Source organism: Mycolicibacterium iranicum (assembly GCF_002101705.1).
Taxonomy (GTDB): Bacteria; Actinomycetota; Actinomycetes; order Mycobacteriales; family Mycobacteriaceae; genus Mycobacterium; species Mycobacterium iranicum.
Genome location: NZ_LQPC01000021.1, coordinates 1 through 55207, shown reverse-complemented (window position 1 = coordinate 55207; position 55207 = coordinate 1). Strand labels below are relative to the sequence as shown.

Sequence of the window (55207 nt, the reverse complement as noted above, 5' to 3'; positions counted from 1 at the left end):
TCGACAACGATCACCGCAGCCTGGCCCAGCGCCACCACGATGCGATCGTCGCGGTGGGGCGGATCGCGCTGATGAGTGAAGAACTCGGTCAGCTCAACGGCTTGCCGGTCATGATCATCATCCGCACCACACTGCAAGATCTGGAGTCCCGCGCCGGTGTCGGTGTCAGCGGTGGTGGCACCGTCGTGCCGATCGCTGATGTGGTGCGCATGGGCGCCCATGCCCACCACGCGCTGGCGGTCTTCGACAAGGCCACCGGCTCAGCGCTGGAGTTGTTCCGCGCCAAACGCATCGCCTCACCGGCGCAGCGGATCATGCTCATCTCTCGCGATGGCGGCTGCACCAAACCCGGCTGCACCGTCGGGGCCTACGGCACCCAGGTCCACCACGTCGTCACCGACTGGGTTGATGGCGGCAACACCAATGTCAATGAGATGGGCCTGGCGTGCGGGCCCGACAACCGCAGCGTCGACCGTGCCGGCGGCTGGGATACCCGCATGAATGAGCGCCATGAAGTCGAATGGATCCCACCACCTGACCTCGACACCGGCCACGCCCGCATCAACAACTACCACCACCCAGAACGCCTACTGCGCCCACCGGATGAATCAGAAGCCCACGGCGCCAACGACGCCGGTGAAGCGACGACATCCGCTGACGGTGATCGGGTCGACGACGCCGAAGCCGTTACCCCGCGCCGCACCGATGACCCCGGTGAACCCGGTGGACCCGCACCACCCGACAACCAAGCGGCCTGACGGCTGTGGATTTGGGCCGCGACCTTCGCGGATGCATCGGGGATTTAGCAGCTGTAGCAGTGTGGCAGCGGGTGCCTGATTCGACGCGAGTGAAGGCGGCAGTCCGACAGTGAGGACCAAAGTCTCTTTGCGGCGGCTTGCAGCCTGGGCAAACTCGCGTCAGGTATCAAGATCTTTGCCGTGAGCGGGGTGCATCATGCGACGACGATGGCGCTCTGCGGCGCGGGTGTTGATGTCTGTGTTCGTCACTGCATGGGTCGCGTGGGGGTCCCTCTACGTGGCGGCGTTGGCGGCTGCCGGCACCGCACTCATCATGGGCGGCAACTCGCACCCTTTGAGCGTCCCAGAAGACACCCCTGACTTCATTTCCCGTTATGTCACCGCCGCCGACAATGCCTACATCGCACCGAGCGGTCTCTGTGGCGCCGACTGCACTCTCGTCGCCGTTCGCACCCCGGAGGAGATCCGTTTGGTGACTGGGCTTTTCGACATGACCTTTGATGAGTCCGTGGCCGTCGGTCAGGCCAACCTCAATGCATGCATTCAGGGCCTCGACTGCACAGTCACGTTCTCGCCATATGTCGAAACCGAATCCCGTACTGCAGTCGACGACACCTACGTGATCTACGGATACTCCCAAAGCGCCACCGTGGCAGGGAATCAGAAACTCAGTCTGATTGCACACCCGGTCGCTTCCACCGTCAGCTTCGTAATGGTGGCCAACCCCAACCGGCCCAACGGCGGTATCCTCCAACGCTTCGTCGGTGCGTTCATTCCGCTGCTGGGCATCACCTTCAACGGTGCGACGCCTACCTTCTCGCCGCAGCCGAGACCGCTGCTGACCGTCGATATCGCACGCCAATACGACGGCTGGGCCGACTTTCCCACCAATCCTGTGAACCTGCTGGCCGATCTGAATGCCCTCATGGGGACAGTCTTGTTGCACCCCAACTACTTCGATACTGAATCTCCTCAACTGCAAGGGCAATATCAGGACAGTACCTACTACCTGATTCCGGCGCCGATCACTCCGCTTCTGGTGCCGCTGACGTGGGTGCCGGTCGTGGGGACACCCTTGGCGATCGCCCTTGATCCGGCAGTGCGGGTGCTGGTCGAAATGGGTTACGACAGAACGATCAACCCGGGGCAACCGATAGCGGCCGATTTCTTCTACGTCCCGAATCTGCTTCGCGCGGCGCTGAACTTCGTCGCGGCGATACCCACCGGGTGGGACGACGCGATCAGCCATATAACCGGAAACCCCGACTGCCGGCCGTTCCATACCGCGGTTGAGACCAGCCCCTTTGGGGTCGGCGGGCCGCCGGTCTATACCGGGGATGTCGACCCCTACGGTGAGCCGACGCCTTACCTGGCTCCGCCGGTTGAGATGGACACGGATGCAGTACCCGTTGCCGCGATTCCGGATGGCGGCGCCACCTCGGACTCGACGACGGACTTCGCGGGGTCCACGGACGCGACCGTCGTACATGAGGACGCGACCGTCGTGCGGGTCGACGCAACGGATGGGGACTCGGAAGTCGTCGAGAACGAAGCCGCCGCCGCCGATTACACACTCGCTTCCACTGATGACCCGCCGGCCACCACGGAGAAGTCCAAGCGCGATCCGATCGAAAGTGGCTCATCCGTGTCCAGCGAGGACAAGGGGCAAGGCGACAGCGCAACCATCAGCGGTGGCCAGGGCAGCACCGATTCGGTCCAGGGTTCTGACGCCGACACCGACACCGACACCGACACCGACAGCGACACCGACACCGACGTCGAGTCCGCTGGTTCGGCAAGCAGCGACGCCGCGGCCTGAGGCGGCTTGAGACGTCAGGCGAATCAGGAAGGGCTTGCCTGATGTGCAGGTAGCAAAGGTTCGCCAGCCTCGACCCTCAGCGTGAGTGTCTACCCTCGGAGGCATGCAGATCACTGGCGCCTTTCTGGCCGAGCACGCGGAGATCGTCGACGGCAAGCTCAACGTGACCGGCGGTGTGCTCGACCTCGTGAGGGCGCCGGCGGTGGGCCTGACCAACGAGAACGGCGATCAGCTGGCCATGCCGCTGAGTTTGGTGACGCTGATGCAGGCCGGGCCGGACGACGAAGGCAGGCCCTACCGCATGAAGTTGGAGGTCGTCTCCTCCAACGGCGACGTCATCGTCCTCGGGAACCAAGAGATTCCCGGATCAACTCTGCAGGGAGAGAATCATTTCTGGATCAGTGACTTCGGGCTGACCGCCCAGGCGACGGGCCGTGTGGTACTCATCGCCAGCATCGAGGGCGGAGGCAGCGCGACTGTTCCGGTGTTCGTGGAGAAGGTCGACCGCATCTGACGACCGCTCCTCACGCCAACCTCGCCGCATCGAGCAGTGCTTGCCGCAGCAGCTGTGCAGCCGGCGCCAAGCGGTCAGCCGGCGGTGACGCGAGATAGACCTGCCACGTCACCGGTGCCGTCAACTCGATGGCCCGCAATGTCGAAAATCGTGCCGCCTCCGACTGTGGCATGAACGCCGTTCCCAGCCCGCTGGCCAGCAATTCGGCGACAGCGACGAACCCGGCTGGGACTTCATACTGCGTCCGCGCGCGCACCCCGTCGGCATGAAAGGCGTCGTCGACCAAGCGCCGCAATCCGAAGCCCGGCGGGAATCCGATCAGATCTTCCTCGACGAGATCGCGCACGGACACCCGTCGATGGCCTGCCAACGCGTGGTCCTCGCGGCAGACGAAGACCAGCGGATCCTCGAACAGCAGACGCATGTCCAGTGCCGCCGGAAAGCGCTCAGGCACCGAGACCAACGCGACGTCAAGAGAACCCTCCACGAGCGCCGACAGGTAGCTCGAGGCGCCAGATTGGCTGAGCCGCAGACTGAGTCGGACTCGCGGATGTGCTCGGTGGAACTCCCCGAGTGCTCCCGCCACGTCGAGCGGACCAAAGGAGATCAGCGAGCCGAATTCGACTGTACCGGTGAGCGATCCGCGGAACTCGCTTACCGAATCCACGGCTGCTCTGCTCGCCTGCAGGACCGTCAGCGCATGACCTCGAAAGCGCTCACCGGCGGGCGTGAGTCGGATCTGCTGGCGGGACCGATCGAACAGCGCGACGCCGAGTTCACGCTCGAGCTTGCCCACCGACGTCGACAACGCGGACTGCACCACGTGTGCCCGCTCGGCTGCGCGCGTGAAGCTCATCTCCGCGGCAACCGCGAGGAACTGCTCAAGTTGACGAAACTCCACATCTACAGAATAGATGCAAAGGATCAAAATTGATCGTTGGACTTGATGCCGTTGGACGGCTCGAATGGAGCCATGCATGAGGCACGCACCTTCAGCAGACGGCGATTCGGGCTGCTGGCCACCGCGGCCGCGGCGGGCACCGCGACTCTTGCGGCCTGCTCACCGCCACAGGCAACCAGCGGACCAGCTCCCGGAAAACCGCCGCCCTCTCCGACCCACGAGATCGGTCCCGTGCATCAGATCGCCGCGGGCGACCTTGATGTCGGCTACGTCGACATCGGTCCACGCGACGGCCAACCCGTCATCCTGCTTCACGGATGGCCCTACGACATTCACAGCTATGCGGACTCGGCCACTCTTCTTGCCGGGCAGGGTTACCGGGTCGTCATCCCGTATCTTCGCGGCTTCCGCACCACCCGGTTCCGTTCAGACAGTGCGATGCGCAACGGCCAGCAGGCCGCTCTCGCCCGCGATGTGATCGCGCTGATGGATGCGTTGCGCATCCCGCGCGCCATCCTCGGCGGGTACGACTGGGGCGGCCGGACCGCCAACATCGTCGCTGCACTGTGGCCGCAACGCTGCGCGGGACTGGTCGCGGTGAGCGGCTACATCATCGTCAATCGGACGGCGAACCTCGCCCCGCTGACACCCGAGGCTGAACACGGCTGGTGGTACCAGTACTACTTCGCGACCCCGCGCGGTGAACTCGGCTACCGCCGCAACACCGCACAATTCAACCGGCTGATTTGGCAGAGTGCCTCTCCGCTCTGGCAATTCGACGACGTCGCCTATGACCTGTCCGCCGCCGCGTTCGACAACCCCGACCACGTCGACATCGTCATCCACAACTATCGCTGGCGACTGAGCCTGGCCGAGGGCGAAGCGCGCTACGACGCCGACGAGCAACGGCTTGCCGACAGGCCGGCCATCACGGTGCCGACGATCACGATCGGCTCCGATTTCGATGGGGCCGCCAAAGACGGCGCGTCATATCGCCGGTTCTACTCGGGCAAGTACCAGCACCGTGTGCTCGATGGTATCGGCCACAACGTGCCACAGGAGGCTCCGAGCGAATTCGCCTCGGCGATAACCGATGTCACCCGACAGTGAGGACACCATGACCACATCACCCACACCATTGGCCGGTCGCACGGCGTTGGTTACCGGATCGACGTCGGGGCTCGGAGCAGGCATAGCCACCGAGCTCGCGAGTGCCGGGGCCCACGTCGTGGTCACCGGACGGACCCGCGAACGCGGTGAGGAGGTCGTCGCCCGGATCGAATCTCGCGGCGGCCAGGCAGATTTCATCGGCGTGGACTTCGCGCAGGGGCCTCAGGCGGTGGCTGACCTCGCCGCCGGGGCCGTTGACGCTGCGGGCGGCGCGCTCGACATCCTGGTCAACAATGTCGCCACCCTTGTATTTCCCACCGCGACCGCCGACGTCACCGCGGACGAGATCACTGCGGCGTTCGCGGTCAGCGTCACCACGCCGTTCCTCCTGACCGGGCTCATCGCCCCGGCAATGGTCGGACGTGGCGACGGGGCGATCGTCAACATTGGCTCCATTTCGGGAATTTTTGGGGCAGCGGGATCGGCGCTGTACGGCGCGACCAAAGCGAGCGTCCACATGTTGACGAAGGCGTGGGCGGCCGAGTACGGCCCGTCCGGTGTCCGGGTGAACGCAGTCGCGCCCGGACCGATCGCGACCGAGCGAGTCGCGGAGTTCGGCGACGCGCTCGCGCCCGTGCTGGCCCGCGTGCCGTCGAACCGGATGAGCACGATCGACGAAGTGGCTTCTGCCGTCGCGTTTCTCGCCGGTCCGCACGCAGCGAACATCCACGGGGCCATTCTCACCGTCGATGGCGGCGCGACCGCGGTGTGACGGTGTCCGAATGAGTTGGGCTACCAGGCCACGACGGCCGTCGACGACATTCGATCCCGCCAGTAAGCCGGACTAGGGCGCCTTGGTGCCGGATCCGCGCAGACCCAGAAGTTGGCTGACGGTGACGAAACGGTAGCCGGCCGACTGCAACCGGTCGACAATCTGTGGTACAGCGGCGCGTGAGTTAGAGCGGCTGTCGGCCATCACGTGCAACAAGATGATCGATCCTGGATACACATTCGCCGTGGTGTCCGCGACGATCTGATCGGTCGTCGGGTCGCCGCCAGAATCGGGTTCCACATCCCATGTGACAGTTACTCGTTCGTTCTCGCTGAGATAGTGCGGAAGCGTCCAGAGCTTCTTCCCGTAGGGCGGGCGGAACGTGACCGGACCCTGATAGCCGGTACGCGCTATCGCCGCGTCAGTGCGTTCGACCTCCTCCGCAACGGCTCCGGCTGACACCAGGACCATGCGACGGTGGGTGTAAGTGTGGTTGCCGATCTCATGACCGGCGCGAGCAATAGCGGCTCCGTGATCGGGGTGCCGATCCAGTTCCGCACCGTTGAGGTAGAACGTCGCCGGGACGGCGGCTTCTGCCAGCATGCGCAGAATTTCCGGTGCCCACTCGGTGGGGCCGTCGTCAAAGGTGAGGGCAACCACCTTCTGGGCAGTATCCACACGGCTGACGATCTCGCCCGTCAGCTGAAACGTCCGGGACTTCGCCAGGGTGTACGTACCGAACGTAGCCACGAGTAACACCACCAGCCCGATTGACGTTCCGACTGCCCACTTCCGCACGAGACCCGTGTCTACCAAAGTCCCCCGCGAGCCGGCCATGCACCAGGCGTGGCTGTCCGGATGTCCTACTGGTCAACGACGCGCACGTACCGTGGTAGCCATGCTGTTGGCGCGAGAGATGCAGGCGATCCGAAGCGGCGTGGGCCGCGCGCTGTTCGGCATGGTCGCCGGACCTGACGGGCCGGACAACCGGGCCCGGATCCACGGCACGCCCGGCCCGCGCTGGTTCGCCGATGACCGCCCCATCCGCCGCGTTCATGCCGATGCGTCAATGTTCGTCGGCGGGTTGCGCGCCCTTTTGCTGCAATCGCTGCATCCGCTGGCGATGGCCGGCGTCGCCGAACACTCCGACTACCGCGGCGACCCGTGGGGACGTCTGCAGCGCACCAGCACGTTCCTGGCCGTGACGACCTTCGGCCCGGCCGCCGACGCGCAGCGCGCCGTGGACAAGGTGCGTGGCATTCATCGCCGCGTCCATGGTGTCGCGCCGGACGGCAGACGCTACGAGGCCTCCGACCCGCATCTGCTCGAGTGGGTGCACATCGCCGAGATCGACAGCTTCCTGCTGGCCCACCAGCTCTACGGCGCGAACCCCCTCGACCAGAGCGGTCGCGACGGGTACGTCGCCGACACTGCCCGCGTCGCCGAAGCGCTCGGGGTGCAGGATCCGCCGCGCACCGAAGCCGAGTTGCGGGAGCGGATCGACGCGTTCCGGCCCGAGTTGCGGGGGACGCGGGAAGCTCGCGACGCCGCCCGGTTCCTGTTGCTGACCCCGCCGCTGCCGCTGCCGGCGCGCGCCCCCTACGGTGTGGTCGCCGCGACGTCGGTGGCGATGCTGCCGGCATGGGCTCGGCTGCCGCTGCGGCTGCCCTACCTACCGCCCGTCGAGGCCACGGCCGTGCGGTGGTCGGGGCGGGCGCTCGTCGGAGGCATCCGGTGGGTGATGACGGCCGGTCACGACGACGCCGCAGCCGACGCCGTCGCGCGGTAGTTCAGGACAGCACGTCGGCGATCGCGCCGGCCAACCGCCGTCCTGACAGCCACGCCGACTCCACCCGCGGGGCACCCGACGGGCACCACGCGTCGCCGCACACGCCCACCGGGCGGTCGCCGGGGAGCAGGCCGTACGCGTCGTCGCCGTGGGTGCCGACCGGCTTGGCGAATGTCCATCGGTGAACGTGTGCGTACATCGGTTCGGCCGCCACGCCGAGGAGCCGGCGCGCCGCGTTCAACACCGGCGCCACGGCGTCGTCGGGTCGGTCGAGGTGGCGGCGTGCCCGGTCGGCGGTGGTGTGGACGACGAGCACGGGCGCCCCGTCACCGCGACGTGCTCCGTCGTCAGCGATGAAGGAGATGTCGGGATCATCGTTGACGAATGCTGCGTCACTGACATCCCAGCACCGCTCGGTCCACCCGGCGGCGACCGCGATCACGGGCTCGTAGTCCACCCATTCGAACGCGTCGGGAATCAGCCGGGCGGCCTGCGGATCGGGCATTGCCAGCACCACGGCGTCATGGTCGAGGACGTTCATTGAGCCGGTCTGCGAGTCGTAGCGGACCTCATCAGGTAGCAGATCCTTGACCAGAGAACGCAATCCGTGCGCGGCCGCGTAACGCACCGGCCCCGAGGTGACGTCGCGCCCGCTGGGCGACACGACGTCGAACGTGTCCGTCCACGGACGGGCAAGCCCGCGGCGCACCCAGTCGTCGACCAACGCGGCGAAGGACTCGTCCTTGGCGGTCAGATACGCCGCACCCAGATCGACGCGGCGTTCGTGCACCGTCGGCGACGACATCCGCCCGCCGCCTGTGCGGCCCCTTTCGAACATGTCGACCGCGATCCCGCGCTGGCTGAGCGCTTGCGCGCACGCAGCGCCGGACATGCCGGCCCCGATGACGGCGACGCGTCGAACTGCCATGCCCGCCACGGTAGACGAGCAGTGCCCGGCGATCGCCTACCGGCCTAGAGCACCTTGGAGAGGAACTCCTGCAACCGCGGATGCTTGGGGTTGTCGAACACCTCGGCCGGTGTGTCGTCCTCGACGATCTTGCCGTCGGCCATGAACAGCACCCGCGATGCGACCTCGCGGGCGAATCCCATCTCGTGGGTGACCACCACCATCGTCATTCCACCGGAGGCGAGTTCACGCAGCACCTCCAGCACGTCACCGACCATCTCCGGGTCCAGAGCGCTGGTGGCCTCGTCGAACAGCATGATCGACGGATTCATCGCCAGCGCTCGCGCGATGGCGACCCGCTGCTTCTGGCCGCCCGACAGCGTCGCCGGCTTGACGTCGGCTTTCTCGCCGAGCCCCACCTGCGCCAGCAGTTCGCGAGCCCGCTTCTCCGCCGCCGCCTTGTCCATCTTCTTGGTGAGAAGTGGTGCAAGCGTGACATTTTCGATGACCGTCATATGCGGGAAGAGGTTGAAGTGCTGGAACACCATGCCGATGTGTTGGCGCACCTCGTCGAGGTCGACCTTGGGGTCGGACAGGTCGAAGTCGTCGACGATCACGGTGCCACCCGTGATGTCTTCGAGCTTGTTCAGGCATCGCAGGAACGTCGACTTGCCCGACCCGGACGGCCCAATGACGCACACGACCTCACCGTGCTTGATCGTGGTGTCGATGCCGTCGAGGACGACCAGTTCACCGAACGACTTCTTCAGGCCTTCGATGCGAATCTTGACCTTGCCCTGCGGTTCGGCGGCTGCGGCTTCAGGGATCAGCTGGCTCATTTGACGATCCTTTTCTCAACCTGGTCGGACAGCTTCGTCAACGCCATGATGACGATGAAGTAGACAATGCCGATGATCAGCCACATCTCGAACGACTTGTAGTTGCCGGCGATGATGATCCGTCCGGTTTGCGTGAGTTCGGCGATACCGATGACCGACAGGATCGACGTGTCCTTCAGCGTGATGACGAACTGGTTGATGTAGGACGGGATCATCGTACGGATCGCCTGCGGGAGAATCACTTTGCGCATGGTGGGCAGGTAGCCGATACCGAGGCTGCGCGCCGCTTCCATCTGGCCCTTGTCGACCGACAGGATGCCCCCGCGGACGATCTCGGTCATGTAGGCGCCGGCATTGAGCGACAGCGTGATGATGCCGGCCGTCAGCGCCGACATCTGGAATCCGAGCGCTGCAGGGATGCCGAAGTAGATGAAGAATGCCTGCACCAGAAGTGGTGTGCCACGGAAGATGTCGACGAACGTGGTTCCGATGCCGCGCAGCCAAATGGATCGCGACACCCGCATGAGCCCGAAGATGGTGCCGAGCACCAGGGCGATCGCGATGGACACGACGGTGAGGATCACCGTCATCTTCAGGCCCTCGAGCAACAGCGGGAAGGTACTCTTGACCAGGCCGAAGAACGAGTCGTCGGCGGTCGTGGCCTCCTCACCGAGGTAGGCGTTGATGATCTCGTCGTAGCGGCCCGACTGCTTGAGGTTGTTGAGCCCGGTGTTGAACTTCTGCAACAGTTCCGGGTTCTGTCCCTTGTTGACCGCGAACCCGTAACCGGTCGGCTCTTCTTTGGGCGTAACCGTCTTGAAGCCGTTGCCCTGCGCGATGCCGTAGAGCAGCACTGGATAGTCTTCGAAAACTGCAACCGAGTTGCCGGTCTTCACCTCGTCGAACATGGTCGACGAGTCGGCGAACGAGACGACCTCGAAGCCGTATTTATCCTTGATCGAGTTCGCGAAATCCGCGCCCTGCGTACCGTTTTTGACCGAGACCCGCTTGCCGCGCAGATCTTCGTAGGATTTGATGTCCTCGTTGTCCTTCAGCACCGCCATCTGAATGCCGGACTCGAAATAGGGCTCGGAAAAGTCGAACACCTTTTTACGTTCGTCGGTGATGGACATCCCGGCGATGACGCCGTCGACCTGGTTGGCCTGCACGGCCTGCAGGGCCGCGTCGAAGCCCAGCGGTTTGATGTCGACGGTGAAGTTCTGGTCTTCGGCAATGGCGCGTATCAGGTCCATGTCGATGCCGACGAAGTCGCCCTGGGCGTCCTGGAACTCGAACGGGGCGAAGGTCGTGTCGGTGGCGATGACGTAGGTTTCGCCTTGAGCACGGGCATGCGGCGCGGCCAGCGACGCCGCTGCGAGCAGGCAAAACAGGATCGCCGTGACGGCCGCGGCGAGACCGCGGGCGGGATGGCGCCGTACTGCCGCGGCGTCAGGCCGCGACCAACCGATACCCATGACTGTGTCTCCCCTCTCGGCCCGGGCGGGCAGACACACGCTAGCCGGGACGCGTCGTGAGTGTGAACATTTGGGCGTATCGCGCACACCTTCGAGAAGGCTGTGAACTACCGGGAACCGGCAACCTCGGAAGGTCCGGTTCGACGGTCGGGACGCTGTGGCCTAGCCGATCAGGCGTAGAGCGGTGGCCCTGCCGTCGCGGAGGAATTCGATCACTTCTGTTGCTGCAGAGCCGATCTGGGTGCGGTCTGCGCGCTCGGGGCCCAGGAGTGCGTTGACTGCATCTGCCAGGACGCGCAAAGGATCCCCGCTCGGCCGGGGGCCCGCGTCGGATCTGACGACCGCCATCGCCACTCCTGTGATCAGCCCGTGCAGCGCGAACCCCTGATCGGCGAGGTCCCAGTCGTCGCGGGCCAGTGCGTGGCGGCGCCAGATGGGGAGCACCGTGCCGATGACGGCGCTGGGGCCGAGCGCATCATGCAGCGCCACCGAGCGTGGATGATCGGCGAGGACGCCCAGAAGGTCGTCGTCGTGGCGCTGCAACGCGGCCAGCAGCGGCTGACTCGTGGCGACCTCGAGCATCATCGGGCAGAAGCGGGACGGGCGCGCGAGTCCGGGATCGTGGGTGAGCCGTTCGATCAGGTCGTCGAGCAATCCCAGGAAACCTCGGCCCACCAGCCCGATGAGGAGGTCTTCCTTGGTGGGCCAGTACAGGTAGACGGTGCCTTTGCCGACCCGAGCGCGCTTGGCGACGTCGGCGACGGTGAACCCTCGCGCACCTCGTGTCAGAAGCAGTTCGCCGGCCGATGCCAGCAACCGTGCCGCTTTGGCGGACTGCTGCTCGGGCAGGTCCACGTCCGAGGTGCTCACGCGCCGATCATAGCCGTTGATCTGCAACTATGATCAAACTGACCAAATCGGTATTCTGGTCAGTGCCGCGTGTAGCATCGCAGGCACCCCGACCTGAGGAGACGATCATGATCGAGGCGCTCACCGATCGCGCACGCCGGGTGGAGGCGATACGGAAGGCGATCTTCGGGCTCGCCGACACCGTGAAGCCCGCCGTCGACCTCACCGGCATCTACGTCGACGGGCTCGACGGACTTCCGCGCGACGGACGCTTCCTTCTCGTCGGCAACCACACGATCTCCGGGTGGGCGGAGATCGTGGCGATTCCCTACTTTGTGTACCGCGAACTCGGAACCAGGGTGCGCGGCCTGGCCACTCGGCAGCTGGCCGACGCGGGCGGTGTCGTCAGAGACGTGCTGGAGGCAGCGGGAGCGGTGGTCGGGGACCCCGAGACCGGCGCTGACCTGATGCGACAGAACGAGACCGTCCTCGTGTTTCCGGGCGGCGGACGGGACATGCTCAAATTCAAAGGCGAGGAATATGCGCTGTTGTGGGAGGGCCGCAGCGGGTTCGCGCGGCTGGCCATCGCGCACGAATACCCCATCGTTCCCGTCGGTCTCGTCGGAGGGGATGACGTCTATCGCAGCTTCGTGGAACGCGACGGAACCTGGGAGCGGATGACCCGCAATCTCGGTCAGCGGCTTCACGGCGTCAGCGGCGTCGGTCTCCCGCTCGTCCGAGGGCTGGGCCCCACGCTCATACCGCGGCCGCAGCGGATGTATCTGCGGTTCGGATCTCCGATCGACACGCGACGACCCGCCGAGACCGACACTGCCCGATGGGAATCCACGATCAAAGAGCGCACGCAGAGCGCGTTGGAAACAATCCTCGGCGATCTGCAGGACCTGCGGGCGACAGACCCGTTCCGTCACCTCAATCCGCTTGCATGGAGCAAGGCGACGCGTCCGGCCGATGCGTGACGCGGAAAGCCACCAGATCGCCGGCGTAACGATGGGACGTCCGTCATCAATGTGAGGGCATAAAGTCCCGCGTGTTCGTCGACCTGATACGGCGGGCGTCGTCGCGTCCTACCGTGACCAACGGAGGCGCACAATGGACGTATTCATGCGCAGCAGTGACGCATTCACCTGGGCAATGGAAAGTGACCCGCGGCTGCGGTCGACTGTGGTCACGGTGTTGATGCTGGATCGAGCACCGGACTGGGACGAGGTCCGTAACCGCATTGCGCAACTCGTCGGCGAGCTGCCGATGTTGCGACAGACGGTCGTCCCGACGCCGCTGTCGGCTCCACCGCGCTGGCAGGATCACCCCGATTTCGATCTGGATTTCCACATGCGCCGGGTGGCCGTGCACGAAGGCGGTTCGTTCGAATCGGTCCTCGAGCTGGCCCGTCTGGCGCAGATGGAGGACTTCGACCGGGCGCGCCCGCTGTGGAAGATCACGTTGATCGAAGGCCTGCCCGATGGCAAGGCCGCCGTGTTGTGCGTCTTCCATCATGCACTGACCGACGGGGTGGGTGGGGTCCAGATCGCAATGACCCTTTTCGGTCTCACTCCTGAAGCGTCCGCACCGCAATCCGAGACGACGACCGTGTTGCGGCCGACGGTGTTGGACGATTATCGCGACGCCGCGCGCTACGGCGTTGGCGTGGTCGCCGCAGCGGGGACGGGTGCGTTGACCGGGATCCCCCGGCTGTTCTATGAGAGCGTCCGAAGCCCGACGCGAGCACTGGGTGCGATGGCCGAGATGGCGGGTTCGGTGTACCGCACCGTGCGCCCGGTGAACGCGACGGGATCGCCGCTGATGAAAGAGCGGACGCTGAAACGGCGCCTCGACGTCATGGAGATCCCCATGCCCGCGTTACGCTCCGCCGCACACCGCAGCGACGGCGCCCTGAACGACGCCTTCGTCGCCGGGCTCGCGGGTGGCCTGCGCATCTACCACGAGAAGCACGACGTCGGCGTCGATGCTCTGCACCTGTCGATGCCCATCAGCTTGCGCAAAGCGGGAGATTCGCCCGGCGGTAACCGGATTACGTTGATGCGGTTCGACATCCCAGTCGGAGTGTCCGATCCCGCGGAGCGCATTCGACAGATTCACGCTCGCACCGACAAGGTGCGCCATGAGAAGTCGTTGCCCCACACCCAGATCATCGCGGGAATGCTGAACAGGATGCCGCGCTGGTACATCGGATCCATCCTGCGTCACGTCGACTTCGTCGCCAGCGATGTGCCGGGCATCCCGGTGCCGGTGTCGCTGGGTGGCGCCCACGTCGAGATGCAATACGCCTTCGGGCCGACGATCGGTTCGGCGGTCAACGTCACGCTGTTGACCTATGTGGACACGTGTGCCCTCGGCATCGACATCGACACCGGGGCGGTCCCGGACGTACCGCTGTTCCTCGAATGTCTGCGCGCCGGGTTCGACGAGGTGCTGGCCCTCGCCGCGGACTGACCGGACTCGTCAGTACATCGCCGACATGTCGGTGGTCCGGTGATCACGCAGGAACGAAACGAGGCGGTCCACATAGTTGTCGAACAGCGGAGGTTCGATTCCGCTGCCGGCGAGGTCATTTCGCAGATTCTGGGTGAGGTAGTGGGTCGGGTGGCTGAAGTAGTCGACCGCCTCGGCCGGCATACCCATCAGTCGCCGGACGCCCGGCACGTGGCGGATCGATCCTTTCGCCACCGATCGCGGTAGGGGCACCGTGACCACCCTGCGTCCGGTGGCCCCGCCGATGACGTCGATCAACTCCTCCACAGTGAGCGGGTCGGGATCGGCGACGTGATATGTCCGGCCCGCGGATGCGGCAAGCCCGCTGAGGTGATCGACGGCATCGATGACGAAATCACGCGGGACGATGTTGACCCGTGTCGCGGTGGGATCACCGACGACCGGCAGAATCGCGTGGCGACCCTGCCGAAGCAGAAGCTGCATGACGTAGTACGGCCCGTCGAACTTCTGGGTTGCCCCCGTTTGGCTGTCACCGACGACGATGGACGGCCGATAGATGGTGGCGGGCATGCCGGCCGACATGTGCCGTCGCACTTCGGCTTCCGCGTAGTGCTTCGACTCCTCGTAGAAGTTGTTGAACGGCGCGCCGACCTCGAGTTGGTCTTCACTGAATGGGCCGGCGTAGCGGCCGCTGACATAGCAGGTGCTGAAATAATGCAGCCGCGCAAGGTTCGGGCAGTTCTCCAACGCTCGCAGAACATTGCGGGTGCCCGTCACATTCACCGCATCGGCGATGGAAAGACTGACAGCCAGGTCGTAGACCGCGGCAAGATGCCACGCCTCCGTCACGTCGGCAAGCGCGTCCGTGCCCAGACCCAGGCCTGCCTCGGTGATGTCCCCGGCGACGATCCGAACGCGCCGGCTCAGCTCCGCGTCGCGAGTCGCGAGTGCGGCAACGCGCTGTTTCGCCATGCCGACGTACTTCGGCTGCACGAGGCACACCGCGTCCTGGTCGGTGCGGCGCACGACGCGCGGCAGAAGCGCGGTGGCGAGAAAGCCGGGGTATCCGGTGATCAATACCGACATCGGGGTATTCCTCTCGTGTCTGCTCAGAGAACGCGGGGCGTTGCCCGCGGTATTGGTGACACCATGGTGTAGAACGACTTCCAGGCCCGATAGGGCCAAAAGGACTTGCCTTCGGCGTGGAATGAGCGCCGTGGCTTCTCAGCTCGCCGCTCAGTTCACCTCGCTGCAGACCGCTCGATCTCGGCCAGCACCGCGGACGTCACCGCGGGAACGGCGTCGGCCAGCGCCGGACTGAGGCCGATCCCGTGTCCGACGTCGGCCGCATCAACGGTGACTACCAAAAGTTTTCGTGGCAGGCGTCCAAGGGCCTCACCGAGGGCATAGGTCGCGGGAACGTCGAGTGTGTGCGAGCTGACGGCGGCATCGGCTCGCCAATCGCCGGGCGACCAGCGCCGTATCCGGCCGGGCTCGACTCCGTCGCCGACCGCGGCATCGACGATGACGCACAACGCCACGCCATCCCACGCGTCGAGCAGCTCGATGGGGTCGCCCGCCGCCGTCTGCACCTCCACTCCAAGCAGGCCCCTACGCGCGATCTCCGCGGCGACTGCGGGCCCGATACCGTCGTCTCGGCGAAAGTCGTTGCCGACGCCGATCACCAGAGCGCTCATTGGCGCCGGACGGTGAGCGTGAGGAAGTGCGCCGAACAGGAAATGCACGGATCGTGATTGCGGATCGACCTCTCGCACAACGCCGTCAGCGCAGCGTCGTCGAGCGCAAGGTTGGCGGCGACCAGCTGGCCCATCTCATGTTCGATGGCGGCCTGATTCTGCGATGTCGGCGGCACCATCGTGGCCGCCCGGATCAGTCCGTCGCCGTCGATTTCGTAGCGGTGGTAGAGCAGCCCGCGGGGTGCCTCACTGACGCCGTGGCCCGTGCCGGCGCGCGCCGGGACGTCGACGAACGGCCGTGGCGGCGCGTCGTAGGACTCGATGATGCGTAACGCCTCCTCCACCGCGTAGACCACTTCGACGGCGCGGACCACGATGCTGCGAAACGGATTACGGCAGACCGGCCCCAGCCCGGCGTCGTGCGCGGCCTGCGCGGCGACGGGGGACAGGAGCGCGGAGTTCAGCGAGTAGCGCGCCAACGGCCCGGTCAGATAGCGTCCCCCGTCGAGAGTCGCCTGCAACGCGGTCGAATGGGGCACCTGCGTTTCGACGACATGGTCGCCGAATTCCCTGACGTCGAAGGGATCTCCGGCGCTTCGCGTAATGTTCCCGTTCTCGATGGGGTAGCGGTCGGGTGTGGTCAGCGCCAGGAACTCGTGGTCGAACTCGGCGTCGGGAAACTCAAGGCGCGAGGCCTGGGCGACGGTGTAGAGCGCGTCGTCGAGCGCGCGGCGCAGCGTATCGGCGAGCGGACGCAGCTGCGCCCGGGTCGGGGCCGAGTAGAAGCCGCCCAGCCGCACGTTCACCGGGTGGATGGCGCGGCCCCCGATTCGCTCCATCAACTGGTTACCCGCCTTCTTCAACGCGAGACCGCGTTCGACGAGTTCGCGATGTCCCCTGGCCATCGTGATCACGTCGGGGTAGCCGAGGAAGTCGGGCATGTGCAGCAGGAAGATGTGCAGGGCGTGGCTGTGAATCCACTCCCCGCAGTAGAGCAGCCGGCGCAGCGCCACCAGCTCGGGATCAACCGTTATCCCGCAGGCATTCTCGATGGCGTTGCAGGCACTGACCTGATAGGCGACGGGGCAGATCCCGCATACCCTGGCGGTGATGTCGGGCGGTTCGGTGTGGGCACGCCCGCGCAGAAAGGCCTCGAAGAACCGCGGCGCCTCGTAGATGTTGAGCTCGACCGTATCGACCACCCCGTCGGTGAGCGTGACGTTCAGCGCGCCCTCACCCTCAACTCGGGTCAGCGCACCGACGGTCAACGTCCGGGTTTCGGCGTTCACCGGGTGCTCCGTTGGGTGTGATTGCGGGTGGCGTCGAACCGGGTGGCGTTGAACGTCGTGAACACCCGCTCGACGTCGGCGCCGGACATGCCGTCGCGGCGCAGCAACGGGATCAGCGCAGCCGTATTCGGGGTCGCGGTCGGCCCGAAGCAGCCGTAACAGCCGCGCGAGAACGACGGGCACAGCGCACCGCAGCCGGCGTGCGTCACCGGGCCCAAACACGGGGTGCCGTCGGCGACCACCACGCAGGTGATGCCGCGGTTCTTACATTCGGTGCACACCGTCTTGGCGGGCAGCCTGGGCTTGCGGCCGACCAGCAGCGCGGCCAGGGTTTCGAGCAGCTGTCCGCGGTCGATCGGACAACCTTGCAGCTGGTAGTCGACGGTGACATGCGCCGAAGCCGGGGTGGACGTCGCCAAGGTGTCGATGTACTCCGGATGCGCATAGACGACCGAGGTGAACTCGTCGATGTCGGCGAAGTTGCGCAAGGCCTGGATTCCGCCGCCGGTGGCGCAGGCCCCGATCGTCACCAAAATGCTTGATTGTGAACGGATCTCGGTGATCCGGCGCTCGTCGGCGGCAGTGGTGATCGACCCTTCCACGAGCGAGACGTCGTAGGGGCCCGCCACGACCGCGCTGGACGCTTCCAGGAAAGTGGCGATCTGCACCTGACCCGCGAGGGTCAGCAGTTCGTCTTCGCAATCGAGCAGCGTGAGCTGACATCCGTCGCAGGAGGCGAACTTCCAGACGGCCAGCGTAGGCACTTTCATCTCTACAGCTCCCGGATCCGCAGCAGTGGCTCGGCGGCGTCATAGCCGACGACGGGCCCGTCACGGCACAGCAGCAGGGGGCCCAGTTGGCAGTGCCCGCACCAGCCGATGCCGCACTGCATGTTGCGTTCTAGTGAGACGCGGATATCGCTTGGCGCCATACCTTTCCGGAGGAGTTCCGCGGCACCGTTGCGCATCATCACCTCCGGGCCGCACAGGAACGCGGTCGTCGAGTTCGGACGCAGGGGTAATCTGCGTAGCGGTTCAGTGATGAAACCGATCTCGCCCGACCAGCCCTGGACCGGGACGTCGACAGTGAGGTGCACGTCGATCGCGTGGCCATTTGACCAGTCGGCGAGCTCTTCGTCGAAGAGGAAGTCCTCCCGGGAGCGAGCCCCCGCGATCAGAGTCACGCGGCCGTATCGATCACGGTCGGCCAGCGCGGCCATCACGACCGGCCTCAAGGGCGCCAATCCCACCCCGCCCGCCACGATCACCAGGTCGCGACCCGCAGCCGACTCCACACCCCACGACGTGCCGAAAGGGCCGCGCAACCCGATCATGGTTCCCGGCTGCGCGTCATACAGCGCCCGGCTGACCGCACCGACGGCCCGCACCGTGTGGGTGATCGCGGGATCAGCGCCCGCGGGTGCCGGCACCCCGCTGACCGAGATGGCGACCTCGCCGATCCCGAACGCGTACATCATCATGAACTGCCCCGGCGCCGGTGCGGGCAACGCCGGCCCGACTGGCGTCAGCCGCAGCGTCGACGAGTCGCGCGTCTCACAGATGCGGCTCTCCACCAGGTAGGAAACCGGGGTCATCGCACCCGCCTGCAGCGCCGGTTCAGTCATCGACCGCATCCGGTCGTTCCGCGAGCGCGGCCATCTCCTAGGTGATGTCAATTCCGGTTGGGCACCACGCAATACACCGCCCACACCCCACACAGCCCGAGGTACTGAACTGGTCGTGCCACGTTCCCAGCTTGTGGGTCAGCCAATGCCGGTAACGCGACGGCGCGGACTGCCGGACGCTGCCCTCGTGAACGAACGTGAAGTCGATCTCGAAACAGGACGCCCACGTCATCCACCGCTCCGCGTGCGTCCCGGTGAGATCGGTGACGTCCTCGACGCTGGTGCAGAAGCACGTCGGGCAGACCATCGTGCAGTTCCCGCACGTCAAACAGCGCGACGCGACCTCGTCCCACTGCGGCGATTCCCGGGAGTCGGCCAGCAGGGTGCGCAGGTCACCTGTCGGCATCTGTCGGCCCATGCGGTGCGCGGCGTCGGCGACATCGCCTCGGGCGGAATTGATTTCGTCGTTACGAGGCTGCCGCCATGTCAACCGTCGCAGCACGTCGGCCCCCCGGTCGCTGCCTACATCGACAACATAGGAGCGACCGTCAGGTCCGGTGCGTTCGGTCAAGGCGAGGTCATAGCCAGGACCCACCTCCGGGCCTGTGCCCATCGAGGCGCAGAAGCACAACCCGCCTGGCTCGGTGCAGTTCACCGCGACGACGAAGACCCGTCCCAGGCGCCCGGTGAAGTTGGTGTCGGGGTACGCACCCGCGCCCAGCACGCCGTTGAGCTTCGCGATCGCGGCGAGATCACAGCCGCGCACCCCCAGAAAGGCATAGCGCGGTGGTTCGTCAGGTTCCTCGCCGTCAGAGCTCCATAGGCGTTGCCGGGCCGGGTGGAGGAACTGCTTCCATGACTGCGGCCCGGCGGAGTGGCCGAACGCCGCATCGTCATCGCGGCGCCGAAGCCGATATTGGCCAGGGGAGACGTCGACCCCCCATCCCGCGGGGAGATCGTCGGCACTGTCTAGCTCGGCCAACACGATGGCGCTACCGGATACGGTGGGGCCCACGACTCGGTAGCCCGAGTCCTGCAGCGCCGCCACCAGTTGTTGCAGTCCCGCGGCGTCGATGACCGCGGTATCCATGTCGGTAATCGTGCGCCCCGCGCAGACCGTCCGCACGGTGCCTTGGGTCCCTTTGTTGGGTGCCAAAGGTCCCTAACCGGTGTTGTCCGTCAGTGGGCCCTCGGCTGAAGGCGAAGGACTATGCCGTCATCAGGTAGTCGGCGCTGCCGACGCACACCACGCCCGACGGGTTCACCGCCGTCGCCGCGGCCACGACGGCCGTGGCGACCGCGGTGGTGTCCCCGTGCATATCGCCCGTGACAACGCTGAATCGCACACCGGCGCCGGCGAATTGGGGACGCATCGCATACAGTGCGGTCTCGCCCGCGCGCATCGTCGCCGCAACCGCGGCGTAGCCCTTCGGCACGGCCTTGTTCGGGTAGAAGTGCGCCTGATGGTTCGTCACGAAGGCGAAGTAGCCACCCGGAGACATCAGCGGCAACACCGATTCGGCGAACCGCTTCAGTGCAGCAGCGGGTCGCCCGGGCGCCTCTGACGCGGTGAGGATTGCCGCGTCGAGCCTGCCGAAGCGCGCGCCCACCGAAGCGAGCAGCGAGGCCGTCTCCGCGTGTTCGTAGGTGTCCGCAGCGAGTGGGGTCGCGAGTCCCCCGGCGGAACGGATCGCGTCCGCGACCTCAGTCGCGCGGTCGGCGTCCCCGCAGTTCACGACGACATGGGCTCCGCTCCTGGCGAACTGCCGCGCGATCTCGGCGCCGATGGCCCCGGAGGCGCCGTTGACGAGGACGACGGGTGTGGCGTTTGCAGGTCGCAACGTGGGCTCCTTTGCTCGACGTTCTCAAGAATGTACACCCATTCCTAAGAAAGATAAGGCAAAAATAAGGTAACAATAAGACCTCAGATATGGCTACCGAGCTGCTCGAAGCCCGAGCGTCGACGGACGGATGAGCCGCGCATCGTGGGATGGCCCTTATTCATCGGTAGCCGTATCTGCGGATACCGGACCTTGTGGCGACGGTGCATCGTCGGCCTCGCTGACTGGATCGTCTTCTGCCGCCCCCCGGTGGTCTGGCTCAGTCGGGTCGACGACCGCGGGTGCAGGGGCCTGTTGATCGTCGACCTCCTCGGACACAGTCGCGGCGACCTCGTCGGTGTCTTCGTCATCCGGCATCCCCTCGGCGATGTCGGACTGCGAACCGCCGTCGCTGTCGCGGTCGACCACTTCGACATCCCGACTCTGGGTGCTGGCGTGAATTTCCTGCGGGGCCATCGCATCCGGAGCGTGCTGCGCGGGCGACTCCTCCGGTTCCTGGTTTGCTAGGTCGGTGGAAGCGTCGTGGCTCACCGTGTCCCCTTGTGCGGCAAAAGATGTATCGGCGGTCGCCGTCCTGCGCCAGAAGCGCCCATACCCTGAATCGATGATGGGGCGCAGCACCTTGTCGAGCCATGCGATCGTTTCAGGTGACGCGCCGTCATCCACCAGCGGCTGAAGCAGCGGCAGCACAGGTGTCGGGATCAGGACGGTGGTCGTGACACCTCCCAAAGGTCTTGTCTCCGTAGTGATGTAGCGCTCGGGTACTTGGGTGATGTCGTAGAAGCACGCCTCGACATGAAGCTGATCTGCGCCCATCACCGCGTTGGCGACCGCGAGGATGTTGAGCCAGTTGTCCGGCCAGTCGGCGACCCCGTCGTACTCGGCCTTGACGACCAGGACGTCGTACGGCGTCTCCGGCAGTGCCCGGTACTTCACGCCGGTGAACGAATAACAGATAGGGCTCGGAGTTCCGAGCACGACCGCATCCAATTCGTCGGGAGCAGGAGGATTGGGGTCAGTCATCAGCTTGCGCAGAACGGCGATCACCACCGGCGCGCCTTCCGACACACCGCCGATCGTCATCGGAGCCGATGTGGCGTACACCGCCTCGTGCAGGTTCGCCGTTCCGACCTCAATCGACAACGCGAAGTCATCGGGCAGCCCCGGGTAGGGGATGTTGACCCTGATGTCGTCGGCAAAGTAACCGCCGAGCGCGGTCGCCATCTGCTCGTCAGTGAGCGTGGCGTATTTTCCAGATCCGCCGACGATCAGCGCGGTGGTGGCGCCCGAGGCCGTCGGGGAGAGCCACATCAGACCTAGAGCAAGTGAAACCCACAGCCGCTTCATCAGTTACCTCCAACCACTCAGCGGTAGACGCCGTGTTCAACAGCGGCTGAGTCGAGCTTGGCCCGCCTTCGAACTCATTCTTTAGGGCCGAAGGTCCCCGGATGGCCGTCTATTTGCACTCGCAAATCTTCATGATCGCGCGTTTATGGCAAACGCAAGTTTTGGCTGTGCAGGGTGCCGTCGATGCGGGATTCCAGCAATCGGTTCGAGGAGGGTCGAAAGCAGTCGCCCCAGGTGACCTTCGTCCATAGTGGACTGATTTCGCCCCGGTTAGCGTCTCAGCCAGGGCCAACAGCCAACAATGGAAAGGGAGCGAGCATGACAGATGTAGTCGAGAAGCAGCCCGAACCGTCGCCTGGCGGCGAGTTGCTGGACGAGGTTCGCGATTCGGCGAAGATGGGCCAACACGCCGCCGCCGAGGCGCTGCGCCAGTTCCGCCACACCGTCAACGAAGCCGTGCCGGACGCGATGCAACCGCTTCGCACGAAGCTTGTCGATGCCGCAATCGAGTTGGCGGACAAGCTTGTCGCAGCGCAGTACCAATTCAATCGCAATCTCATTCGCACAGCTGATCGTGCCCTGAGCAAGTCCGACCACGACGAGTAGCTGCAGTGGATCGCTGATCTCCGCAGGCCTCGGTGCTCCGCCGAGCACCGAGGCCTGCGGCGTCGGCGGGCATCTGACAACGCCTGATGTCGGATGTGCAGCGCCTTTGGTAGCTTGCCCCCAGACGACGCGGTCAGGAGGACTTTCAGATGAACGATGTGTTCGGCGCGGTACGCAAGAAGCTGCAGTTGGCATCCGAATCGGCGCGTGCACTCAAACGCCTTGTGGACACCGGCATCATCGACCTCACAGACCTGAAGTCGTCGGTGCAGATGTCAAAGCTGTCCCGCGTCTTCGGTCCGCAGGCGACCATGACGATCCGCGGTGGCCGCAAGTACGCCTCCTTGCCCGCGATCGTCGACGAACGCGGAACGCTGACCTACAAGGAGGTCGACGATCAGTCCTGGGCACTGGCGCACGGCCTGCGCCGGCTGGGCGTCACGGCGGGATCTGTCGTCGGCGTGCTCTGCCGGGATCACCGCGGTCTGGTGATCACGATGGCCGCGTGCGGCAAGCTCGGAGCCCGAATGGTGCTGATGAACACGGGCTTCGCCAAGCCGCAGTTCGCCGAGGTGTGCCACCGCGAGAACGTCGCCGTCGTCCTTCACGACAGCGAGTTCCTCGGGCTTCTCGACGCGCTGCCCGCCGACATGCCGCGAGTGCTGACGTGGGTTGACGACGGCACTGCGGTGCCCGACGGTGTGCCGACACTCGACGACATCGTCGCCTCGAACTCGTCGGAGCCGCTGCCTCCGCCGGCCAAACCCGGCGGCTCGGTGATCCTGACCAGTGGAACGACGGGCCTGCCCAAGGGGGCTCCCCGTGACAGCGTGTCACCGCTGGCAACCGCTCAGATCATCGATCGAATTCCGTTCCCGCATCAGGGAACGATGGTGATCGTGTCGCCGATCTTCCACAGCACCGGCTGGGCGACCTACACCGTCGGCGCCGCATTCGGGAACAAGGTCGTCACGGCTCGGCGCTTCAAGGCCGAGGCGACACTCGAGCTGATCGCCACGCACAAGGCCGACATGCTGGTGGCCGTCCCGACGATGCTGCACCGGATGGTCGAACTGGGCCCGAGATCATCGCCAAGTACGACACGTCGTCGCTGAAGGTGATCCTCATCGCCGGATCGGCGCTGAGCCCTGAACTGTCCAACCGGGTCCAGGACACCTTCGGTGATGTCCTCTACAACATGTACGGCTCCACCGAATGCGCCATCGCCAGCGTCGCGACGCCCCCCGAGTTGCGCGCAGCGCCCGGAACCGCGGGCCGGTCGCCTGTCACCTGCGAGGTGGTGCTCTACGACGACAACGATCAGCGCATCGAGGGCACCAATCGGCGCGGACGGATCTTCGTCCGCAACGGCGCGCCGTTCTCCGGCTACACCGACGGCCGCCACAAGCAGATCATCGACGGTTACATGTCCAGCGGTGACATGGGTCACTTCAACGACAATGGCTTGCTGTTCGTCGACGGCCGCGACGACGACATGATCGTTTCCGGCGGGGAGAACGTGTTCCCCCAGGAGGTCGAGAACCTGCTCGAATCCCGGCCCGATGTCGCCGAGGTGGCAGTGGTCGGTGTTGACGACGTGGAGTTCGGAAAACGGTTGCGCGCCTTCATTGTTGCCGAACCCGGCGCGGCCGAGGATGCGGCGGAGATCAAGCAGCACGTGAAGGACAACCTGGCCCGGCACAAGGTTCCTCGCGACGTGGTGTTCGTCGACGAGTTGCCGCGCAATGCGACGGGGAAGCTGCTGCGCCGCGTTCTCGTCGAGCTGGACGTCGACAGCTGAGCTGACCCGGAACCTCACAGACCTTCCGGTTACCTGTGAGGGGGTGGCAACACGACTGTCCACGTTGTGTTGCGAATCGGCAATACGCCCCGGGAACTCTACCGAACATGTCCTATGTGAATCCGAGCGAATTCGTCGGCAAGATGATCGACGCCGGCGAGTCGAAAGCTCTCATGTCGACCCGTGACACGTTGATCCGCGCCTTCATGGCGGGCGCCATTCTCGCTCTGGCCGCCGCGTTCGCAGTGACCATCACCGTGCAGACAGGCAATCCTCTGCTCGGGGCGGTGTTGTTCCCCGTCGGGTTCTGTCTACTGTATCTGCTCGGATTCGACCTTCTGACAGGCGTTTTCACGCTCGTGCCGCTCGCCTTGCTGGACAAGAGGCGCGGCGTCACGTTCCGCTCGATGATGCGCAACTGGGGCCTGGTCTTCGTCGGCAACTTCGCCGGCGCCATCCTCGTCGCGCTGATGATGGCCGTGGTGTTCACTTTCGGGTTCAGCGTCGACCCCAACGAAGTCGGCCAGCGGCTCGGGGAGATCGGCCACAGCCGCACAGTGGGGTACGCCGAGCACGGCGCCGCCGGCATGCTGACGCTGTTCATCCGCGGCGTGCTGTGTAACTGGATGGTGTCCACCGGCGTTGTGGCGGCGATGATGTCCACCAGTGTCTCGGGGAAGGTCATCGCGATGTGGATGCCCATCACGTTGTTCTTCTACATGGGTTTCGAGCATTCGATCGTCAACATGTTCCTGTTTCCGTCCGGTCTCATGCTCGGCGGTGACTTCTCGATCGCCGACTACCTCATCTGGAACGAGATCCCGACGGTCATCGGAAACCTGGTCGGCGGAGTGACATTCGTGGGTCTCACTTTGTTCGCCACGCATGCCCGCACCGGAGAAAAGAGACTCGTCGAGGTGCCTTCCAAAGACTCAGAAGACCGCTCGCTGCTCGCCGCAGGAAACGGAAGCCTCCGATGACCCCGATCATGACCAAAAGCCAAGCAGCAGAACTCATTACCGCCGCCCGCATCCGGAAGAAGCTCAGCTGGGCGGATATCGCCGAGAAACTCGATGCGCCCCTGGTGTGGTGTGTGGCCGCTCTGCTGGGCCAGCACCCGATGACGCAGGCCCAGGCCGAGGTCGTCTGCGAGCTTCTCGATCTCGAGGCGGCGGTCGCCGAAAGCCTGCAACTGCAGCCCAGCCGCGGCATCGAACCCGCCAAACTTTCCGATCCCACCATCTACCGATTTCACGAGGCGCTGGCGGTCTACGGGCCCGCGCTGAAGGAGCTCATTCACGAAGAGTTCGGCGACGGCATCATGAGCGCCATCAACTTCAGAGTCGACATCAAGCGACGCGCGGACCCGGACGGCGACCGCGTGGTCGTCACCTTCGACGGGAAGTTCCTCGACTATCGATGGTGACGCGCTCGTCGTGCGGACTTGAGACGCAAAAATGACCAGATCTGAAAAGTTGTCTATCCCTCCTCGCTCCTGTTCTACGGTGAGCGCGGCTGCTCCAACGCAGCCGTCAATTACGAGGTTGGGAGACGAATGGCGCAACTGTCAGCGTGGATGGGTGCAGGCGTGGTGGCCGCGGGAGTGTCTGCCGCACTGATCGCCGGAGCCGACGCCGCGAGTGCCGACACCGGCTCAGATACGGCAGGGGCGAGCGCGAGTGCCTCCGCAGACGGCGGCGAGGACGCCGCAGCGGAGGCCCGCAGCGCGGACTCGGCAGGTGAGTCCGACGCCGACGCCGCTGACGAGCCCGACGCAGACGCCAACGTCGATACCGACGAAGACGCCGCTGACGACGCCGACATGGACGTGGACGTCGATGAGGAAGCCGATGCCGTGGTTGACGACGGCGACGCACCCGAACCCGACGGACACACGAAGACGACCAAGCGTTCTGCTGAGGCCCGCTCGTCCGAGAAAGATGTCACCGAGCCGACCACCGCCGACGGCACCGTCAGCGAGCCTGTCGCTGTCGACGAGCCCGCCTCCGATGCGACCGAAACAGAGTCCGCCCAAAGTTCAGCTGACCAGCTGGGCGCCGTGGCACACAGCCCTTCGGTCGCTGCCGATACTGCTGCCGACACGTCTGCACCGCAACGTGTCTCGCAGACACTCGATGCTCCCGCCGCCCTTGCTGCGGCGCCGACGCGGACGCTGCAGGACGTATTCCAATCGCTGATGATGGAAATCATCGGGGCGGCCGTCCGATTCGTGTCCGGGCCGCCGGTCGTACCGCTGGGCAGCAAGGTCACCGTACGCAGCTCCAGGCTGGAGATCGAGGACGGCCGGTACGTCCGTGCGGATTGGTACTACCCGGAGGGCGACGAGGCGCCCGAACGCCTCATCTACCTGCAGCACGGCTACCTCGGCATCGGCCCGATGTACAGCTACACCGCAGCATGGCTGGCCGAACGGACCAACAGCATCGTCGTCGCTCCGACACTGTCGTCGAATCGCTATGTCAAAGACGGCTTCTGGCTCGGTGACGATCAGGTGTACCGCGCCACGGCCGCGCTTCTGCTCGGTGATCGCGATGCGCTGACCGCCAGTGCCGTCGCCGCGGGACTGGCCAGGAAGTACGGCGCCGACGCTGCGCTGCCAGACCGGTTCACCCTGGTCGGCCACTCGCTCGGAGCCGGCGTCGCCGCAGGTGCTGCCGGTTATTACGCCGAGGCGGTCATCGCCGGCGGCGCCACCAATCACCTCGCCGGCATCATCACCCTCGACGGCGCACCGCCCGGGACGGCGCTGCCCGACGCGCTGGACAAGCTCGAAGGCCTCGGCGCCTACATCCCTGTGCTGGAACTCGGTGCGCCGAGGGACGGCGAGACGCGCCGCGTCGACGAGGCCCTCAACGGGCACCGGCCAGGGCACTTCAACGGAGTGGTGCTCGACGGTGGCGAGCATCTGGACGCCATGCAGGGCGGAAGCTGGCTGATCCAGCTGGTTTCGTATCTGTACCAAGGGTTTCCGACTGAGCAGAACAAGTCGGCGGCGCAGACCCTCATCGCCGGGTGGATCAACGACATTTTCGCGGGCCGGATCGACTCGTCGACAGGTGCGTGCGAGGGTGTCGGCTGTGCCGGCATCTACGGCGAGCCCGGACAGGCCGTGTCTGTCGCGACCCCGGAGGGACCTGCCACCGGCGTCGTCATCGGTACGCCTGCCGCTCCTGCGGAGACGGAGTTCCGGCCGCCGTCGGTCAACTCACTGCTCTCGTTGCGTTCGACGGGCTTGCGCCTGGCGGTAGCGGGGTGAGGGGACCGGGTGCAGCCCCGTGCTGGCGCCGGACTCCTGACTGAAAATCGTCGACCCGGAAAGGCGCACTGGCTCACCATTCTTTCGCCGGCAAGTAACTCAGCAAGCGCCGAAGGCTCCCCGATCGCCTGTCATCGCACCGGCGGGTGCCGCTGACGGCTCCTGCGCAGTAGGCTGTCCTTCGAGAACGGGCGGAGTCCGCAACGAGATTAACGGTTGCCGGATTCGCCTATCGCGGGGGAGTTGCGAAGCAGGCCGGGGGCGGAGCATTGCGTCGGATATGGGAAACGACGGGCCGCGTGGGCAGCGCGGTGCTGATGGTAGCTGGGCTCATGTACTGCGTGAGCCTGGTCGACGCGGGTGGAAACGCACAGCCGCAGTTCGTGCTGACAAATCAGCCGGGCGACGGCGGATCGGGCGATTCAAGCTCGTCAGGTGATTCAAGCTCGTCGGGGGACTCGAGTTCATCGGGGAATACCAGCACGACCGGTGATGCGAGCACGACCGGTGACACCAGTACGGCCGGTGATGCGAGCACGACCGGTGATACGAGTACGACCGGCGATACGAGCACGACCGGTGATACGAGTACGACCGGTGACACCAGTACGACCGGCGATACGAGCACGACCGGTGATACGAGTACGACCGGCGATGCGAGCACGACCGGTGACACCACTACGACCGGCGATACGAGCACGAGCGGTGACACCAGTACGACCGGCGATACGAGCTCGACCGGTGACACCAGTACCACCGGCACGACCGGCGGCGGCAGTCCCGGACCCGCAGGGGCGGATGGATCGTCGGGCGGAACCCGCACGGCGCCCACGGCAGTGAATCCGATTGCCGAGAGGCCGATTACGGCATTGCCGGAGGTCACGGTCACTCCTGTACCGGCATCTCTGCCCGCGCCGGTAGACACGGCGTCGACATCGGTGTGGGCGGCGTTGTTGCCCTCGGCGGGCCCCTGGGCTGCACCGCCTCCTGCCCCGCGGCTGGTGCCTCCGACAGCGCTGGAAACGTTGGCCGGCGGGGTTCCAGTCGAGCGAGTCCAGGGCGAGGCTGTTGCGGGATTCACTGCGCCGGCGGTGAAACCTTTCGTGGCGCCGGAGATACGGACAGACGCATCCCCGACTCCCGTAGGACGCAGCGGCCATCTCATGCTTACGGCCGCCTTTCTCGGCGCGCTGCTCATGGGGTTCGCCGCCTTCCTCGGTTGGCGGCGCAGCCGATTCGGATGGGGTTGAGAGCAGCGCTGACGGCGCTCGGGGTGCGTTTTGAGCGGTGTGCGGTCGGCGAATGCCTGATCAGTGTCCTGGTCTGTGTCGTGGTGTTGATCGCGGCGGCCTGGAATCTGCCGGATTCCCATCTCAAGCGGAGCCTAGTCAAAGCGCTGTTCCCGGTCGCGGAATCGACTGGCCTGCAACAAAAATGGAGTATGTACGCGCCCGATCCGATCTCCGTGCTGGAAGAGCTCGAGGTTCGGGTCACGATGGATGACGGGAGCGATCGGATGTGGACCTCACGCCGCGACGATCCCGTGATCACGACGTTCACGTGGTACCGCTGGCAGAAGCTGAAAGAACAGCTCATCCGCGACAAGGATGCGGTGCCTGCGTTCGCGCAGTGGGTGGTCCGCGAACTGGCGGCGCCGGGCGAGCACCCCGTACACGTCGCGGTCCTCGTGCGCAGCCAACTCCTGCGCCCGCCCGGTGATGATCGACCCGTGGACGCCACGGTCCGCACGCTGTACCGCACCGACGTGCGCGCTCCGTGATGGCCCAGCGATGAAGCTCGGGGCTGACGGGGCCAGAAACAGATGGCGCACCTTCTGGTTTCGACCCGAACCGCTGTTCGTCCTCGGCATGGTCCGCTTCGGATTCGGCCTCATCGTGGTGGCCTGGGGGCTGTCGCTGTTCCCTGATCTCGACACCTTCTTCACCTCGGGCGGAGTGCTTGCTCGACCGAGAAGCGATCCGTTCGAGTGGGGGGTTCTCCAGCACGGTGTGGACGGTCGCGCGGTCCTCGCGTGGATTGTGTTGCTTCTGGCCGCGATCGCACTGACCGTCGGCTGGCACAGTCGCGTCGCCGCTGTGCTCGTCTTCGTCCTCGTCCTCTCGTTTCAGTACCGAAACCCGTTGGTTTTCAATGCCGGAGACGTCCTCCTGCGTGTAGAAGCTTTCGTGATCGCCCTCGCTCCGTCCGGTGCCGCGCTATCGCTCGACGAACGACGCCGAACCGGCTCGTTCTGGTCGGCGCAGACCCGTGCACCATGGCCGTTGCGTCTGTTGCAGATTCAACTCACGGTGGTCTACCTTGCGACCTTCGTCGCCCGCATGACGGGGGAGAAGTGGACCGCCGGCACCGCCGTGTCCTACGCCCTGCGCCTCGAAGACATGGTGATCATGGCCCTGCCGCGAGCGATCTTGGAAAGTCCGGCCCTGATGAACGCTGGTACCTGGGTGGTTCTGGTGGGGGAAGTCCTGTTAGGAATCTGCATCTGGAAACGACGATTTCGGCCAACCGTGGTCGCCCTCGGAGTGGCGCTGCACCTCACGATCATGGTCACCATCGCGGTCGGCTTCTTCTCACCCGCGATGATGCTGCTGTACCTGGCATTTCTGCCCTCCGACGTTGCGGAGCGTTGGATGCGCCGACGGGCAGTCCCCTCCACGGTCTGAGCCGGACGCCTAGGACGCCGACTCGAGGGCGAGTTGACCGCATCGTGGTGACCTCGAGGTGCGCACCAACATCTGATGTGAGTGCCGCGAATCTCCACGCGATCTCCATGCTCGCTCCACGTGCGTCGGTACGTGATCGGCGACGCTGATCGGCATGAACAAAGTCACGTGCACATTGCCATCAAGCGTCCACTCAGCGCAGAGCGCACAGGGTTGCCTCTCGGACGATCTTCCGATGATCAGCGTCGCGGAGGTCATGTTCGGCACCGCCGCCGCGCGTCAACGCGGCAGGTGGAAGTGGCTCCGTCGAGTCCGGCCAGAGCGAAGGCGCAGCGCTCGTCGTCGGCCGGACTACTTCGAGCACGCTGCGATGGCCCGGGAGATGTATCGGTTGTGAGCTCACTCCGCGGCGCGCCAGGACACCGGATGCTCAAATCTCGGCGATGATACGCATGTGGTTTCTGATGCCAATGTGATGAACCCGGACAAGGATCCCCTCGCCGTCGGTGACGCATCGGCGGCGTCACCGCCGCAGGCCACACCCGCCGCTACACCCACGCGGTCGTGGTCGATGCCGACCATCAGCCGCAACCAGGTCGACGAGTTGGGTCGGGGCGTGGCACGGGCCGTGGCCGGCCTGGGTGCGGCGCTGGCCGAGACGGCGCGCTATGGCGCACGCGTCGCCGCCGCGATGTGGCGCGCGATCGGCGCAGTGCCCGTCGCGCTGCGGGTGCTCGTCGTCCTCGCGCTTCTTGTGCTGCTGGGAGTCGTGGGTTCGATCGCGCTATCGGGAACTGCCGGCCTGATGTGCGCCATCGTGGTTGTCCCCGTGTCCTCCGTCGCCGTCGGCGCACTCGGTCACCGCTGGTTCACCAGGAATGGCGCCGAACGCCCAGCCGTACAGCCGAACTCGGCTGAACCGTCTGAACTCCAGCGCTCGATCGCCTACGTCGACACCAAGCTGACCCTGGCCCTCAACTCGTTCGGCACGGAGCGCCATCAGCAGGCCGTGATCGCACTGTTCCAGGCGAAGACGGCCACCGAGCTCGCGCTCGGCACCGAACACGGCGCAGCCGAGCACATCGACGAACCGGTGTCGGTTGACGACTACGGTCTGCGGCCGCGCATTCAACCCGGGCAGATCTCGAAATCGCTGACACCGGAAAGCGCCTCGCGGGCGGCTTCGTGACGAAGCAAACGATGTCCGGACAGGTCGCCATGATCGAAGACGACTACACGCTCGTCATCAATCGCGGCGCCGAATCAGGAGTCACGCCGGGCATGGTCTTCGCCGTCTACTCCCGAACCGGTCCGGTGATCACCGATCCCGAATCAGGGAGGGAGTTGGGCAGACTCAGACGGGAGAAGCTGCGGGTGCGGGTATTCGACGTGCACCCGCTGTTCGCCCGGGCGCATACCTTCGTCGACACCGGCGACTTCTACGGTCTGTTACGCCTGCCCTTCACCGCGCCGCAGCACGACGACATCGTCACCGTCGATGTCGGAGATGTCGTCGACCTCGTCACCGCCGAACGCGCCGCCTCTCGGACGAGCCGATCCAACGCGTGATCCCGGGTGGCATCTCAGGTCACCGCCGCCGCTGGTGTCCGCGCGACCACTCGATTGCCCAAGGCAAGATTGCCGGACGCGGCGGTCTGCTGGTTGCGCGGAAATACGTGGTGGTGGCGCTAGATTCCTGACAGCGCGGGTTCTCATCGCGCTCGTATCGGCCATGGGCATCTACATCACTGCCTGGTACAAGTTCTACAAGCAGTAACGACTTACCCACGAAGGCTTTTCATTCGGGATCACGACACATCTATCGTGGGGTGATGAGCTCTCAGACGCCTCCTGACCGCACAGGTGCCGCGACGACCGTGTCGCGAGAACCGGGGCGATTCGTCATCGCGGTCGAGGGTCGCACCGTCGGCCTCGCCGATTTCCACGACGGTGACGGCAGACGGGTCTTCCCGCACACCGAGGTGAACCCCGAATTCCAGGGTCGCGGCCTGGCTACCATTCTCGTCGCCGAAGCGCTGCGCGCCACGCGCGCCGAAGGGCTTCGCATCGTCCCGACCTGCTGGATGGTCGCCGAGTACATCGACAAACACCCCGAATACGCCGACATCACCGATCGCCGTTAGCCGAAGTGGGTCCTGGGCCGGCCCGCCTCGACGCCGTCGACGGTGATGTCGACCTTCTCGTTGTAGAACGCGACCAGGTTGGCGATCGGAGCGACCGCCAGCAGCGGCGTCTCGTACGTCCAGGCGAGGTCCTGATGCACCGTGTCATCGACCCGTACCGACCAATACTGCGACGTCACTCCCTTGTAAGGGCAGAGGGTCTGTGTGTCGGTCGGCAGCAGGTGTTCGAACGCGACGTCGGTGCGATCGATGTAATACCTTGTCGGCAAACCGGTTTCGAAGACCATGACGGGGCTGTGGGTGTCGGCGAGGGTGACCCCGTCGAGCGTGACGGTGACATGGCGGTGTGAGCGCAGCGCATCGACGCGCGCGTAGGGATTGCGCGGATGCCCGTAGATCGGCTCGTCCTCTTCGAACCAGCTCAGCGCATTCCACTCGAACTTCACCAAGCCGGCCACCGGGCTGTCACCCGCGTCGAATACCCGTGCCGCCGATGTCGCCGTGCCGCCGGCACCGACCAACGAGAACGTGCGCGACGGGCCGAACTGGACCCGTTGCGGATGACCCTCGTCGCGCAGCAGGCCGGGCACGACGTCGGCCACGGGGACGTAGTACTGCGGGTAGTACGGAACCTCCCAGACGTAGCGCGCCGACGTGGTGTCGAACACCAGTTGGTGACCGAGGAACCCCCTGACCCGGCGCGGGACCGGCTCGATGCGTCCGCGGGTCGCCGCCATCTGCGGATAGTCCGGTTCCGGGCCCGGTGGTGTGCTGTTCACGGTTAGGCCTCCGATGCTCGGACACGACGGTTCACTGATGCGCCAGACTGTAGGCCCGGCCGTCCAGTGGTGAAGGAGAACGACAACCCGTGCCTGTTCGCCACGGTAGTGACGGAGGTCGTCTGCGCGCCACCGCGCTCGTCTGCCTCGCTGCCACTGTTGCGGGGTCTGTCTTCGGTGTCGTCGGCGCCGCCTTCCGCTGGTGCCTCCAAGCAGCCGAGGGCGTGCGCGCCGACCTCGTCGAATGGGCCCTGCGACTGCCCGGACCGGGCTGGCTGATCCCGATCGCCGCAGCAGCCATCTGCGCGACCATCGCGGCCCTGTTGGTGCGGTGGGAACCCCAGGCTGTGGGCAGCGGCATCCCGCATGTCGAGGCCGTCTTCCTCGGTGAAGCACGTCCGCCGCGGATCAGTGTGCTCCCGGCGCGGTTCGTCGGTGGTGTGCTGGCGATCGGCGCGGGTCTGGTCCTGGGACGGGAAGGGCCGACGGTCCACATGGGGGCTGCAGTCGGCGCCGAGGCGGCGCGGCGAGCCAGGATGCACGACCGCGATGCGCGCTCAGTCGAGGTCGCGCTCGCGGGCGCGGGTCTTGCCGTCGCGTTCAATGCCCCGATAGCCGGGGTGCTGTTCACGCTCGAAGAGGTGACGAAGTCGCTGCGGCTGCGCATCGTGCTGCCCACCGTTCTCGCCGCCACGGCCGCGATCGTCGTATCTCGCCTCCTGCTGGGCAATCATCCCGATTTCGAGGTGGGTCGCGTTGCCGCACCGGAGCTGGCGTGGCTCCCGCTCTTCGTCGTCTTCGGGGTGCTCACCGGCGTCCTCGGTGCCGGCTACAACGTTGTGGTGCTGTGGCTGGGCGACCATGTCGCCGCGCTGCCGAAGATCCCAGCGCCGCTGAAGGCGACGGCGATCGGGGCCGTGATAGGCGCGGCGCTGTGTGTGGCACCGCTGACGGTGGGCGACGGGGACGCCCTTACGCAGATGATCCTCGATGGACATCAGTTCGTGCTGTGGACGGCGGTGGGATTGCTTGCGGCGCGGTTCTTCAGTGGTCCGCTGAGCTATTCGGCGGCGGTGCCGGGCGGACTGTTCGCCCCGCTGTTGGCACTCGGCGCGTTATGGGGTTTCGTCTTCACCGGAGGCTTCGCCGCGGTGTGGCCCGACGACACGACCTTCCTGGCGATTCCGATGGCGATCGTCGGTATGACAGCGTTTTTCGGCGCTTCGGTCCGAGCTCCGCTGACCGGAATCGCCATCGTTATCGAGATGACGGCGACGACATCGGTGGCGATTCCGGCTGTCGCAGCCACGGTGTCGGCCCTCCTGACTGCTCGGGCTCTGGGGTCGGTACCGATCTACGACAGCCTGCGCAAACGAATGCCGGCGGAACAGGATCCGAACCAGAGGGGCGGCAACGATCGCGAGTAGCGTTGAGTGCGTTGCTGGTTCGGCTCCTGCGGGCTACCTAGACGTCGGTGAACCGACGAGGATCACCCAGGTGAGCTCGTCTGCCGAGTGAATACTCGGGAAAAATCTCTGAACACTGCGGATTTGCCACTCCTGTGCTGATCTTGTCGGGTACCCTTAGCTCGCTTTTTTGAGCTACTACTTGGTCTTTGAGGAGATTCGACATGACGCAACCGCCGCCCGGTAACTACCCCCCACCGCCTCCTCCCGGTGGCGGTGGGATGCCCCCTCCGCAACCAGCAGGCCCCCAGCCGAGCAACAACCTGGTTCTGGGCATCCTGACGACGATCTTCTGCTGTCTGCCGTTCGGTATCGTGTCGATCGTCAAAGCCGCTCAGGTGAACGGTCTCTGGGCGCAGGGCCGTTACGCAGAGGCGCAGGCTTCGGCTGCGGCAGCGAAGAAGTGGGCCATCTGGAGCGTGGTCGCCTGGGTCATCTTCGTCATCATCTACGGCATCTTGATCGCCGTCGGCGCCCTCAGCATGGACTTCGATACCTCGACGTCGTACTGATCGCCTTGCCGGTCAGTACATCCGCCCCTGCTCGCCTCGGTGGCCCACTCCTCGTGGGCGCTGCGGCGGCAGGTGTGTGTGTCTTGGTGTGGGTCGCGGATCCTACGACCCCTGGCGGAATACTCCCGACGTGTCCGACGAAATCCCTTCTCGGCATTGACTGTCCCGGATGCGGGACGTTGCGCGCGATCTATTCGCTACTTCACGGCGACGTCATGTCCGCGGTGCGCTTCAATGCCCTTGCGATCGTGGCGCTGGGCTTTCTCCTGGTGGCGTTCGCCATGTGGACCTACAGTCGTATCGTCGACCGCCACATAAGCTCCTGGCAACACCACCGGTTGGCCGCGTCCGTGACACTCGGCGTCGTCGTCGTGTGGTTTGTCTTGCGAATCCTGCCTTTTGAACCGTTCACCGCTTTGCGGGTCTGACGGGTCCGGCCAGCCGGCCGTCATTTCTCAAAAGCGGCGCGCATCTTCGCCGCCGGATGGGATCGGCACGACCCCGCCGACGTCAGCGTCCGTCTGCGGGGTCGTACCGTCGTGTGCCTCGTGAGATTCCTACGGGCAGTAGGACTGCGTCGCGGCGCCGACGAAGAAGCCGCTCTGCTCGGGTGTCCAGCCCGCGGGCTCCATGATCTCGATCGCAATCTGGGTCTTGTCCTGCCCGGCGGCCGCGTATTCGCACACCGCTTGCGCCAGCTCGATGGCGTTCTCGGCACTGGAGAACGGAATGCCCTGGCTCTCTAGTGCGGAGATGAAGACCTCGTTGGTGTCCTGAGCGAGAGCCGGTGCCGCCAGCGCCGTAGCGAGCCCGGCAGCGGCGACACCCGCTGTGAAAATGATCCTGCCGCGCATGCGCGTCCCTCCTCGATGATTTGCTGACGGCGATACGGTACGCCGCACAGCGGAACCTTAGCGCCAGTTCGATGAAATCCGCGCGACGAAAAGATGCAGAGTCGGAGCCAATAATCACGAACGACAATCATGTGATTAGGTACCAAATATGAAACGACCGTTTGTGTCGAACGTGTCGAGTGAAGTCGCAATGTGTGTCTCGACGTCACGATGGCACCGAGGGGCTACCGAATCGACCATCGTCGACGCACCTGCTCCGGGGTAAAGCGTCCTTCGGCTGCTATTAACTGTAAAGATAATTTTGCGCCTGGCGACACCGGTCGGCGTTTTGGGAAAGGACCCGAAAGTCTGGTTCGTCAACGCCGCGACCTCACAGGTGTGAACTGCTGTCGCCGTCGGAAAGTCGCAGATCAATTATCCGTAAAGCGAAATTATTGCTTAGGAAAAATTCTGGCTGCTGCGGCAAACGAAAGTGCATCGACGACGGGAGCATTCGAGGCTAGTGCAGCACATCACAATTTGCTGAGGCTGGGCCTCGTCAGGCCTCGTCCGGAATCTGACGATAGGTCTGGGTCCGCGCTGGGGCGTCCGGATCATCGTCTGTGTGTTCCAGCTTCTGCTGAAGTTCGCGCTGCTCCTGGGTGCTCTCAGTGGCGTCCTTCGGGGTGGCGGGTGGGGAGTCGTTCTGGTCCACGGCGGAAGCCTCCAAGCGTCATCGGTGGGTGGATGGAAAATAGGTTCTCCGATCGAGGCGTCGTGAAACACAATTGTTCGCGTGACTGCGACGCCAATGTTCTGTGGCACCGACGTGGCCCGCCGCATCGAGGCTGCCGAAGCCGCACTGATCGTCGCCGCGACCGAAGCGGCACGAGCACGCGGAGCATGGGGCGTGACGATGCCGATCGGCGGCGGGTTCGCCTGCGCCGCAGATGCGGACTCGCCGATGAACAAGGTCGTCGGCCTCGGATTCGCCGGAGCCGTTGACCCTGCGACTCTGGACGAGGTCGAAAAGACTCTCGGGAAGCTTGGTGTCCACATTCAGGTGGAGCTTTCGAATCTCGCGGATCCGGACGTCGCGGCGCTTCTGACTTCACGCGGCTACCGACTGGTCGGATTCGAGAACGTCCTCGGACAGGCGTTGCCCGCCTCGGCGGCGGGCGCCACGAGCGGCGGGATCAGTGTTCGTCGAGGTGGTCCGGCCGACATCGACACCTGGATCGACGCCGTCGTCGAAGGGTTCGCTCATCCTGACGATGTCGGTGTCGCCAGCCACGAGGAGTTCCCCCGCGACGTCATCGCGAAGGCGGAACGCGACTTCGAAAAAGCCGGCGCCGTGGCTTACCTCGCCTATTGCGGCGATGCAGTCGCCGGCGGCGGCGGCATGAGGATCACCCACGGCGTCGCCCAACTCACAGGTGCGGCGACGGTACCGTCGGCCCGGCGGCGAGGTGTCCAGGCCGCGCTTCTGGCGGCACGCCTCGACGACGCGGCAGCAGCGGGTTGCGACCTCGCCGTCGTCACCACAGCACCGGGTTCGACGTCACAGAAGAACGTGCAGCGCAGAGGCTTCCAGCTGATGTACACCCGCGCGGTTCTGGTCAAGGAACTCGCTTCGCCGTGCTAGGGGCTTTGCCGTCTACTGCGGCCGCGGAGAACAACCACACCGTGAGCCAGGCCGTCCCGAGCACGATCACCAGCGAGCCGGGCACGTGGAACCTCAGCGTGGATCCCTCGCCGAGACTTGCTTGCAGGAACGAGAAAGCAAGTATGACGAAGGCGACCACCGCGCTCCACCAGCCCCGCCCCCGGCTGTAGGCAAGCCCTGCCAGCGCGACCATGAGCCCGCCGGCGACGACGTGCAGGACGATGGCCGAGGCGCCGTGGACTTCCTTGAGCTCACCGGACTGCACGAGCGCACCTGCGGTGCCGAAAAGCGCGACGACAACAACGATCGTGGCGACAGCGAAAAAGCGGGACGTGAGCAAGAACGGGCGGGACGACATCTGCTGATCTGCTGACGGCATGGCGGTCCTCTCGTGGGGCGCATCGCTGCCTCGACTATGACAGCACACGGGCAACACCAGGGTGAATCTGCGAAAACCCTTGACGCAGTAATTGTCTGAAAACCGCGCAGAATGCGGGCGGCCCGTGACCGTCGCCAGCGTGAAACCGCGGTGAGACATCAGGCAACGAGGACGTAGCACGAATGTTGCGGGCCGGAAATGCCGAAGGGGAATTTACGTCGGTAGTCGTCCCCGTCGAAAGGTGTTGTTATGACAGACCCCGCCCGGCTCGCAGCGGAAACTCTCTGGTCGGGACTCGGGAGACGGGACTTCATTCGTGCGGTTGCCGCAGTGAGTGCAGGCGCTGGCGTCGTCGGCACCGTCTCCGCCTGCCAGTCGGGAACGACCGCTTCCTCCGAGTCGCCCTCGTCCGCTTCCTCAAACTTCGCGATCCTGCAACCCGGCCAAGGGGAACCGGCCGGCGATCACTACCTGCAGTCCACTCCCGACGCCGTGCTGTGGGGGTATGTCCCCACCGTCCACGCAACTCCGTCCCTGCAGATCGGCTCGGGTCAGACGGTTACCATCGACGCGGTCAGTCACGAGGGCATTCTCGAAGACCAGGGGCGCGATCCGATCGGGTACTTCGGTTCCCACGGCGTCGCGCAGAACGAGGTGCTCCAGGATGCGATCGACATCGCAGCGGGCTACCGCCGAACCCCCAGGAACTTCGACAAGGACGGACCTCACATCGTCACCGGACCGGTGTTCGTCGAGGGTGCTCAACCTGGTGATGTGCTGAAAATCGATATACTGCAGGCGATTCCGCGGGTGCCCTACGGAGTGGTTTCGAGCAGGCATGGTAAGGGAGCGCTGGCCCGTACGTCAGATGGCGGCTCTCCCGCAGGCATCAGCCTCGCGGAGGTGATGCCGCCCGTGGGAACCGACCGACGCCCCAATCCCGATCCCACGCGATACGGCAATGTGTCGACGTTCACCGCTGTCGAGGGCGGTGAAGGTGTGATGAGATATGGTGCCGCCGAGGTGCGATTCCCGCTGCGGCCGTTCATGGGAATGATGGGGGTGGCGTTCTCCCAGGACACCGATCCGACTGCCGCCACAGCCAATTCCATTCCGCCGACGGTCGGCGGCGGGAACATCGACATCCGGTTGCTCGGAGAGGGAGCCACCTTCTACCTACCGGTGTTCGCCGAGGGTGCATTGTTCTATGTGGGGGACCCACACATGGCCATGGGCGACGGTGAAGTCGCGCTGACTGCCATGGAGGGATCGCTTCGTGGCACCTATCGGCTCTCGGTGTGCAAGCCCGGTTCCGGGGATGCGCCCTCGGTGGCCTACCGCTACCCGTTCGCCGAGACGGCCGATGCATGGGTGCCGATCGGTTTGTCCGACCCTGACGGCTCCGTCGGAGGTCAAGGGACCGACCTGGACGTCGCGATGCGCCGCGCGGTGGTGAATGCGCTCGATTTCCTCGAAACGGACAGGGGTATGGACCGAGCCACCGCGTACGCGTATCTCTCTGCGGCGGCAGACTTTTCCGTGTCGCAGGTGGTCGACCGGACGGTTGGCGTGCACGGTCAGGTCTACAAGTCTCATTTTTCGCAGACCTGACGGGCGACGGCGTCGATCACGTCGGCAGTCGAGATCGGCGCGATGGTGATGCGCGTGACGACACCTGCGTCGGCGGTGACGTCGATGGCGGCGATCGGGTGCCCGCCGGGCGCAATGACGTGGACCGCGCGGCCATTGACACGCATCGGGATGCTCGCTCGGATCCGGTCGGCGAAGCGCCGGGTCTCCTCGGCGACCGCCGTAGCCCCTGACACGGTGACGGCCGTCCCTGCCGGAACCAGTGAAGCGTCGACAATGCGCACGCAGTCAGGTGCCATCAACGTGAGCATGCGTGACATGTCGCCTCCCGCCGCTGCCTGCAGGAAGGCCGTCACGATGTCGTCGTGGCGGGCGCCCACCGACACCTCTGCCGGCGATGGAGCTTTCGGCCCTATCCGCGAGCGTGCCCTGCTGGCATGCTTTTTGGCGCTCGCCGGTGTGGTGTCGAGGATTTCGGCGATGCGCTCGAAGGGCACCGCGAACAAGTCGTGAAGCACATAGGCCACCCGTTGTGGAGGTGTCAGCGACGCCAGTAGCACCATCAGGGCGCGGGATACATCGTCGCGGAGCAGAAACGCCTCGTCGGCGGCCAGCGCCGCGTCGGAGTGGATCGCGGGTGCGTCGGCGAGCGTCTCGCGCCTGCTGCGCTCGCGGAGCTGATCGATACACACCCTCGTCACGACGGTCGTCAGCCAGGCGGGAACACTGTCGATCGCGACCCCCGAGGAGGTCTGCATTCGCAACCACGCCGTCTGAACCGCATCTTCGGCGTCGTGGATCGAACCGAGAATTCGGTGTGCGATCGACAGCAACCTGGGGCGTTCGGCGAGAAAACCGGCACTCAAAGAGGTGTCGGGCATGATCGGTCACCTTTCCGGTCCGCGGAACGTCAGAGGGGTGAGAGTGCTCAAAACCGCTGACACTGGAGGCAACGTGTGGAGCATACCGATGGAATACCGGCTGTGAACGGCCCCGCGATGACAGCGCTGGCGGCGGTGACCGCGGCGTGCGCGCTCGCCAACGCCGGGATCGCTGTCGCCGATCTGGCCAGAGCGCCGTTCGTGATGGCGAACTCTGCAGAGGTCGGTGTGGCGCCGCGGTGGATTCCGTATCTGGCATCGCTGAAGTTGGCCGGAGCACTCGGGCTGCTCCTCGGCCTTGTCGCCGTGCCGTGGTTGGGGTTGGCGGCCGCGAGCGGGTTGACCGCGTTCTTCGTCGCGGCCGTGGCAGTGCACCTTCGGGCGAAAGTGCTGCACAACCTTGCTTTCCCGGTCACCTTCCTGCTTCTCGCGGCGGGGTCGCTCGCATACTTCGCCGGTGCCGTGGGCTGAGCCGCGGTCAGGCTGTCGTGTCCCCGACGGAGCGGGCCAAACTCGCCAGCGACTGGTCGATGAACTCGCTGCCGAACGGTGGAAGGCCACCGAGCTGGTCGCGCACAGCCTGTGGGGTGGCGCTCCAGTCGTAGGTGAGTGTCACGTCGGTGCCGGTCGCGTTCGGCGCCAGGTCGTATCGCCACCACCAACCCAGGGCGCTGTGCCGGCCGTCAGCGTCGACGGTGCCCGGCAGCCATGCGATGCTGCGGTCCTGATCGAAGACCGTGACCAGGTTGTGCATGACGTAGTGGCCGCCGATGTGATCCAGGTACATGTTCATGACGAAGATCTGTCCGGTACCGGTGATCGGATCCGTCGTCACCGCGTCGCGTACCCAATCCGTCGGCTCGGTGTCCTGGTGCCGGGAGGGGTTCGCCAGCACGGCGAAGATGTCGGGGGCGGACGCGGCTACTGCGCGGGTGGCGACATAGCGTTCTGCAGCGGGCACGGGGTCTCCTCTGGTCATGGCGCAACGTTGCACGCCCAGTCTGTCCGATGAGGATCAATGGTTGGCCGCCAGGGACTCTCTCCGCGCTCGGGAAGCCTACTTTGCGGGTTTGGGGTACCCGAACTTTCCTGGTTGAGTACCCCAAACTTATTGTGCGAGATGGCATTTCGACACCGGCAAGTTGCGCGCGTGGGGCTGACGTGTGTAGGCTGGCTGCAACGAAGGGGAGTAGCCCCCAATCGGCAATCGACATACTGGCTCCGCGGAGCCCGGTTGTCCGAACCGGTCATCGCACCGGTGGGCGAGACCTTCGGCCGCACAGACCAATTGGGCTGCCGGCCGGAGGCGTGTCCACATTCTCCGAACGGCAGTCACCGAGAGCAAGGAGTTCCGGTGCTCGCCGCGCTGCTGTTGAGCTTCGCCGTCATATTCGTCGCGGAGCTGGGGGACAAAACCCAGCTCGTCGCGATGATGTTCGCGCTGCGGTACCGGTGGTGGGTGGTGCTCTCGGCGATCACCGTCGCCACCACGGCCGTCCACGTGCTGTCGGTCGCGATCGGCCACCATCTCGGCGCCGCATTGCCGACACATCTGCTCGGCCTCATCGCGGGGGCGATGTTCATCTTCTTCGGCCTGTGGACGCTGCGCGGCGACAGCCTCTCCGACGAAGAGGCCTCCGTGGCCGAAAAGGCCACCGCTCCGGCATTCTTCGTCGTCACGTCGGCGTTCGTGCTGGCCGAGCTCGGCGACAAGACGATGCTCGCGACGGTCACTCTTGCCTCTGACAACAACTGGCTGGGAGTGTGGATCGGTTCGACGCTGGGCATGGTCGCCGCCGATGCGCTCGCCATCATCGTCGGCGCCGTCCTCGGCAAGCGCCTGCCCGAGCGGCTCATCCAGATCGGGGCAGCGGCACTGTTCCTGCTTTTCGGCGCCTACATGCTGCTGGAGAACCTGTTCCCCTCCCTGCCGATCGCCCTGATCGGCGCCATCTCGGTGGCCGTCGTCGTCGCGCTCGGAGGGATGGTGCGGGCGCTGCCCGAACGGCTGCGTCCCGCGGTCTTACGGCCCCAACCATCACCCCCGGTGACGGACGGCCGGGACGCCGAGGAACCCGGCACCCCGGCCGACATCGAGATCGGCGCCTCCTGGCGCCCGCCCCGATGAGCGAACGCGACGTCAGATCGCCACGACGGAACGGATCGCGATCTGTTCGGTCTCGCAATGGCGGCAGGTCAGCGAGCGGACCTTCAGGCGCAGATTGGCGATGCGCAACGCGCGCTGGCACATCGGATACGGGCAACCGCACGACAACGTGACCCACCACTGCGCCGGATGGGCCAGCGGACCGCAGAATTTGCGGCAGGTGCATGGGATTTCGGGCTCGAAGTCCAGCTCCGCCAGCGACGGCTCGTACATGGTGGTCACGCCCCCGAGGCTAAAGTCCGGGTCGAGACTTTTGCGGGAGGCGCGCGCGAGCGAACCTTACGGACTACAACCGGATCCAGCGACCGAGGAACCAGAAGCCCCACCCGTCGCCGTTGCCGGCCCGCAGCGGCTCGACGCGCTGCCCCTGATACATGAACGGCTGGTGGTCCTGACGGCCGGCGTCGATGCCGCGGCGCTGCCAGTCGTTGTTCTGCGGCGACGGGTTGGGTTGGCACGCCGGGGTGCCCGGTTGACCACAGGCTTGCCCAGGCGCGGCGCTCGCGGTCCCAAGACTTGCAGAGACCAGGCCCGCCAATGCAATTCCGCCTGCCAGTGCCGATGCGCTCAGTGCGCGGGTGAAAGTCATGTATCGCTCCATTCGTCAATCCGATCGCTCGCGTGGCGGACTGCCACGCGAACGACGACGTTAGAGGTGCGACGTTGGCCGCGACTGTGGCGAACTTAGGTGCCCGCTGTGCGGTCGGTGACGGTTCGAAAACTGTTGCCTTACAGCATCATCAAGGGTGGCGGACCTCATCGCTTGCCGCTGACGTGAGCCCCGGCATCCCCGGGGAGTCGCAGGGTCTCGGCGAGCGTCAGCGCGAGCAGCGCACCAAGCGCGAGGAACGTCCACGCATACGACGCCAGAACCGTCAGTAGCAGTGCGGCGATGGCGATGCCGACACCTGACGCCAGCTCCTGGACCGTCGCGTTCAAGGTGTTGGCATGAGTCAGCTCGTCGCCGTCGACATCGGCGAAAGCGAGACTGTTGTAAGCAGTGAAGCCGATGGAACGAAGTGCACCGCTGACATACAACGCCACGGCGATCACCGCGACGGGGGTGCCGGGCTGCAGCGCGGCAAGAACGCCGAACCACCCCACCGAGACGATCGCGTTGACCAGCAGCACCCGTTTGATGCCGAAGCGGCGCATCAGCGGTGTCGTGAGCGGCTTGATCGTCAGATTGCCGATGAACAGGGCTGCCACCATCGACCCGGCCGAAAGCGCCGACCACCCGAACTCGAGCTGGAATAGCAAGGGCAGCAGAAAAGGCACCGTTGCGATCACGAGCCGGTAGAGCGAGCCCGCCGACACCGTGATCCGCAAGGAGCGCACGCGCAGCACCGACAGTCGAACCAGGGGCACGGGGGTGCGCCTCAGATGCAGAATCGCCGCGGCCAGCAGGCCGACCGCCGAACCACAGCCGATCCCGACGACCAGCCAGTCCGTTCCACTCACCCGGATCTGCTCGAGCGCGACCAGTGCGGCGGCGATACCTGTACCGAGCAGCAGCTGGCCGCGCCAGTCGAACGGCGGGACGGCCGGCGCTGGGCCACCGCGAATCAGCTTGAGCGCGAGAAACAATCCGGCGACGCCGATCGGGATGTTGACGAAGAAGATCCACCGCCACGATCCGAGCGTGGCGATCGTCCCACCGAGGACCGGGGCGACGACGGGTGCGGTGAGGGCGGGCCAGGTGAGCAGTGCGATCGCCCGCACCAGGTCGGATTTCGCGCTGTAGCGCAACACAGCCAGTCGCCCGACCGGGACCATCATCGCGCCGCCGACTCCCTGCAGCACGCGCATCGTCACCAGCATCGACATCGACTCGCTCAGCCCGCAGCCCACCGACGCCGCCGTGAACACCGCTATCGCCGAAATGAACACCGGCCGGATTCCGAATCTGTCGGCGACCCATCCGCTGGCTGGAATGAGCACCGCGACGGTGAGCAGGTAGGCCGAGATGGCGACGTTGACGTCGATGGCGGCGACTCCGAAGTCCATCGCTATCGCGGGGATCGCCGGGACGATGATCATGGCGTCGAGAATTTCCATGAACAACGCCCCCGCCACCAGCAGCGCCATCCCCCGCGGAAAAGAAGGCCGAGGCGCTGCTGACACGGCATCCAAAACTAGACGGCCGCCGAGTTCGGCGGCCGTCCGGCTCAGGTCATGTCGAAGGCGACGTCAGTTCGAGCAATTCAGCGACACGGCCACCTTCTGCTTGGGCACGACGGTGAAGACGTTGAAGTCGTCGTCGTTGAGAGTGAAGGGCAGCTGCGCACCCGGCAGGTTGCGCACCTCGATCACGCTGCACTCCTCAAGCGGGGCATTGCCGACCCGGCTGACCTTCACGTCGTAACCCTGAGCCCGCAGCGAGTTGATGGTCGATGACGCACTGTCGGCATGTGCCGGCGCGGCGAAGGCGAGGACGGCTCCGATAGTGCCGAGCGGGAGCAGGCTGGCGGCAAGGAACTTCTTCATGGTGTGACTCCTAGGTCTGGTGCGTCACCCGCGTGAACGCAACTTTATGAGTGACACCATCGTCGCGAGGGGGAATGGCAGTGCTTGGAGCTTTTGTGGAGATTGCAGGGAGAAGTCGGGAGAACGCGGACCGTTCCCGATGCCGTCCGCCCGGCCGGGATCAGCCGGCGAGAACGCCGTTGTACACCGGGCAGTACGCGCCGATCGCGGCCACCATCAGCCGGGTCGCCTGGTCACCGGTGACGCCCTCGCTGAGCAGCGAGTTGACGATGTCGCTGCGAATCCGCGCCGGGTCGACGTTGTTGGCGGTGCCTTCGGCGACGACGTCGCACACGTTGTTGCCGGCGGCGGTGGCTTCCTCGGGAGAGCCGAACTCGAGACCCAGCTCGGTCACGACGGCGAGGAACTGGGAGTCGGCATCAGTGGCGTGCCCAAGCGGCGCGAGGGCGAGGAAAGCAGCCACTGCAGCGCCGACAGCGAGGATCGTCGGATGAGCGATGTGCGCGCGCATGGAGCCTCCTGCGGGATGTCTGTGCGGATGGTAGCGGTTGCCGAGCGGACATCCTGGGATTTGCACGGCGAGTGCGGCGGGTATTCAGCGATGCCCCCGGAAGTGCGCTTTGGTGGCCCAAGCGTCGGCGGCGCGAATTAGCCGAGCCCGAGGCGCACCGCTGGATCGAGCGGGTCTGTGTGATTATCCGGTCCGAGACTTCGATAGCCTGTGTCCGGTTGTCGCGCATTCGACACCGGGTTCAGAAAGCAGCCTCATTGATCAACCGCGTCCGGGATTGCCCGGATGCGCCCAGGGAGACGAGGCTCGCGACGTGCAGCAATTCACCGAGCACCAAATCGATGGTGTCGTGATCGTGTCGGCAGTGGGCGCCGTCGACATGTTGACTGCGCCCAAGCTGCAGGAAGCCATCGACGCGGCGGTCGATCGCAGGCCCGCCGGCCTCATCGTCGACCTGACCGACGTCGATTTTCTCGGATCAGCCGGGATGCAGGTCCTTGTCCTGACGCAGAGGAAGGTCGACGGCGATGCGAAGTTCGCAGTGGTCGCCGACGGCCCTGCCACGAGTCGCCCACTCAAAGTCACCGGTCTCACCGACTACGTTCCACTGTTCTCCACCCTCGATGTGGCCCTTGCCGACTTTGCGCGCTGACTGAGTGCCTCCGGCCACCCGTTGGTTTGGCAAATTTGCGCCAGGGGAACAGACGCTTCGCCCAAGGTGTCAGCCGCGAAGAAGGAGCGTCCGGTGAGCGACAACAATTCAGGTCCCGAAGAAGCTGTCAAAGGCGTGGTCGAAGGCGTGAAAGGCAAGGCCAAGGAAGTCATCGGCGTCGTCGCCGGCCGCGACGACCTTCAGCGCGAGGGCGAGGCACAGCAGGACAAGGCCGATGCCCAGCGCGAGGCCGCCAAGAAGGAAGCTGAGGCCGAAAGCGCGCGCGCTGCGGCGAAGGCCAATGAAGAGCGTCAAAAAGCCGAGCAGTAAAAGTCGTTTGGCAGGGTATGTTTGCCTGCAATGGCTCTCACGTCCATCCGCAGCAGGTCAGCTGACAGTCGGCATTTCTCGATAGCGTCGACGTCGCTGCAAGTTGCGTGCCGCACCGAAGGCCGTGGCTCGAACAAGCGAGCCACGGTCTCGGTGTGTGGCGAGGTGGATGCGGCCAACGCCAAGCATTTCGCCCACACCGTCCGTGAAGCGGCGGGTGGTGCGGCGTCGCTCGTCCTCGACCTCACCGAAGTGCACTTCATGGCCTTCGACGGCGCTTCTGCGCTGTACGCGATCAGCGCTCACCTGGCCCGCGAAGACGTGACGTGGTGCGTGGTGCCCAGTCCGTCGGTATCCCGCGTGGTGAAACTTTGTGATCCTGAGGGAATCATTCCGTTGGAGGAGATCGCGAGCGTGCTCGGTTCCGTGTCGGCCTAGCTTCGCGTGCACTGAACATCGCTTCGCAGCGAATTTCACACACCGCCGATGCGTGAACGCCAGCTCGATCAGGTCGTCCAAGGGTCGCAACAGGGTGTGTTTCCATGAATTTGCTGGCGTGTCGCGGTGTGATCTGTACCTCAATCCGAAGAAAAAGGCTAAGAATTTCGGGCGACGCGGTGTTTGTCACACAACCGCAAGAGGGTTGCCTGTACACCTTAAACTGCTGTTCACGGGCTGTTCGGTCATTGCTGCGTAAAGGTCACGAATTGATAACTAGGAATAGTCTAAGCAAGTCCTGAGAGCTTTGGCCTGTTATTTGCTGACGCCACTTTTTGGCGGTTCTGACCTTGATTGGGCGTCGCTACACTCGGTTCAGATCGCGTCCTACCGCGGGCGCAATGACTGAAATTCTAGGCCGGGTAGAAGTCATACCGGCGGAGGTACCAGGCAAATGGCAAACTTTGTGATGCCCAAGCGGCACGTGATGCACAACCGCACAGCTGACTCTCGCGTGGCAGATGCGCCGCTTGTGACCACTGCGGCCAGTGACGTCGTCCTCGAGCGGCGGCTGGCCGTGTCCCGCCGCCCCGTCGGCGATATCGCGGCGGGCAGTGACGTCGTCGTGATGGCCAACGCCGGCGACGACAGCGTTTCGGTGCTCGACGCCACGACGCTGGATGTCGTCGCGACCATCGCCCTCCAGGGTGAGCCATTGGCGGTTGCAGTCGCCAACGATCGCGCCTACGTCAGCATCGCGGCGTCAAGCCACGACGCGGTTTCTGTGATCGATCTCGACACCAAGACGGTCATCAAGACCTATCCCGTGGCCGCCGGTGTGACCGCTCTCGCTGTCAGTCCCGACGGCAAGCGGGTCTACGCGGGCCGTTCCGCACAGGACACGGTCGATGTCGCGGTCATCGACGTCACCGCCGAGCGGGTGGGCACCGTTGAGATCGGCCGCGCGCCTGCAGCCAACATCGACGCGCTTCGCGTGGACTCCAACGGCAAACGGCTGTATTTGGGCGTCACCGACGTGAGCGGCAGCCGGCTGATCGTGGTCGACGCCGAGACCTCGCATGTCAGCCGCGTGGTTGCGGTCGGCTCGCCGATCCGCGACATCGCGCATGCAGGCGACGCGATCTACGTGCTGACCTCCGACCGCGCAGTGGGCGGAGCCGTGCACGTCGTCGACCTCGCTTCGATGCGCGTGACCGACACGACGAATCTCGCCGGTGCGCCCACGCAGCTGGTGATGAGCAGCGACCAGTCGCGCGCCTACATCGTCGACTACGACCGGGTCGCGATGCTCTGCACGCTCAGCCTCGACATCGTCGATTCGCTGAAGGTCGACGCGCGGCCGTCGTGCGTGACTCAGGACGGCGACGGGTCGCGGTTGTACATCGCCGACTATGCCGGCGGTCTCAGCGTTTTCTCGGTGGAGTCGTCCATCGCGACTCTCTACTCGCAGTTCCTCGCTACGGATCCGATCGCGCTGGAGCCGCCGCGGATCCAGCGTCAGCCGGTCACGGTCTGATCGGACGCGGTGCGCCGGTGCGTCAGCGCCACTGATAGCGGGTCTTCGGCCGCCCCGCTTTGCCGTAGTCGGTGTGGCGGCGCACGGTGCCCTCGTCGGCGAGCCGCTCGAGGTATCGCCACGCCGTCACGCGCGACACCCCGACGTGCTTGGCCACCTCGTCCGCGGTGATGCCATCGGGATTGTCCGTGAAATCTCTTACTGCGCGGGCGATCTCGTCATTCGTGCCGGAAGCGGCGCCTTTCGGCGCCGCGGAACGGTCAAATCCCACGCGGAGCTCGGCCAGCGCACGGTCGACCTCCGCCTGGCTGGCGGCGTCGATGCCTGCAGGCAGGGCCTGGCGATAGCGCTGATACCGCTCCAGCCGTTCCCGGAACGCGGCGAACGTGAACGGCTTCAACAGGTATGCGAGCGCGCCATGACTGACTGCCGCCCGCACCATCTCCAGATCCCGCTCCGACGTGATCGCGATGATGTCAGGCGCCGGTCGCTGACCCGACAATGCTGACGCGAGAGCGATGCCGCTGGCATCGGGGAGGCCGATGTCCAGCAGGACCAGGTCGACGGGTTGCTCGCCGGCCGCGGACTCGGACACCACCCGCATCGCGTCGCGCGCGGTGTGCACGACGCCTGCCACGGAAAAGCCCTGCAGGCGTTCAAGATAGGTTTGATGCGCCTCGGCGATCAGGGGCTCGTCCTCGACGATCAGCACCGTGATCATGGCTTCATCACCGTGGCCGTCACGATCGAGCCGTACGTCACGTCGGCGGTGAGCGTGCCGTCGTGGCGCTTGACGACCTGCGCCACCAGCGCCAGGCCCAACCCGTGATGCCCGGCGTCGATGTCGGATTTCGTCGAGTATCCCCGTCGCATCGCCTTCTCGAAAGTCGTGGCGTCCATGCCCTCTCCGCTGTCTGCCACCCGAATCGTCAGTGTCCCGTCGTGCTGGTGGATGGTCACCTCCACCCACGGATCGTCTGGGTCGCAGGCATCCATCGCGTTGTCGATGAGGTTGCCGACAACAGTGACCAGTTCCTGGCCGGACAGCAGCAATTCGTCTGATCCGGCGGGCAATTCGGTGTCCTCGGTGACCGTGAACTCGATGCCTCGCTCGTCAGCCTGCGCCGCCTTGCCAAGCAGCAACGCCACGAGAGCAGGCTCACGTACCGCAGCCGACAGCCGGTCCACAAGATGTTGCGACAGCTCCAGTTCAGCCGTGGCGAACGCCACGGCGTCGTTCGCGCGGCCCATCTCCACCATCGTCACGATGGTGTGCAACTTGTTGGCGGCCTCATGGGCTTGCGCGCGCAACGAATCCGTCAGCACCTTCAGCGAATTGAGTTCGCCCAGCGCGCCCTGCAATTCGGTGCGGTCGCGGATCGTCACCACCTCGGAGCCGTCCGCCCCGTTCTCCACTCTCGAGCGGTTGACAACGAGAACGCGGTCGTCGGTCACGTGAATCTCGTCGCGCGCTCCCGGATTGAACGTGCGCAGGAATTCCGGCAGCTCGGACCGGTCGACGCTGCCCGATGGCAACGACAGCAGGCGCCGCGCCTCGTCGTTCACCAGCGCCACACCGCCGGGTTCCTTCTCGGACAGCACGATCAGGCCTTCGGACACCGAATGCAGAATTGCGTCGTGGTGGTCGTACATCACCCGCAGCTCGTCGGGTCGGAGGCCATGAGTCTGCCGCAGTAGGCGGCGCCGGATTCCCCACACACCGATCAGCGAAACGGCAAGTGCACCAAGGCTGATGGCCGCGATGATCGGCCACTGCGCACGCCACCGGTCGGCGAGACTTTCCTGCAGGATGCCAGCGGCGACCAACCCGACGATCCGTCCGTCCGCGTCGAGCACCGGCACGACGGCGCGGATCGATGGGCCGAGCGTCCCGGTGTAAACCTCGGTGAACGATTCTCCGCGCAGGGCGGGCTCGATGGTGCCGAGGTAGGCGCCGCCGATCTGAGTGGGATCGGTGTGGGTGAACCGCGTGCGGTCAGGCGCCATGATCGTGATGAACGCGATGTCGGTGTTGCGGCGCACGAGTTCGGTGACCGGTTGCAGGATCTCGGTGGCCCGACCCGCCTCGATGGCCTCGGCCGTGGACGGCGAATCCGCCAGCGCCGTGGCGATACCCAACACTTGCTCCTCGGCCTCCGCGTCGGCGTCCTGACGGGCGTCGAGCAGCGCGAGAGCGCTGCCGCCCACCACGATCAGCGCGATCACCAGGATCTGGAGCACGATCGCCTGCGTCGCGAGGGACCACGGCCGCGAGCGGCCTGAGCGATGTAGCCGCGAGCGGCCAAGAGGGTACGGCCGCGAGCGCATCAAGCGAGCAATCCCTTTGCGGTCGCGACGTGAACATTCTCGACCTCGGCCATGGTCGTGAACTTACCGAACTAAATGAACTAAAGCGTGACCTGGCTCACGTCCTCGCCGAGCATCCTTTCAGACCCAAAACCGAGCGCGTCTGAAGGAGAACCACGATGACGACCACGATGGATCGACCGGCATCTGAGCCGGCGCCCGAAGAGCCCAAGAAGAAGCGCGACCGCACCCACTGGCTCTACATCGCCGTCATCGTCGCGGTGATCGCCGGTGTCGGAGTCGGCATTCTCGCCCCCGACGTGGGCAAGAGCGTCGGCGTCCTCGGGACGATGTTCGTGGCGCTGATCAAGATGATGATCGCTCCCGTCATCTTCTGCACGATCGTGTTGGGCATCGGCTCGGTCCGCAAGGCGGCCACCGTCGGCAAGGTCGGCGGCCTGGCGTTCGTCTACTTCCTCGCGATGTCAACGTTCGCGCTGGCGATAGGCCTGGTGGTCGGCAACCTCCTGCACCCGGGTGAGGGCATGAACGTCTCGGCGACAGCGGGCAAGGGCGCCGAACTCGCCGACAAGGCCCACGAGGCCGGCGGGTTGATGGATTTCGTCCAAGGCATCATCCCGACGTCCATGTTCTCGGCGCTCACCGAGGGCAGCGTGCTGCAGGCACTGTTCGTTGCGCTGCTCGTCGGCTTCGCACTGCAGGGACTCGGCTCGGCCGGCGCGCCCATCCTGCGCGGCATCGAGCACCTCCAGAAGCTTGTCTTCAAGGTGCTGGTGATGATCCTGTGGCTCGCGCCCATCGGTGCGTTCGGTGCCATCGCCAACGTCGTCGGGCAGACCGGTTGGGCGGCCGTCGGCCAACTCATGGCGCTGATGCTCGGCTTCTATCTGACCTGTGCGATCTTCGTCTTCGGCGTGCTCGGCGCGCTGCTGCGGCTGGTGTCGGGCATCTCGATCTTCAAGCTCGTCCGCTACCTGGCCCGCGAGTACCTGCTGATCGTGTCGACGTCGTCGTCGGAATCCGCGCTGCCCCGCCTGATCGCCAAGATGGAGCACCTCGGCGTCGACCGCTCGACTGTCGGCGTGGTCGTGCCGACCGGTTATTCGTTCAACCTCGACGGCACCGCGATCTACCTGACCATGGCCTCACTGTTCATCGCGGGTGCGCTCGGCGACCCGCTGTCGATCCCCGAGCAGATCGGTCTCCTGGTGTTCATGATCGTCGCCTCCAAGGGTGCCGCGGGCGTCACCGGCGCCGGTCTGGCCACCCTGGCCGGCGGCCTGCAGGCCCACCGCCCCGACCTGCTCGACGGCGTCGGACTGATCGTCGGAATCGACCGGTTCATGTCCGAGGCGCGGGCGCTGACCAACTTCTCGGGCAACGCGGTGGCCACCCTGCTGGTCGGATCCTGGACGCACACCATCGACAAGGGCAAGGTGAATTCCGTTCTGGCGGGCGATGATCCGTTCGACGAGCTCACCATGCTCGACTCGGATCACGGCTCACGTGCCGACGAGCCGGTGCAGGCGAGAACCCCTGCGGCGGTGTAGGGCACGAGTAGGAAAGGCCCGGTCGGCCCCCTTGCCGACCGGGCCTTTTCGTGTCTGCTCGCCGAAGGGCTCAGCCCGTGCAGTCCAAGGTGACCGAAATCGACTGTCGGACGATCACGTCGACGGTGTCGATGTCGACACCGTGTTTGTCCTTATCGATGATGGTTACCGGCTGGGTCACCTGCTGCGGGTTTCGCACTTCGGTGACGACACAGTCCTCGATCGGAGCGTTGCCGATCCGGTCGAGATTCACGGTATAGCCGGCCAACTCAAGCTGCTCGATGACGACCCACGGGTTCTGGTCCTCGGCGGCCGCCTGGCCCGCCGGGCCCAGCGCCACACCGAGCGCCGCGAGTGAAACTGTCCACGCCCAACGCAACGTCGAACCTCCTGCCGATAGCCCGACCCACCGGATATATCGCCGACATCTGGTGACACGTTTCTGCGCGGAGAAGAGTTCAGCTCAGGTACCCACCCGTGACGAGCAGACGCAAACTCGCACGGAATCGACCGAAAGAGTGCGAGTTTGCGTCTGCTCGCGGGACGTCTGTCAGCGCTCTGCGCGCTGGTAGGCAGTGACGACCGCGGCCCCACCCAGCCCGATGTTGTGCTGCAGCGCGGCGGCGACCCCGTCGACCTGACGCTTGTCGGCGGTGCCGCGCAACTGCCACGTCAGCTCGCTGCACTGGGCCAGGCCCGTCGCCCCCAGCGGATGGCCCTTCGAGATCAGCCCGCCCGAAGGGTTGACGACCCATCGACCGCCGTAGGTGGTGTCGCCCGCGTCGATGAGGGACGGCGCCTCGCCCTCGCCGCACAGCCCGAGGGCTTCGTAGAGCAGCAGTTCGTTCGCCGAAAAGCAGTCATGCAGTTCGATCACCTGGAAATCCTGCGGACCCAGCCCGGACTGATCGTAAACCTGTTGCGCTGCTTTGACATTCATGTCGTAACCGATGATGTTGGCGGCACTGCCGTCGAACGTCGACGTGAAGTCGGTGGTCATCGACTGTCCGACGATCTCGACGGCCTGCCCGGCCAGACCTTTGCGCGCCACGTAGTCCTCGCTGGCCAGCACGACCGCCGCCGACCCGTCCGATGTCGGCGAACACTGCAGTTTGGTCAGCGGGTCGGAGATCATCTTCGCGGCCAGGATGTCGTCGAGGGTGTACTCCTCCTGGAACTGGGCGAACGGGTTGTTCACCGAATGCTTGTGGTTCTTGTAGCCGATCTTGGCGAAATGCTCGGCCGTGGTGCCGTACTTCTTCATGTGCTCACGGCCCGCGGCACCGAACATCCACGGCGCCACGGGAAATGCGAACTCGTCGATCTCGGCGAGCGCCTTGATGTGCCGCGCCAGTGGCGATTCGCGATCCTGGGCTCCGCCGCCGAGCGAGCCGGGCTGCATCTTCTCGAACCCCAGCGCCAGCACGCAGTCCGCCAGGCCGCCGCGGATCGCCTGCGCGCCGAGGTACAGCGCCGTCGAGCCCGTGGAGCAGTTGTTGTTGACGTTCACGATCGGGATGCCCGTCATGCCCAGCTCGTAGAGCGCACGCTGACCCGACGTCGAATCGCCGGAGCAGTAGCCGACATAGCCCTGCTGGATCTCCGAGTATTCGATACCGGCGTCGGCCAGAGCGTTGGTACCCGACTCGCGCGCCATGTCCGGGTAGTCCCAGCCCTCCCTCCGGCCGGGCTTCTCGAACTTTGTCATACCGACGCCAATGACAAACACGCGCTTCATCTGATCCCTTTCGCCCGTCGCTACGTTGCGGTCCTGCAGACGGTAGCGCGGACTATCCGAATTCGAGCCACCAGTTGTGCAGATCCTCCAGGCTCGGTCCCTGCGCATCGGCCAGCAGCAGGCTCTCGTCCTTGGTCCACACGACGTCGGGGTTGTTGTTGTACGTGCCGCACGCGATCTGGCCCGCGACCTGATCGGGAGTCTCGGTGTAGTGCCACGTGGTCGGCGACCCGGTGCCACTGCCCGGGCACTCCAGCAGTTCGGAGTTCACGTCGATGGCTGCCTGGAACGCGGCGTCAAGTGCTGGCTTGTCCGCGAACAGCGAATACCGCGTGAAGGCCGGCCCGTTCGGATTGGTGTTCTGTTCGCAGTCGACCGTGGCCAGCGCCGATGCCGCAGGCGGGGTGACCGGCTGGCAGTTCGAGCTGTCATGGCCGGGGGCGAGCAGGGCCATCAGCTGCTGGTCGTAGGACTCCGTCGGAGGTGGCGTCGTCGTCGAGGTGCGGGTACGTCGAGTGGGTTCCCGCGACGACGTGGTCGGCGCTGCCGAGGACGTGGTGGAAGACGCGACCGAGGACGAGTCGTCGTCCCTGGCGATCAGCCAGATGCCGAGTGCGGCGAGGACGAGAACGATGACCGCTGCGCCTGCGAGCAGCGCGATCATCGGCCCCTTCGACCCACCGGAACCTCCGCCCGACGGCGCCGGAGTGGTCCACCCGGGCGGCGGACCCGGCGGAGGAGGAGGTGTCTGATAGCCGCCCGCGTACGCCGGTGCGCTGGGCGGGGGTGGTGGCGGAGTGGCTCCGCCGTAACCGGGCATCCCGCCCGACGGCGGTGGGGGAGGC

At 65.4% G+C, this 55207-nt stretch carries 59 protein-coding genes and 2 pseudogenes (1 of these 61 cut by a window edge); 30 read left to right on the top strand and 31 right to left on the bottom strand.

Translation table 11 applies throughout. From position 1 onward, the window contains the following. The 3 genes from AWC12_RS07060 to AWC12_RS07050 all read left to right on the top strand — a co-directional run. Positions 1 to 758 carry the final stretch of an HNH endonuclease signature motif containing protein gene (locus AWC12_RS07060; protein ID WP_085173221.1) on the top strand. The gene continues 769 nt to the left of window position 1, outside the view, so 758 of the gene's 1527 nt are visible here — the last part of the coding sequence; its start codon lies beyond the left edge, outside the window; it ends in the stop codon at positions 756 to 758. A gap of 232 nt (positions 759 to 990) precedes the next feature. Next, a complete protein-coding gene (locus AWC12_RS07055) occupies positions 991 to 2577 on the top strand; it encodes a PE-PPE domain-containing protein (RefSeq protein ID WP_234813864.1) in 1587 nt (528 codons plus the stop codon). Positions 2578 to 2680: 103 nt separating this feature from the next. Then, the gene (locus tag AWC12_RS07050) at positions 2681 to 3091 is read left to right on the top strand and encodes a hypothetical protein (protein ID WP_085173217.1); all 411 of its coding nucleotides are present in this window, start codon (positions 2681 to 2683) and stop codon (positions 3089 to 3091) included. A 10-nt stretch (positions 3092 to 3101) separates the two neighbouring features. Here AWC12_RS07050 and AWC12_RS07045 read toward each other — a convergent pair whose 3' ends face one another. Next, entirely contained in the window at positions 3102 to 3992 is an 891-nt protein-coding gene (locus tag AWC12_RS07045; protein ID WP_024444569.1) for a LysR family transcriptional regulator, read from the bottom strand. A 72-nt stretch (positions 3993 to 4064) separates the two neighbouring features. On the opposite strand from AWC12_RS07045, the gene AWC12_RS07040 reads away from it, so the two are divergent. Continuing rightward, a complete protein-coding gene (locus AWC12_RS07040) occupies positions 4065 to 5102 on the top strand; it encodes an alpha/beta fold hydrolase (RefSeq protein ID WP_085173247.1) in 1038 nt (345 codons plus the stop codon). 7 nt (positions 5103 to 5109) lie between these two features. After that, complete coding sequence (locus tag AWC12_RS07035) at positions 5110 to 5874, top strand: SDR family NAD(P)-dependent oxidoreductase (protein WP_085173245.1); 765 nt, start codon at positions 5110 to 5112, stop codon at positions 5872 to 5874. Between the two features lie 72 nt (positions 5875 to 5946). Here AWC12_RS07035 and AWC12_RS07030 read toward each other — a convergent pair whose 3' ends face one another. Then, positions 5947 to 6672, bottom strand: coding sequence for a polysaccharide deacetylase family protein (locus AWC12_RS07030; RefSeq protein WP_085173215.1), 726 nt, complete (start codon positions 6670 to 6672; stop codon positions 5947 to 5949). 100 nt (positions 6673 to 6772) lie between these two features. Here AWC12_RS07030 and AWC12_RS07025 point away from each other — a divergent pair, with 100 nt between their 5' ends. Beyond that, positions 6773 to 7663 (top strand): oxygenase MpaB family protein, encoded by an 891-nt coding sequence (locus AWC12_RS07025; protein WP_207576390.1) that lies wholly within the window; start codon positions 6773 to 6775, stop codon positions 7661 to 7663. A 1-nt stretch (position 7664) separates the two neighbouring features. On the opposite strand, the gene AWC12_RS07020 is transcribed toward AWC12_RS07025, so the two are convergent. From AWC12_RS07020 to AWC12_RS07005, 4 genes are all read right to left on the bottom strand, one after another. After that, on the bottom strand, positions 7665 to 8591 hold the full coding sequence (locus AWC12_RS07020; RefSeq protein ID WP_085173213.1) for an NAD(P)/FAD-dependent oxidoreductase: 927 nt from the start codon (positions 8589 to 8591) through the stop codon (positions 7665 to 7667). 44 nt (positions 8592 to 8635) lie between these two features. Then, the gene (locus AWC12_RS07015) at positions 8636 to 9409 is read right to left on the bottom strand and encodes an amino acid ABC transporter ATP-binding protein (protein ID WP_024444564.1); all 774 of its coding nucleotides are present in this window, start codon (positions 9407 to 9409) and stop codon (positions 8636 to 8638) included. Continuing rightward, entirely contained in the window at positions 9406 to 10884 is a 1479-nt protein-coding gene (locus AWC12_RS07010; RefSeq protein WP_024444636.1) for an amino acid ABC transporter substrate-binding protein/permease, read from the bottom strand. Before AWC12_RS07010 ends, AWC12_RS07015 begins: the two co-directional genes overlap by 4 nt. A gap of 162 nt (positions 10885 to 11046) precedes the next feature. Next, positions 11047 to 11754, bottom strand: a complete 708-nt coding sequence (locus AWC12_RS07005) for a TetR/AcrR family transcriptional regulator (protein WP_085173241.1) — start codon at positions 11752 to 11754, stop codon at positions 11047 to 11049. Between the two features lie 107 nt (positions 11755 to 11861). Here AWC12_RS07005 and AWC12_RS07000 point away from each other — a divergent pair, with 107 nt between their 5' ends. Together AWC12_RS07000 and AWC12_RS06995 are read left to right on the top strand one after the other, a co-directional pair. Beyond that, positions 11862 to 12713 (top strand): lysophospholipid acyltransferase family protein, encoded by an 852-nt coding sequence (locus tag AWC12_RS07000; protein WP_085173239.1) that lies wholly within the window; start codon positions 11862 to 11864, stop codon positions 12711 to 12713. 133 nt (positions 12714 to 12846) lie between these two features. Then, positions 12847 to 14208: a wax ester/triacylglycerol synthase domain-containing protein gene (locus tag AWC12_RS06995; protein ID WP_085173211.1), complete on the top strand. Its 1362-nt coding sequence runs from the start codon at positions 12847 to 12849 to the stop codon at positions 14206 to 14208. Between the two features lie 9 nt (positions 14209 to 14217). Here AWC12_RS06995 and AWC12_RS06990 read toward each other — a convergent pair whose 3' ends face one another. The 8 genes from AWC12_RS06990 to AWC12_RS06955 form a co-directional block, all read right to left on the bottom strand. Next, complete coding sequence (locus AWC12_RS06990) at positions 14218 to 15294, bottom strand: SDR family oxidoreductase (protein WP_085173208.1); 1077 nt, start codon at positions 15292 to 15294, stop codon at positions 14218 to 14220. Positions 15295 to 15449: 155 nt separating this feature from the next. Next, complete coding sequence (locus tag AWC12_RS06985; protein ID WP_085173206.1) at positions 15450 to 15905, bottom strand: hydrogenase maturation protease; 456 nt, start codon at positions 15903 to 15905, stop codon at positions 15450 to 15452. Continuing rightward, positions 15902 to 17194 (bottom strand): Ni/Fe hydrogenase subunit alpha, encoded by a 1293-nt coding sequence (locus AWC12_RS06980; RefSeq protein WP_085173204.1) that lies wholly within the window; start codon positions 17192 to 17194, stop codon positions 15902 to 15904. Before AWC12_RS06980 ends, AWC12_RS06985 begins: the two co-directional genes overlap by 4 nt. Then, positions 17191 to 17964, bottom strand: a complete 774-nt coding sequence (locus AWC12_RS06975) for an NADH-quinone oxidoreductase subunit B family protein (protein ID WP_085173202.1) — start codon at positions 17962 to 17964, stop codon at positions 17191 to 17193. Before AWC12_RS06975 ends, AWC12_RS06980 begins: the two co-directional genes overlap by 4 nt. Positions 17965 to 17966: 2 nt before the next feature. Further along, positions 17967 to 18818: an FAD/NAD(P)-binding protein gene (locus AWC12_RS06970; protein WP_085173237.1), complete on the bottom strand. Its 852-nt coding sequence runs from the start codon at positions 18816 to 18818 to the stop codon at positions 17967 to 17969. 37 nt (positions 18819 to 18855) lie between these two features. Continuing rightward, positions 18856 to 19908 (bottom strand): 4Fe-4S dicluster domain-containing protein, encoded by a 1053-nt coding sequence (locus tag AWC12_RS06965; protein ID WP_085173200.1) that lies wholly within the window; start codon positions 19906 to 19908, stop codon positions 18856 to 18858. Positions 19909 to 20026: 118 nt separating this feature from the next. Further along, positions 20027 to 20659 (bottom strand): SDR family NAD(P)-dependent oxidoreductase, encoded by a 633-nt coding sequence (locus AWC12_RS06960; protein WP_024444555.1) that lies wholly within the window; start codon positions 20657 to 20659, stop codon positions 20027 to 20029. 156 nt (positions 20660 to 20815) lie between these two features. Continuing rightward, positions 20816 to 22006 carry a PE-PPE domain-containing protein gene (locus tag AWC12_RS06955; RefSeq protein ID WP_085173198.1) on the bottom strand — a complete coding sequence of 397 codons (1191 nt, stop codon included), beginning with the start codon at positions 22004 to 22006 and terminating at the stop codon, positions 20816 to 20818. Positions 22007 to 22324: 318 nt separating this feature from the next. Here AWC12_RS06955 and AWC12_RS06950 point away from each other — a divergent pair, with 318 nt between their 5' ends. From AWC12_RS06950 to AWC12_RS06930, 5 genes and pseudogenes are all read left to right on the top strand, one after another. Then, the gene (locus tag AWC12_RS06950; RefSeq protein WP_024444553.1) at positions 22325 to 22612 is read left to right on the top strand and encodes a hypothetical protein; all 288 of its coding nucleotides are present in this window, start codon (positions 22325 to 22327) and stop codon (positions 22610 to 22612) included. Positions 22613 to 22761: 149 nt separating this feature from the next. After that, positions 22762 to 24413: pseudogene (locus AWC12_RS06945) on the top strand (acyl-CoA synthetase). Positions 24414 to 24520: 107 nt separating this feature from the next. After that, on the top strand, positions 24521 to 25393 hold the full coding sequence (locus AWC12_RS06940) for a formate/nitrite transporter family protein (protein ID WP_085173197.1): 873 nt from the start codon (positions 24521 to 24523) through the stop codon (positions 25391 to 25393). Continuing rightward, positions 25390 to 25839: a cyanase gene (gene cynS / locus AWC12_RS06935; protein WP_085173195.1), complete on the top strand. Its 450-nt coding sequence runs from the start codon at positions 25390 to 25392 to the stop codon at positions 25837 to 25839. Before AWC12_RS06940 ends, cynS begins: the two co-directional genes overlap by 4 nt. A gap of 129 nt (positions 25840 to 25968) precedes the next feature. Next, positions 25969 to 27690, top strand: coding sequence for a hypothetical protein (locus AWC12_RS06930; RefSeq protein ID WP_085173193.1), 1722 nt, complete (start codon positions 25969 to 25971; stop codon positions 27688 to 27690). A 394-nt stretch (positions 27691 to 28084) separates the two neighbouring features. Here AWC12_RS06930 and AWC12_RS30820 read toward each other — a convergent pair whose 3' ends face one another. Continuing rightward, on the bottom strand, positions 28085 to 28855 hold the full coding sequence (locus AWC12_RS30820; RefSeq protein WP_133057315.1) for a hypothetical protein: 771 nt from the start codon (positions 28853 to 28855) through the stop codon (positions 28085 to 28087). A gap of 75 nt (positions 28856 to 28930) precedes the next feature. Here AWC12_RS30820 and AWC12_RS31010 point away from each other — a divergent pair, with 75 nt between their 5' ends. The 5 genes from AWC12_RS31010 to AWC12_RS06900 all read left to right on the top strand — a co-directional run bounded on the left by AWC12_RS31010 (position 28931) and on the right by AWC12_RS06900 (position 32518). Continuing rightward, positions 28931 to 29470 carry a hypothetical protein gene (locus AWC12_RS31010; protein WP_085173189.1) on the top strand — a complete coding sequence of 180 codons (540 nt, stop codon included), beginning with the start codon at positions 28931 to 28933 and terminating at the stop codon, positions 29468 to 29470. 10 nt (positions 29471 to 29480) lie between these two features. Beyond that, entirely contained in the window at positions 29481 to 30374 is an 894-nt protein-coding gene (locus AWC12_RS06915) for an HTTM domain-containing protein (RefSeq protein ID WP_085173187.1), read from the top strand. Positions 30375 to 30828: 454 nt separating this feature from the next. Beyond that, positions 30829 to 31563: a hypothetical protein gene (locus tag AWC12_RS06910; RefSeq protein ID WP_234813862.1), complete on the top strand. Its 735-nt coding sequence runs from the start codon at positions 30829 to 30831 to the stop codon at positions 31561 to 31563. 11 nt (positions 31564 to 31574) lie between these two features. Continuing rightward, positions 31575 to 31943 carry a hypothetical protein gene (locus AWC12_RS06905; protein ID WP_085173233.1) on the top strand — a complete coding sequence of 123 codons (369 nt, stop codon included), beginning with the start codon at positions 31575 to 31577 and terminating at the stop codon, positions 31941 to 31943. A gap of 263 nt (positions 31944 to 32206) precedes the next feature. Further along, complete coding sequence (locus AWC12_RS06900) at positions 32207 to 32518, top strand: GNAT family N-acetyltransferase (RefSeq protein WP_085173185.1); 312 nt, start codon at positions 32207 to 32209, stop codon at positions 32516 to 32518. Here the strand turns inward: AWC12_RS06900 and AWC12_RS06895 are convergent. Continuing rightward, entirely contained in the window at positions 32515 to 33255 is a 741-nt protein-coding gene (locus tag AWC12_RS06895) for a DUF427 domain-containing protein (protein ID WP_085173231.1), read from the bottom strand. The two genes, AWC12_RS06900 and AWC12_RS06895, sit on opposite strands and share 4 nt — an antisense overlap. 131 nt (positions 33256 to 33386) lie before the next feature. On the opposite strand from AWC12_RS06895, the gene AWC12_RS06890 reads away from it, so the two are divergent. The 3 genes from AWC12_RS06890 (at position 33387) to AWC12_RS06880 (ending at position 35703) form a co-directional block, all read left to right on the top strand. Continuing rightward, complete coding sequence (locus AWC12_RS06890; RefSeq protein WP_234813861.1) at positions 33387 to 34724, top strand: H(+)/Cl(-) exchange transporter ClcA; 1338 nt, start codon at positions 33387 to 33389, stop codon at positions 34722 to 34724. Positions 34725 to 34927: 203 nt separating this feature from the next. Beyond that, the gene (locus AWC12_RS06885; protein ID WP_085173183.1) at positions 34928 to 35275 is read left to right on the top strand and encodes a CD225/dispanin family protein; all 348 of its coding nucleotides are present in this window, start codon (positions 34928 to 34930) and stop codon (positions 35273 to 35275) included. Positions 35276 to 35280: 5 nt separating this feature from the next. Then, positions 35281 to 35703: a DUF2752 domain-containing protein gene (locus tag AWC12_RS06880; protein WP_234813860.1), complete on the top strand. Its 423-nt coding sequence runs from the start codon at positions 35281 to 35283 to the stop codon at positions 35701 to 35703. Between the two features lie 129 nt (positions 35704 to 35832). On the opposite strand, the gene AWC12_RS06875 is transcribed toward AWC12_RS06880, so the two are convergent. Both AWC12_RS06875 and AWC12_RS31005 read right to left on the bottom strand, forming a co-directional pair. Further along, positions 35833 to 36129, bottom strand: coding sequence for a DUF732 domain-containing protein (locus AWC12_RS06875; protein ID WP_024444538.1), 297 nt, complete (start codon positions 36127 to 36129; stop codon positions 35833 to 35835). Positions 36130 to 36667: 538 nt separating this feature from the next. Then, on the bottom strand, positions 36668 to 36823 hold the full coding sequence (locus AWC12_RS31005) for a hypothetical protein (protein WP_162834970.1): 156 nt from the start codon (positions 36821 to 36823) through the stop codon (positions 36668 to 36670). A gap of 96 nt (positions 36824 to 36919) precedes the next feature. Between AWC12_RS31005 and AWC12_RS06870 the strand changes: the two genes are divergently transcribed. After that, positions 36920 to 37753, top strand: a complete 834-nt coding sequence (locus tag AWC12_RS06870) for a GNAT family N-acetyltransferase (RefSeq protein WP_024444537.1) — start codon at positions 36920 to 36922, stop codon at positions 37751 to 37753. Here the strand turns inward: AWC12_RS06870 and AWC12_RS06865 are convergent. Next, entirely contained in the window at positions 37728 to 38153 is a 426-nt protein-coding gene (locus AWC12_RS06865) for a hypothetical protein (protein ID WP_024444536.1), read from the bottom strand. The genes AWC12_RS06870 and AWC12_RS06865 overlap by 26 nt on opposite strands. A gap of 249 nt (positions 38154 to 38402) precedes the next feature. On the opposite strand from AWC12_RS06865, the gene AWC12_RS06860 reads away from it, so the two are divergent. Continuing rightward, positions 38403 to 39764 (top strand): acetamidase/formamidase family protein, encoded by a 1362-nt coding sequence (locus AWC12_RS06860; protein WP_085173179.1) that lies wholly within the window; start codon positions 38403 to 38405, stop codon positions 39762 to 39764. Here AWC12_RS06860 and AWC12_RS06855 read toward each other — a convergent pair. Next, entirely contained in the window at positions 39746 to 40624 is an 879-nt protein-coding gene (locus AWC12_RS06855; RefSeq protein ID WP_085173177.1) for a sigma-70 family RNA polymerase sigma factor, read from the bottom strand. The two genes, AWC12_RS06860 and AWC12_RS06855, sit on opposite strands and share 19 nt — an antisense overlap. A 102-nt stretch (positions 40625 to 40726) precedes the next feature. Here AWC12_RS06855 and AWC12_RS06850 point away from each other — a divergent pair, with 102 nt between their 5' ends. After that, positions 40727 to 41095 (top strand): DoxX family protein, encoded by a 369-nt coding sequence (locus AWC12_RS06850; RefSeq protein ID WP_412093719.1) that lies wholly within the window; start codon positions 40727 to 40729, stop codon positions 41093 to 41095. Between the two features lie 7 nt (positions 41096 to 41102). On the opposite strand, the gene AWC12_RS06845 is transcribed toward AWC12_RS06850, so the two are convergent. Then, the gene (locus tag AWC12_RS06845; protein ID WP_085173175.1) at positions 41103 to 41603 is read right to left on the bottom strand and encodes an SRPBCC family protein; all 501 of its coding nucleotides are present in this window, start codon (positions 41601 to 41603) and stop codon (positions 41103 to 41105) included. 375 nt (positions 41604 to 41978) lie between these two features. Here AWC12_RS06845 and AWC12_RS06840 point away from each other — a divergent pair, with 375 nt between their 5' ends. Then, positions 41979 to 42752 carry a TMEM165/GDT1 family protein gene (locus AWC12_RS06840; RefSeq protein ID WP_085173174.1) on the top strand — a complete coding sequence of 258 codons (774 nt, stop codon included), beginning with the start codon at positions 41979 to 41981 and terminating at the stop codon, positions 42750 to 42752. A 12-nt stretch (positions 42753 to 42764) separates the two neighbouring features. Here the strand turns inward: AWC12_RS06840 and AWC12_RS06835 are convergent, their stop codons facing one another. From AWC12_RS06835 to AWC12_RS06815, 5 genes are all read right to left on the bottom strand, one after another. Next, positions 42765 to 43004: a hypothetical protein gene (locus AWC12_RS06835; RefSeq protein ID WP_036463862.1), complete on the bottom strand. Its 240-nt coding sequence runs from the start codon at positions 43002 to 43004 to the stop codon at positions 42765 to 42767. Between the two features lie 73 nt (positions 43005 to 43077). Further along, positions 43078 to 43380, bottom strand: a complete 303-nt coding sequence (locus tag AWC12_RS06830; protein ID WP_024444529.1) for a hypothetical protein — start codon at positions 43378 to 43380, stop codon at positions 43078 to 43080. Positions 43381 to 43547: 167 nt separating this feature from the next. Beyond that, positions 43548 to 44879, bottom strand: coding sequence for an MFS transporter (locus tag AWC12_RS06825; protein WP_024444528.1), 1332 nt, complete (start codon positions 44877 to 44879; stop codon positions 43548 to 43550). 102 nt (positions 44880 to 44981) lie between these two features. Continuing rightward, positions 44982 to 45278 (bottom strand): DUF2059 domain-containing protein, encoded by a 297-nt coding sequence (locus AWC12_RS06820; RefSeq protein WP_085173172.1) that lies wholly within the window; start codon positions 45276 to 45278, stop codon positions 44982 to 44984. Positions 45279 to 45438: 160 nt separating this feature from the next. Beyond that, a complete protein-coding gene (locus tag AWC12_RS06815; RefSeq protein ID WP_024444526.1) occupies positions 45439 to 45789 on the bottom strand; it encodes a DUF732 domain-containing protein in 351 nt (116 codons plus the stop codon). Between the two features lie 313 nt (positions 45790 to 46102). On the opposite strand from AWC12_RS06815, the gene AWC12_RS06810 reads away from it, so the two are divergent. The 4 genes from AWC12_RS06810 to AWC12_RS06795 all read left to right on the top strand — a co-directional run bounded on the left by AWC12_RS06810 (position 46103) and on the right by AWC12_RS06795 (position 48746). Continuing rightward, entirely contained in the window at positions 46103 to 46441 is a 339-nt protein-coding gene (locus tag AWC12_RS06810; RefSeq protein ID WP_024444525.1) for an STAS domain-containing protein, read from the top strand. 93 nt (positions 46442 to 46534) lie between these two features. After that, positions 46535 to 46771 (top strand): microaggregate-binding protein 1, encoded by a 237-nt coding sequence (gene mbp1, locus AWC12_RS06805; RefSeq protein WP_024444524.1) that lies wholly within the window; start codon positions 46535 to 46537, stop codon positions 46769 to 46771. Positions 46772 to 46801: 30 nt separating this feature from the next. Continuing rightward, positions 46802 to 47209, top strand: a complete 408-nt coding sequence (locus AWC12_RS06800; RefSeq protein ID WP_024444523.1) for an STAS domain-containing protein — start codon at positions 46802 to 46804, stop codon at positions 47207 to 47209. 454 nt (positions 47210 to 47663) lie between these two features. After that, positions 47664 to 48746: an MmpL3/TtfA transport complex stabilizer gene (locus AWC12_RS06795; protein WP_085173170.1), complete on the top strand. Its 1083-nt coding sequence runs from the start codon at positions 47664 to 47666 to the stop codon at positions 48744 to 48746. Positions 48747 to 48768: 22 nt separating this feature from the next. Here AWC12_RS06795 and AWC12_RS06790 read toward each other — a convergent pair whose 3' ends face one another. Together AWC12_RS06790 and AWC12_RS06785 are read right to left on the bottom strand one after the other, a co-directional pair. Then, a complete protein-coding gene (locus tag AWC12_RS06790; protein ID WP_024444521.1) occupies positions 48769 to 49467 on the bottom strand; it encodes a response regulator in 699 nt (232 codons plus the stop codon). After that, a complete protein-coding gene (locus AWC12_RS06785; protein WP_085173168.1) occupies positions 49464 to 51074 on the bottom strand; it encodes a sensor histidine kinase in 1611 nt (536 codons plus the stop codon). Before AWC12_RS06785 ends, AWC12_RS06790 begins: the two co-directional genes overlap by 4 nt. 158 nt (positions 51075 to 51232) lie before the next feature. Between AWC12_RS06785 and AWC12_RS06780 the strand changes: the two genes are divergently transcribed. Beyond that, complete coding sequence (locus AWC12_RS06780; protein WP_085173166.1) at positions 51233 to 52624, top strand: cation:dicarboxylate symporter family transporter; 1392 nt, start codon at positions 51233 to 51235, stop codon at positions 52622 to 52624. A 70-nt stretch (positions 52625 to 52694) separates the two neighbouring features. Here AWC12_RS06780 and AWC12_RS06775 read toward each other — a convergent pair whose 3' ends face one another. The 3 genes and pseudogenes from AWC12_RS06775 to AWC12_RS06765 all read right to left on the bottom strand — a co-directional run. Next, positions 52695 to 53003: a hypothetical protein gene (locus AWC12_RS06775; RefSeq protein ID WP_024444518.1), complete on the bottom strand. Its 309-nt coding sequence runs from the start codon at positions 53001 to 53003 to the stop codon at positions 52695 to 52697. 171 nt (positions 53004 to 53174) lie between these two features. Continuing rightward, a complete protein-coding gene (locus AWC12_RS06770) occupies positions 53175 to 54362 on the bottom strand; it encodes a lipid-transfer protein (protein ID WP_085173164.1) in 1188 nt (395 codons plus the stop codon). Between the two features lie 52 nt (positions 54363 to 54414). Continuing rightward, a pseudogene (locus AWC12_RS06765) lies at positions 54415 to 55207 on the bottom strand (serine/threonine-protein kinase); the annotation flags it as partial.

Excerpts from the sequence above, each read along its gene's own strand:
- AWC12_RS06990 (WP_085173208.1), bottom strand. The coding sequence starts at position 15,294 with ATGTCGGTATTGATCACCGGATACCCCGGCTTTCTCGCCACCGCGCTT.
- AWC12_RS06845 (WP_085173175.1), bottom strand. The coding sequence starts at position 41,603 with ATGACCAGAGGAGACCCCGTGCCCGCTGCAGAACGCTATGTCGCCACC.
- AWC12_RS06885 (WP_085173183.1), top strand. The coding sequence starts at position 34,928 with ATGACGCAACCGCCGCCCGGTAACTACCCCCCACCGCCTCCTCCCGGT.
- AWC12_RS06985 (WP_085173206.1), bottom strand. The coding sequence starts at position 15,905 with ATGAGCGCTCTGGTGATCGGCGTCGGCAACGACTTTCGCCGAGACGAC.
- AWC12_RS06930 (WP_085173193.1), top strand. The coding sequence starts at position 25,969 with ATGGCGCAACTGTCAGCGTGGATGGGTGCAGGCGTGGTGGCCGCGGGA.
- AWC12_RS06915 (WP_085173187.1), top strand. The coding sequence starts at position 29,481 with ATGAAGCTCGGGGCTGACGGGGCCAGAAACAGATGGCGCACCTTCTGG.
- AWC12_RS07050 (WP_085173217.1), top strand. The coding sequence starts at position 2,681 with ATGCAGATCACTGGCGCCTTTCTGGCCGAGCACGCGGAGATCGTCGAC.
- AWC12_RS07040 (WP_085173247.1), top strand. The coding sequence starts at position 4,065 with ATGCATGAGGCACGCACCTTCAGCAGACGGCGATTCGGGCTGCTGGCC.
- AWC12_RS06970 (WP_085173237.1), bottom strand. The coding sequence starts at position 18,818 with ATGACTGAACCGGCGCTGCAGGCGGGTGCGATGACCCCGGTTTCCTAC.
- AWC12_RS06860 (WP_085173179.1), top strand. The coding sequence starts at position 38,403 with ATGACAGACCCCGCCCGGCTCGCAGCGGAAACTCTCTGGTCGGGACTC.
- AWC12_RS30820 (WP_133057315.1), bottom strand. The coding sequence starts at position 28,855 with ATGAGATGGCCGCTGCGTCCTACGGGAGTCGGGGATGCGTCTGTCCGT.
- AWC12_RS06975 (WP_085173202.1), bottom strand. The coding sequence starts at position 17,964 with ATGAAAGTGCCTACGCTGGCCGTCTGGAAGTTCGCCTCCTGCGACGGA.
- AWC12_RS06905 (WP_085173233.1), top strand. The coding sequence starts at position 31,575 with ATGTCCGGACAGGTCGCCATGATCGAAGACGACTACACGCTCGTCATC.
- AWC12_RS07025 (WP_207576390.1), top strand. The coding sequence starts at position 6,773 with ATGCTGTTGGCGCGAGAGATGCAGGCGATCCGAAGCGGCGTGGGCCGC.
- AWC12_RS06900 (WP_085173185.1), top strand. The coding sequence starts at position 32,207 with ATGAGCTCTCAGACGCCTCCTGACCGCACAGGTGCCGCGACGACCGTG.
- AWC12_RS06830 (WP_024444529.1), bottom strand. The coding sequence starts at position 43,380 with ATGACTTTCACCCGCGCACTGAGCGCATCGGCACTGGCAGGCGGAATT.
- AWC12_RS06940 (WP_085173197.1), top strand. The coding sequence starts at position 24,521 with ATGTCCTATGTGAATCCGAGCGAATTCGTCGGCAAGATGATCGACGCC.
- AWC12_RS07020 (WP_085173213.1), bottom strand. The coding sequence starts at position 8,591 with ATGGCAGTTCGACGCGTCGCCGTCATCGGGGCCGGCATGTCCGGCGCT.
- AWC12_RS06965 (WP_085173200.1), bottom strand. The coding sequence starts at position 19,908 with ATGGATACCGCGGTCATCGACGCCGCGGGACTGCAACAACTGGTGGCG.
- AWC12_RS07015 (WP_024444564.1), bottom strand. The coding sequence starts at position 9,409 with ATGAGCCAGCTGATCCCTGAAGCCGCAGCCGCCGAACCGCAGGGCAAG.
- AWC12_RS06795 (WP_085173170.1), top strand. The coding sequence starts at position 47,664 with ATGGCAAACTTTGTGATGCCCAAGCGGCACGTGATGCACAACCGCACA.
- AWC12_RS06820 (WP_085173172.1), bottom strand. The coding sequence starts at position 45,278 with ATGAAGAAGTTCCTTGCCGCCAGCCTGCTCCCGCTCGGCACTATCGGA.
- AWC12_RS06895 (WP_085173231.1), bottom strand. The coding sequence starts at position 33,255 with ATGGCGGCGACCCGCGGACGCATCGAGCCGGTCCCGCGCCGGGTCAGG.
- AWC12_RS06800 (WP_024444523.1), top strand. The coding sequence starts at position 46,802 with ATGGCTCTCACGTCCATCCGCAGCAGGTCAGCTGACAGTCGGCATTTC.
- AWC12_RS06815 (WP_024444526.1), bottom strand. The coding sequence starts at position 45,789 with ATGCGCGCGCACATCGCTCATCCGACGATCCTCGCTGTCGGCGCTGCA.
- AWC12_RS07035 (WP_085173245.1), top strand. The coding sequence starts at position 5,110 with ATGACCACATCACCCACACCATTGGCCGGTCGCACGGCGTTGGTTACC.
- AWC12_RS06950 (WP_024444553.1), top strand. The coding sequence starts at position 22,325 with ATGACAGATGTAGTCGAGAAGCAGCCCGAACCGTCGCCTGGCGGCGAG.
- AWC12_RS06855 (WP_085173177.1), bottom strand. The coding sequence starts at position 40,624 with ATGCCCGACACCTCTTTGAGTGCCGGTTTTCTCGCCGAACGCCCCAGG.
- AWC12_RS06770 (WP_085173164.1), bottom strand. The coding sequence starts at position 54,362 with ATGAAGCGCGTGTTTGTCATTGGCGTCGGTATGACAAAGTTCGAGAAG.
- AWC12_RS06785 (WP_085173168.1), bottom strand. The coding sequence starts at position 51,074 with ATGCGCTCGCGGCCGTACCCTCTTGGCCGCTCGCGGCTACATCGCTCA.
- AWC12_RS06955 (WP_085173198.1), bottom strand. The coding sequence starts at position 22,006 with ATGAAGCGGCTGTGGGTTTCACTTGCTCTAGGTCTGATGTGGCTCTCC.
- AWC12_RS07055 (WP_234813864.1), top strand. The coding sequence starts at position 991 with ATGTCTGTGTTCGTCACTGCATGGGTCGCGTGGGGGTCCCTCTACGTG.
- AWC12_RS06865 (WP_024444536.1), bottom strand. The coding sequence starts at position 38,153 with ATGCCGTCAGCAGATCAGCAGATGTCGTCCCGCCCGTTCTTGCTCACG.
- cynS (WP_085173195.1), top strand. The coding sequence starts at position 25,390 with ATGACCCCGATCATGACCAAAAGCCAAGCAGCAGAACTCATTACCGCC.
- AWC12_RS06835 (WP_036463862.1), bottom strand. The coding sequence starts at position 43,004 with ATGTACGAGCCGTCGCTGGCGGAGCTGGACTTCGAGCCCGAAATCCCA.
- AWC12_RS06995 (WP_085173211.1), top strand. The coding sequence starts at position 12,847 with ATGGACGTATTCATGCGCAGCAGTGACGCATTCACCTGGGCAATGGAA.
- AWC12_RS06790 (WP_024444521.1), bottom strand. The coding sequence starts at position 49,467 with ATGATCACGGTGCTGATCGTCGAGGACGAGCCCCTGATCGCCGAGGCG.
- AWC12_RS31010 (WP_085173189.1), top strand. The coding sequence starts at position 28,931 with ATGGGGTTGAGAGCAGCGCTGACGGCGCTCGGGGTGCGTTTTGAGCGG.
- AWC12_RS06780 (WP_085173166.1), top strand. The coding sequence starts at position 51,233 with ATGACGACCACGATGGATCGACCGGCATCTGAGCCGGCGCCCGAAGAG.
- AWC12_RS06875 (WP_024444538.1), bottom strand. The coding sequence starts at position 36,129 with ATGCGCGGCAGGATCATTTTCACAGCGGGTGTCGCCGCTGCCGGGCTC.
- AWC12_RS06870 (WP_024444537.1), top strand. The coding sequence starts at position 36,920 with ATGTTCTGTGGCACCGACGTGGCCCGCCGCATCGAGGCTGCCGAAGCC.
- AWC12_RS07000 (WP_085173239.1), top strand. The coding sequence starts at position 11,862 with ATGATCGAGGCGCTCACCGATCGCGCACGCCGGGTGGAGGCGATACGG.
- AWC12_RS07010 (WP_024444636.1), bottom strand. The coding sequence starts at position 10,884 with ATGGGTATCGGTTGGTCGCGGCCTGACGCCGCGGCAGTACGGCGCCAT.
- AWC12_RS06825 (WP_024444528.1), bottom strand. The coding sequence starts at position 44,879 with ATGGCGCTGCTGGTGGCGGGGGCGTTGTTCATGGAAATTCTCGACGCC.